The 57,124-nt window shown below is 65.3% G+C and carries 53 protein-coding genes and 1 pseudogene (1 of these 54 cut by a window edge); 27 read left to right on the top strand and 27 right to left on the bottom strand.

Annotation, left to right across the window (positions count from 1 at the left end; all coding sequences use genetic code 11):
- Nucleotides 1-125, top strand: the end of a protein-coding gene (gene wrbA / locus U1738_RS11845; protein WP_332789263.1) for an NAD(P)H:quinone oxidoreductase. The gene continues 478 nt to the left of window position 1, outside the view; 125 of the gene's 603 nt are visible here — the last part of the coding sequence; its start codon lies off the left edge, out of view; it ends in the stop codon at nt 123-125.
- Between the two features lie 122 nt (nt 126-247).
- Here wrbA and U1738_RS11840 read toward each other — a convergent pair whose 3' ends face one another.
- Entirely contained in the window at nt 248-1,027 is a 780-nt protein-coding gene (locus U1738_RS11840; protein WP_332789262.1) for a M15 family metallopeptidase, read from the bottom strand.
- A 116-nt stretch (nt 1,028-1,143) separates the two neighbouring features.
- Between U1738_RS11840 and U1738_RS11835 the strand changes: the two genes are divergently transcribed.
- From U1738_RS11835 to U1738_RS11820, 4 genes are all read left to right on the top strand, one after another.
- Nucleotides 1,144-1,809, top strand: a complete 666-nt coding sequence (locus tag U1738_RS11835; protein ID WP_332789261.1) for an RluA family pseudouridine synthase — start codon at nt 1,144-1,146, stop codon at nt 1,807-1,809.
- Between the two features lie 10 nt (nt 1,810-1,819).
- Complete coding sequence (arfB, locus tag U1738_RS11830; protein ID WP_332789260.1) at nt 1,820-2,245, top strand: alternative ribosome rescue aminoacyl-tRNA hydrolase ArfB; 426 nt, start codon at nt 1,820-1,822, stop codon at nt 2,243-2,245.
- Between the two features lie 141 nt (nt 2,246-2,386).
- A complete protein-coding gene (msrC, locus tag U1738_RS11825) occupies nt 2,387-2,872 on the top strand; it encodes a free L-methionine (R)-S-oxide reductase MsrC (protein WP_332789259.1) in 486 nt (161 codons plus the stop codon).
- Nucleotides 2,873-3,008: 136 nt separating this feature from the next.
- Nucleotides 3,009-4,136 (top strand): RcnB family protein, encoded by a 1,128-nt coding sequence (locus tag U1738_RS11820; RefSeq protein WP_332789258.1) that lies wholly within the window; start codon nt 3,009-3,011, stop codon nt 4,134-4,136.
- A gap of 193 nt (nt 4,137-4,329) precedes the next feature.
- On the opposite strand, the gene U1738_RS11815 is transcribed toward U1738_RS11820, so the two are convergent.
- Nucleotides 4,330-5,628 (bottom strand): M28 family peptidase, encoded by a 1,299-nt coding sequence (locus U1738_RS11815; RefSeq protein WP_332789257.1) that lies wholly within the window; start codon nt 5,626-5,628, stop codon nt 4,330-4,332.
- A complete protein-coding gene (locus U1738_RS11810) occupies nt 5,628-6,083 on the bottom strand; it encodes a universal stress protein (RefSeq protein ID WP_332789256.1) in 456 nt (151 codons plus the stop codon). Before U1738_RS11810 ends, U1738_RS11815 begins: the two co-directional genes overlap by 1 nt.
- Nucleotides 6,084-6,237: 154 nt before the next feature.
- Here U1738_RS11810 and U1738_RS11805 point away from each other — a divergent pair, with 154 nt between their 5' ends.
- The 7 genes from U1738_RS11805 to U1738_RS11775 all read left to right on the top strand — a co-directional run bounded on the left by U1738_RS11805 (nt 6,238) and on the right by U1738_RS11775 (nt 13,108).
- Complete coding sequence (locus U1738_RS11805; protein WP_332789255.1) at nt 6,238-7,545, top strand: pyruvate dehydrogenase complex dihydrolipoamide acetyltransferase; 1,308 nt, start codon at nt 6,238-6,240, stop codon at nt 7,543-7,545.
- A 37-nt stretch (nt 7,546-7,582) separates the two neighbouring features.
- Nucleotides 7,583-7,768, top strand: a complete 186-nt coding sequence (locus U1738_RS11800; RefSeq protein WP_332789254.1) for a hypothetical protein — start codon at nt 7,583-7,585, stop codon at nt 7,766-7,768.
- Nucleotides 7,761-8,186: an acyl-CoA thioesterase gene (locus tag U1738_RS11795; protein ID WP_332789253.1), complete on the top strand. Its 426-nt coding sequence runs from the start codon at nt 7,761-7,763 to the stop codon at nt 8,184-8,186. The genes U1738_RS11800 and U1738_RS11795 overlap by 8 nt, the downstream gene beginning before the upstream one ends.
- A complete protein-coding gene (lpdA, locus tag U1738_RS11790; protein ID WP_332789252.1) occupies nt 8,179-9,576 on the top strand; it encodes a dihydrolipoyl dehydrogenase in 1,398 nt (465 codons plus the stop codon). The genes U1738_RS11795 and lpdA overlap by 8 nt, the downstream gene beginning before the upstream one ends.
- Before the next feature lie 229 nt (nt 9,577-9,805).
- On the top strand, nt 9,806-11,224 hold the full coding sequence (locus tag U1738_RS11785) for a hypothetical protein (RefSeq protein ID WP_332789251.1): 1,419 nt from the start codon (nt 9,806-9,808) through the stop codon (nt 11,222-11,224).
- Between the two features lie 77 nt (nt 11,225-11,301).
- Nucleotides 11,302-12,564: a Xaa-Pro dipeptidase gene (locus U1738_RS11780; RefSeq protein WP_332789250.1), complete on the top strand. Its 1,263-nt coding sequence runs from the start codon at nt 11,302-11,304 to the stop codon at nt 12,562-12,564.
- Between the two features lie 97 nt (nt 12,565-12,661).
- On the top strand, nt 12,662-13,108 hold the full coding sequence (locus U1738_RS11775; RefSeq protein WP_332789249.1) for a DUF6530 family protein: 447 nt from the start codon (nt 12,662-12,664) through the stop codon (nt 13,106-13,108).
- A 100-nt stretch (nt 13,109-13,208) separates the two neighbouring features.
- Here U1738_RS11775 and U1738_RS11770 read toward each other — a convergent pair whose 3' ends face one another.
- Entirely contained in the window at nt 13,209-13,691 is a 483-nt protein-coding gene (locus U1738_RS11770) for a bactofilin family protein (protein WP_332789248.1), read from the bottom strand.
- Between the two features lie 62 nt (nt 13,692-13,753).
- Here U1738_RS11770 and U1738_RS11765 point away from each other — a divergent pair, with 62 nt between their 5' ends.
- The 4 genes from U1738_RS11765 to U1738_RS11750 all read left to right on the top strand — a co-directional run bounded on the left by U1738_RS11765 (nt 13,754) and on the right by U1738_RS11750 (nt 19,947).
- Entirely contained in the window at nt 13,754-17,089 is a 3,336-nt protein-coding gene (locus tag U1738_RS11765) for a bifunctional cytochrome P450/NADPH--P450 reductase (protein ID WP_332789247.1), read from the top strand.
- 195 nt (nt 17,090-17,284) lie between these two features.
- Nucleotides 17,285-17,665 carry a hypothetical protein gene (locus U1738_RS11760; protein WP_332789246.1) on the top strand — a complete coding sequence of 127 codons (381 nt, stop codon included), beginning with the start codon at nt 17,285-17,287 and terminating at the stop codon, nt 17,663-17,665.
- Between the two features lie 417 nt (nt 17,666-18,082).
- Nucleotides 18,083-19,597: a WS/DGAT/MGAT family O-acyltransferase gene (locus tag U1738_RS11755; RefSeq protein ID WP_332789245.1), complete on the top strand. Its 1,515-nt coding sequence runs from the start codon at nt 18,083-18,085 to the stop codon at nt 19,595-19,597.
- Nucleotides 19,597-19,947: a phasin family protein gene (locus U1738_RS11750; protein WP_332789244.1), complete on the top strand. Its 351-nt coding sequence runs from the start codon at nt 19,597-19,599 to the stop codon at nt 19,945-19,947. The genes U1738_RS11755 and U1738_RS11750 overlap by 1 nt, the downstream gene beginning before the upstream one ends.
- Nucleotides 19,948-20,094: 147 nt before the next feature.
- Here U1738_RS11750 and U1738_RS11745 read toward each other — a convergent pair whose 3' ends face one another.
- The 12 genes from U1738_RS11745 to U1738_RS11690 form a co-directional block, all read right to left on the bottom strand.
- On the bottom strand, nt 20,095-20,886 hold the full coding sequence (locus U1738_RS11745; protein WP_332789243.1) for an esterase/lipase family protein: 792 nt from the start codon (nt 20,884-20,886) through the stop codon (nt 20,095-20,097).
- A gap of 51 nt (nt 20,887-20,937) precedes the next feature.
- Nucleotides 20,938-21,474: a GNAT family N-acetyltransferase gene (locus tag U1738_RS11740; protein ID WP_332789242.1), complete on the bottom strand. Its 537-nt coding sequence runs from the start codon at nt 21,472-21,474 to the stop codon at nt 20,938-20,940.
- Entirely contained in the window at nt 21,471-22,544 is a 1,074-nt protein-coding gene (locus U1738_RS11735; RefSeq protein ID WP_332789241.1) for an alpha/beta fold hydrolase, read from the bottom strand. Before U1738_RS11735 ends, U1738_RS11740 begins: the two co-directional genes overlap by 4 nt.
- A 112-nt stretch (nt 22,545-22,656) precedes the next feature.
- A complete protein-coding gene (locus tag U1738_RS11730) occupies nt 22,657-23,016 on the bottom strand; it encodes a poly(R)-hydroxyalkanoic acid synthase subunit PhaE (protein WP_332789240.1) in 360 nt (119 codons plus the stop codon).
- Nucleotides 23,017-23,101: 85 nt separating this feature from the next.
- Nucleotides 23,102-24,565 carry an efflux transporter outer membrane subunit gene (locus U1738_RS11725; protein WP_332789239.1) on the bottom strand — a complete coding sequence of 488 codons (1,464 nt, stop codon included), beginning with the start codon at nt 24,563-24,565 and terminating at the stop codon, nt 23,102-23,104.
- Nucleotides 24,562-27,756: a multidrug efflux RND transporter permease subunit gene (locus tag U1738_RS11720; protein WP_332789238.1), complete on the bottom strand. Its 3,195-nt coding sequence runs from the start codon at nt 27,754-27,756 to the stop codon at nt 24,562-24,564. The genes U1738_RS11725 and U1738_RS11720 overlap by 4 nt, the downstream gene beginning before the upstream one ends.
- Nucleotides 27,757-27,763: 7 nt before the next feature.
- Nucleotides 27,764-28,975 (bottom strand): efflux RND transporter periplasmic adaptor subunit, encoded by a 1,212-nt coding sequence (locus tag U1738_RS11715; protein WP_332789237.1) that lies wholly within the window; start codon nt 28,973-28,975, stop codon nt 27,764-27,766.
- 137 nt (nt 28,976-29,112) lie between these two features.
- Nucleotides 29,113-29,568: a YaiI/YqxD family protein gene (locus U1738_RS11710; RefSeq protein ID WP_332789236.1), complete on the bottom strand. Its 456-nt coding sequence runs from the start codon at nt 29,566-29,568 to the stop codon at nt 29,113-29,115.
- Between the two features lie 146 nt (nt 29,569-29,714).
- The gene (locus tag U1738_RS11705) at nt 29,715-31,436 is read right to left on the bottom strand and encodes a DEAD/DEAH box helicase (RefSeq protein ID WP_332789235.1); all 1,722 of its coding nucleotides are present in this window, start codon (nt 31,434-31,436) and stop codon (nt 29,715-29,717) included.
- 65 nt (nt 31,437-31,501) lie between these two features.
- Complete coding sequence (locus tag U1738_RS11700) at nt 31,502-32,683, bottom strand: BaiN/RdsA family NAD(P)/FAD-dependent oxidoreductase (RefSeq protein WP_332789234.1); 1,182 nt, start codon at nt 32,681-32,683, stop codon at nt 31,502-31,504.
- Between the two features lie 149 nt (nt 32,684-32,832).
- The gene (locus tag U1738_RS11695; RefSeq protein ID WP_055782933.1) at nt 32,833-33,012 is read right to left on the bottom strand and encodes a hypothetical protein; all 180 of its coding nucleotides are present in this window, start codon (nt 33,010-33,012) and stop codon (nt 32,833-32,835) included.
- Between the two features lie 2 nt (nt 33,013-33,014).
- Nucleotides 33,015-33,482, bottom strand: coding sequence for a GreA/GreB family elongation factor (locus U1738_RS11690; protein WP_332789233.1), 468 nt, complete (start codon nt 33,480-33,482; stop codon nt 33,015-33,017).
- Nucleotides 33,483-33,559: 77 nt separating this feature from the next.
- On the opposite strand from U1738_RS11690, the gene U1738_RS11685 reads away from it, so the two are divergent.
- Complete coding sequence (locus U1738_RS11685) at nt 33,560-35,422, top strand: ABC-F family ATP-binding cassette domain-containing protein (protein WP_332789232.1); 1,863 nt, start codon at nt 33,560-33,562, stop codon at nt 35,420-35,422.
- A gap of 134 nt (nt 35,423-35,556) precedes the next feature.
- Here the strand turns inward: U1738_RS11685 and U1738_RS11680 are convergent, their stop codons facing one another.
- The 3 genes from U1738_RS11680 to hpnK all read right to left on the bottom strand — a co-directional run bounded on the left by U1738_RS11680 (nt 35,557) and on the right by hpnK (nt 38,274).
- Nucleotides 35,557-36,480 (bottom strand): lysylphosphatidylglycerol synthase domain-containing protein, encoded by a 924-nt coding sequence (locus U1738_RS11680; RefSeq protein ID WP_332789506.1) that lies wholly within the window; start codon nt 36,478-36,480, stop codon nt 35,557-35,559.
- A gap of 56 nt (nt 36,481-36,536) precedes the next feature.
- Nucleotides 36,537-37,340, bottom strand: coding sequence for a ferritin-like domain-containing protein (locus U1738_RS11675; protein ID WP_332789505.1), 804 nt, complete (start codon nt 37,338-37,340; stop codon nt 36,537-36,539).
- A gap of 103 nt (nt 37,341-37,443) precedes the next feature.
- Nucleotides 37,444-38,274: a hopanoid biosynthesis-associated protein HpnK gene (gene hpnK, locus U1738_RS11670; protein WP_332789231.1), complete on the bottom strand. Its 831-nt coding sequence runs from the start codon at nt 38,272-38,274 to the stop codon at nt 37,444-37,446.
- Nucleotides 38,275-38,396: 122 nt separating this feature from the next.
- Between hpnK and U1738_RS11665 the strand changes: the two genes are divergently transcribed.
- Nucleotides 38,397-38,720, top strand: a complete 324-nt coding sequence (locus U1738_RS11665; RefSeq protein WP_332789230.1) for a hypothetical protein — start codon at nt 38,397-38,399, stop codon at nt 38,718-38,720.
- A gap of 102 nt (nt 38,721-38,822) precedes the next feature.
- Here the strand turns inward: U1738_RS11665 and hpnJ are convergent, their stop codons facing one another.
- Both hpnJ and hpnI read right to left on the bottom strand, forming a co-directional pair.
- Nucleotides 38,823-40,250, bottom strand: coding sequence for a hopanoid biosynthesis associated radical SAM protein HpnJ (gene hpnJ / locus U1738_RS11660; protein WP_332789229.1), 1,428 nt, complete (start codon nt 40,248-40,250; stop codon nt 38,823-38,825).
- Entirely contained in the window at nt 40,247-41,404 is a 1,158-nt protein-coding gene (gene hpnI / locus U1738_RS11655; protein ID WP_332789228.1) for a bacteriohopanetetrol glucosamine biosynthesis glycosyltransferase HpnI, read from the bottom strand. Before hpnI ends, hpnJ begins: the two co-directional genes overlap by 4 nt.
- A gap of 143 nt (nt 41,405-41,547) precedes the next feature.
- Between hpnI and hpnA the strand changes: the two genes are divergently transcribed.
- The 7 genes from hpnA to U1738_RS11620 are packed head-to-tail and all read left to right on the top strand — an operon-like array spanning nt 41,548 to nt 49,296.
- Nucleotides 41,548-42,546 (top strand): hopanoid-associated sugar epimerase, encoded by a 999-nt coding sequence (hpnA, locus tag U1738_RS11650; protein WP_332789227.1) that lies wholly within the window; start codon nt 41,548-41,550, stop codon nt 42,544-42,546.
- A complete protein-coding gene (locus U1738_RS11645) occupies nt 42,543-43,772 on the top strand; it encodes a glycosyltransferase (RefSeq protein WP_332789226.1) in 1,230 nt (409 codons plus the stop codon). Before hpnA ends, U1738_RS11645 begins: the two co-directional genes overlap by 4 nt.
- The gene (gene hpnC / locus U1738_RS11640) at nt 43,769-44,614 is read left to right on the top strand and encodes a squalene synthase HpnC (protein WP_332789225.1); all 846 of its coding nucleotides are present in this window, start codon (nt 43,769-43,771) and stop codon (nt 44,612-44,614) included. Before U1738_RS11645 ends, hpnC begins: the two co-directional genes overlap by 4 nt.
- The gene (hpnD, locus tag U1738_RS11635; RefSeq protein WP_332789224.1) at nt 44,611-45,450 is read left to right on the top strand and encodes a presqualene diphosphate synthase HpnD; all 840 of its coding nucleotides are present in this window, start codon (nt 44,611-44,613) and stop codon (nt 45,448-45,450) included. The genes hpnC and hpnD overlap by 4 nt, the downstream gene beginning before the upstream one ends.
- Entirely contained in the window at nt 45,447-46,700 is a 1,254-nt protein-coding gene (gene hpnE, locus U1738_RS11630) for a hydroxysqualene dehydroxylase HpnE (protein WP_332789223.1), read from the top strand. The genes hpnD and hpnE overlap by 4 nt, the downstream gene beginning before the upstream one ends.
- Nucleotides 46,701-46,708: 8 nt before the next feature.
- Nucleotides 46,709-48,640 (top strand): squalene--hopene cyclase, encoded by a 1,932-nt coding sequence (gene shc / locus U1738_RS11625; protein WP_332789222.1) that lies wholly within the window; start codon nt 46,709-46,711, stop codon nt 48,638-48,640.
- A complete protein-coding gene (locus U1738_RS11620) occupies nt 48,637-49,296 on the top strand; it encodes a phosphorylase family protein (RefSeq protein ID WP_332789221.1) in 660 nt (219 codons plus the stop codon). Before shc ends, U1738_RS11620 begins: the two co-directional genes overlap by 4 nt.
- A gap of 19 nt (nt 49,297-49,315) precedes the next feature.
- Here the strand turns inward: U1738_RS11620 and U1738_RS11615 are convergent, their stop codons facing one another.
- The 3 genes from U1738_RS11615 to ispH are packed head-to-tail and all read right to left on the bottom strand — an operon-like array spanning nt 49,316 to nt 51,830.
- Nucleotides 49,316-49,693, bottom strand: a complete 378-nt coding sequence (locus U1738_RS11615; RefSeq protein WP_332789220.1) for a hypothetical protein — start codon at nt 49,691-49,693, stop codon at nt 49,316-49,318.
- A gap of 29 nt (nt 49,694-49,722) precedes the next feature.
- A complete protein-coding gene (gene hpnH / locus U1738_RS11610; RefSeq protein ID WP_332789219.1) occupies nt 49,723-50,868 on the bottom strand; it encodes an adenosyl-hopene transferase HpnH in 1,146 nt (381 codons plus the stop codon).
- The gene (gene ispH / locus U1738_RS11605; RefSeq protein ID WP_443027018.1) at nt 50,865-51,830 is read right to left on the bottom strand and encodes a 4-hydroxy-3-methylbut-2-enyl diphosphate reductase; all 966 of its coding nucleotides are present in this window, start codon (nt 51,828-51,830) and stop codon (nt 50,865-50,867) included. Before ispH ends, hpnH begins: the two co-directional genes overlap by 4 nt.
- A gap of 257 nt (nt 51,831-52,087) precedes the next feature.
- Between ispH and U1738_RS11600 the strand changes: the two genes are divergently transcribed.
- Entirely contained in the window at nt 52,088-52,711 is a 624-nt protein-coding gene (locus tag U1738_RS11600; protein ID WP_332789218.1) for an ABC transporter substrate-binding protein, read from the top strand.
- A complete protein-coding gene (locus U1738_RS11595) occupies nt 52,708-53,736 on the top strand; it encodes an MlaA family lipoprotein (protein WP_332789217.1) in 1,029 nt (342 codons plus the stop codon). Before U1738_RS11600 ends, U1738_RS11595 begins: the two co-directional genes overlap by 4 nt.
- Before the next feature lie 116 nt (nt 53,737-53,852).
- On the opposite strand, the gene hpnN is transcribed toward U1738_RS11595, so the two are convergent.
- From hpnN to U1738_RS11580, 3 genes and pseudogenes are all read right to left on the bottom strand, one after another.
- On the bottom strand, nt 53,853-56,447 hold the full coding sequence (hpnN, locus tag U1738_RS11590; protein ID WP_332789216.1) for a hopanoid transporter HpnN: 2,595 nt from the start codon (nt 56,445-56,447) through the stop codon (nt 53,853-53,855).
- Complete coding sequence (locus tag U1738_RS11585; RefSeq protein WP_332789215.1) at nt 56,444-56,905, bottom strand: DUF2141 domain-containing protein; 462 nt, start codon at nt 56,903-56,905, stop codon at nt 56,444-56,446. The genes hpnN and U1738_RS11585 overlap by 4 nt, the downstream gene beginning before the upstream one ends.
- Nucleotides 56,902-57,124: pseudogene (locus tag U1738_RS11580) on the bottom strand (1-deoxy-D-xylulose-5-phosphate synthase); the annotation flags it as partial. The pseudogene U1738_RS11580 and the gene U1738_RS11585, both read right to left, overlap by 4 nt.

Here is a 57,124-nt window from a genome sequence, read left to right as displayed (position 1 = left end):
CGCCTTACGGCGCGACCACGATCTCGGGCGGCGACGGCAGCCGCCAGCCGAGCGCGGTCGAATTGGACGGTGCGCGCTATCAGGGCAAGCGCATCGCGGAGACGGCGGCCAAGCTGGCGGGTTAAGCGCCAACTGCTTCCCCGAGTGTTGCCTGGGAAGCATCCTAACTCCCGTTCGGGCTGAGCCTGTCGAACCCCAAGCGCTATGCGTGCCCTTCGACAGGCTCAGGACGAACGGAGGTTACGGTTTACCGCGCCACCAGCATCGCCGGCGGCTTCGGTACCGTCGCCGGCACCCAGTTCACCTTCGCCACGGCCGGACGCTGCGCCGGCCACAAAGGCCGCCCGACGGGCGCCCCCCGCATCGCGACCCGCCAGCGATCCGTAGCGTCGGTGATCGCCGGGCGGGCCGGAAAACTGTACCTTGCCACGGCGAACACGGCACGCGCCCGCGACGCACCTTGCGCGGTGATCGCGTTGCCGACCCAACGCCAGTGCCACGGCTCCCACGTCACATTCTGCGCATTGCCCGACGGGAAGGACAGTTCGAACCCGAAGCCCGGCGCGTTGGCGAGCAGCCATTTGCCCGCAACCGTCGTGGCGATGCACGAATCGACGTCTGCGCACCCGCGCGACGGGCGGATACCGAAATCGATCGCATAGCCCGTCGCGTGCTCGCTGAACCCCGGCGGCCCGACCGACCGTGCGCGCTCTGCGGCGTCGGCGCAGCGTTTGCCCGGCCCGATCTGGCTGCAGAACACGCCGCGCTGGCGCACGATCGTGCGGTAGCAGGAGATCGCGCGCAACTGCCCCGCGACGCCCGGCACCCCGGCAGCGGCGTGGAGTAGGCGCGCGAGATCGGGCGCGGCGTCGCGGTGGACCAGGCAGGGCTGGCCGAGCGCAAAGCCGGGCGGCGCGGGCACGAGATCGGTTGCAACGGTTTGGATATAAGGCAGGTGGCCGAGCACGCGGCCATCGGGGCCAGGCTGTACCAATTGCCCGGCGCAGAGTTGCTCGGGTGCGGCCATGGCAATCGTCGGAACCAGCCCCACGACCCAAGATGCGACCCTGATCGCGCGCTTTCGATGTCTCACCACAAGGTGTTTCTCTGGCATGCGCCCCCAAGCGGTGGCAAGGGGGCGGGATGCTGGCAAATCATGTTCTTTTTCTCGACGGCGAAGCGCTGGTCATCGACAAGCCCGCCGGGCTGCCGGTGGACCGGCCGCGCGATGGCTCGATCAGCCTTGAAAACCACCTCGACGGGCTGAAATTCGGCTTCCGGCGCTGGCCGCATCCGGTCCACCGGCTGGATCGCGATACGTCCGGCTGCCTGCTGATGTCGCGCAACCCGAAGGCGCATGCGCGCTTCCAGCAGGCATTCGAACAGGGGCTGGTGACGAAGCGCTACCTCGCCGTGCTGGAAGGCGTGCCGGAAGGCGAGAGCGGGATGATCGAACTGGCGCTCGCCAAGATCAGCAGCGCGGAAGAAGGCTGGCGGATGATCGGCGATTCCGCGGGCAAGGCGGCGCGCACCGGCTGGCGCGTGCTGGCGGTGAAGGACGGGCGGAGCTTCGTCGAATTCCTGCCGCAGACCGGGCGGACCCACCAGATCCGCGTCCATGCCGCCGAGGCGCTGGGTGCGCCGGTGGTCGGCGATCCGATCTATGGCTCGGGCGGCAAGCACACTTTGCTGCACGCCGCCGAACTGACCGTGCCGCGCGAAGGCAAGGATCCGATCGTCGCCAAGGCACCGCTGCCCGAACGCTTCGCCGAGGCGGGGTTCGCGGTCGAGCCGGGGTCCGGGGGCTGACGGTCGGGCGATGGTCGCGATCCCCATCACCCGCACGATATCGATCGACGACGGCGAACTGATCGAGACGACGACGCGCTCCGGCGGGCCGGGCGGGCAGCACGTCAACACCACCGACAGCGCGGTGATCCTGAAGTTCGATGTCGGTAATTCGCCCGGCCTGCCGTTGGCGGTGAAGAACCGTATCGCCGTGCTGGCCGGGTCACGGCTGACGCGCGACGGCGTGCTGGTGCTGCGCAGCGAAGGCTCGCGATCGCAATTGCTCAACCGTCAGGAAGTGCGCGAACGGCTGGTGGATCTGATCCGAGAGGCGACGATCGTGCCCAAGAAACGGCGGCCGACGAAGCCGAGCAAGGCGGCCAAGGCGAAGCGCGTGGATGCGAAGAAGGGGCGGGCGAATGTGAAGGCGGGGCGGGGCAGGGTGTCTTTAGATTGATGGCCTCCCAGAAGCCACGCCGTCACCCCGGACTTGATCCGGGGTCCAACGTGCCGCAAGCGCGCGCACTTCATTAAGCCCATCGAAAGCCGCGTGTTGGACCCCGGATCAAGTCCGGGGTGACGAGGATTGGAAAGCATCATGTATCAGTTCGACATCAGCACCGGCACCAAATCCGAACTCTACCGCGATCTGCTCGCCGCACTCGATGCGTTGACGGCGGACGAGCCCGATCCGATCGCCAACATGGCCAACGCCGCCGCTTTGGTGTGGGAATATCTGCCCGATCTCAACTGGGCCGGTTTCTACCGCGCTGTGGACGGCGAACTCGTGCTCGGGCCGTTCCAAGGCAAAGTGGCGTGCATCCGCATCGCGATCGGCGCGGGCGTGTGCGGCGCGGCGGCGGCGAGCCGCGAGACGCAACTGGTAGCGGACGTGCATGCCTTTCCCGGCCACATCGCCTGCGATGCGGCGAGCCGGTCGGAACTGGTGGTGCCGATCGTCCATCAGGGCGAACTGATCGGCGTGCTGGATCTCGACAGCCCGGAACCGGCGCGGTTCGATGCCGGGGACGCCGCCGGATGCGAAGCTTTGGTCGCGTTGCTGGCACAACGCTTGGTCGGGTGAATATTGGTTTGGTCCGTTTCGGGACACTTCGTAAACCATAGCTTTACCTAGAGGCGCACCAGCGGAAATGGTAACGCATCCGTTAAGATTGTCCGACACTGCCGGGGGGCGTGGCGTCACAACAGGAGCGTTTACCATGCGGACCCTCACTATTGCTGCCCTTCTATTGTCGCTGGGGGCGGCCCCGATCGCCGCCGAGGCGCAGCGAGTCGCCGGAACCACGGCCGGCACGACCGTGATCCGCAGCGCGCCGACCGTCTCGACCGTGACGAGCGGCACCTGGAACCAGGCCCGCGCCGGCAACTGGAATGCTCCACGTCCCGGCCAGCCTGGCAATTGGAACGGCCCGCGTTCGGGCCAAGTGCGTCAGCCGCGCTGGGGCGGCAACGTCAACGGCCATTGGTATGCCGGCATGCACGCACCCGGCGGCTGGAACGCCTATCGCCGTCCGGCACGCGGCTGGACGCTGCCACGCTACTGGATCGCGCCGAGCTTCTACATCGGCGACTTCAACACCTACGGCCTGTCGACGCCGCCCTACGGCTATAGCTGGTCGCGTTATTATGACGATGCCGTGCTGGTCGATCAGCGCGGTCGCGTGTGGGATTCGGTCGGCGGGATCGACTGGAACCGCTACGACGACGGCTATGACGGCTATTATGCCGACAGCAATTATCAGGGCGGCGGGTATCAGGATGGCGGATATCGTGGTGATGGCTATGCCGTCGGCCAGCCCCAATATCAGGGTGAGCATCAGAGCCAGTATCGCGAGCGCCGCGAAAACGGCGTCGGCGGTGCGGTGATCGGTGGCGTGGTCGGCGCTGGTGCAGGTTATGCGATCGGTGGCCGGGGCAACCGCGTGGCGGGTTCGCTGATCGGTGCCGGGGTCGGTGCCGTTGCCGGTTATGCGATCGACAAGGCGGAGGACCGCCGCCGCTACGACGCGCCCCCGCCGCGCGGCTATTATCAGGAGCCGGGCGTAAGCTACGCACCGCCGCGCGAAGTGGTGCAGTCGGGCGGCTATTCGACCAGCAGCTACAGTTCGGACTATCAGCAGGGTGGTTATGTCAGCGGCGGTTACTGGTATCCGCCAACGACCCACACCGTCGTGACGGTCGCCTCGGCCCCGGTCCAGACGACGACGACCACGACCGAATATGTCGAAACCCGCTACGTCGCCCCGCGCCGTGTGTGGAAGAAGAAAGCGGCCTGGAAGCCCCGTCCCAAGGCTCGCGCCTGCACCTGCGCGTGCTATTGCCGCTGAGGGCTTCCTTCCTCGGGTAATTGAAAACCTCGCGCCGCAAGGCGCGGGGTTTTTTGTTATTCAGCTAATCTAAGAAACCACCGTCTGTGCTGAGCCTGTCGAAGCACTGCCCTTCTTCGTGGGTTGAGAAGAACGACAGTGCTTTGACAAGCTCAGCACAGGCGGATTATAATCCTGCTGTGATCGCTCAATCTCACCGTTTCCCGCGCTCCCCGAACGTCACCAGGCTCTCCGCCCCGTCCGCCGCCACTGAGGACACGCCGATCAGATTGTCGTCCACCGGCACGTTCTTCAGCAACGTCTCCATACCCGACACCGTAACCCCATCGGTCCAGTCGCGCGCATCCGAGCGCCGCCAGCGGACGCGATAGGATTTCGCGCCCGGGATCGCCGGCCACACCACCTTCGTATCGCGCGACAGATCGCCGGATATCGTCACCTTGTCCGGCGCGGCCGGCGCGGCGGCCAATCGGGCGATCGTGGCGACGTTGATCGCGGTCACCCGGGCCAGATAGGCGAAATCCATGCGGTCGATCGTGTCGCCGAACACCACGGCCTTCTCCGTGCGCAGATCCTGATGCTGCGCGTCCCAATTCTCCACCGCAGAGGTGAAGCGGATCGCGGGGAAGCCGAGTTTCAGGAACGGTTCGTGATCGCCGCCGCGCCCGAAGCGATCCGGCCGGCGATCCACGAACACGTCCAGCCCGCCCGGAAGCGTACCCGCGATCCCGTCGATCGCCTTGGCCAGGCTGCGCGACGGACCGTCATCCTCGCCGCCATTGCCACGCCGCGCGATCTGCTGCGGCAGATCTTCGGATGCGCGGATGCCCTCGGAAAAGACCCGAACCGTCTTCACGTCGCTCACGCCGCCCTGGCCGATCGAATTGCCGACGATGTCATTGTTGAGCATCGCGGTGACGACCCAGTTCTTTTCCTTCGCCGTCTCGGCCAGCAATTGCCCGCCGAGCAGCCCCTGTTCCTCGCCCGAAAGCAGGGCATAGACGATCGTCGCGCGGAACTTCCGCTTCGACAGGATGCGCGCCGCCTCCAGCACCAGTGCCGACCCGGAGGCATTGTCGTTCGCGCCCGGCGCGTCGGTCTTGGCATCCATCACGTCGCTGACGCGGCTGTCGATATGCGCGGCGACGATCACCACGCGCTTGGGGTCGCTGCCCTGCTGGAAGCCCAGGACATCGACGATATTCGCCCCGTCCGGCGTGCGCGGCGAGACCATGGTGCGCGCGATGTTCGATACGACGATGCACCCGCCACAGGCATCGGCGATGCGCGTCAGCTCCGCCCCGCCCCAGGCCCGCGCCGCGCCGATGCCGCGAACCGGATCGTCTGGCGACGAGAGGGTGTGACGCGTGCCGAAGCTCACCAGTTTGGCGACGCTGGCCTTCAGGCGCGCGGGATCGGGCTTGTCCTGCGCCGTGGCGGGCGCGGCGAAGAGCATAAGCAGGGGTGGGGCAAGCAGGGGCAAATAACGCATCAGGACAGCCGATCGATATCGTCGCGGGTAAGCGAACCGGGGATGATCATCAAGGGAATGGGCAGGGCGCCCGCATCCGCGCCGGCGAAGTGCGACACGAGCGGGCCGGGTACTCCGATCGCCGCCGCGCCGAGCACCAGCGCCGCGATGTCCGGATTGGCGGCGATCATCTCGCGGATGATCTTGGGGCCGTCGCCCTGCTTAAGCGTGATCGAGGGGCGCAGGCCGGATTCCTCCAGCAGCGTGCCAGCCGCGCCCGCGACCAGCGCCTCGGCATGGACGCGCGCTTCTTCCTCGATCGTCGCCTGCACGCCGCCCCATGGCCCGAATTCCGACGGCGGCATCAGCGTCAGGATCTCGACGCCGCCGCCCGTCTTCACAGCGCGGCGCGCGGCGAAACGCAGCGCGATGCTCGCCTCGGGCGTCTCGTCCACCACCACCAGATAGATGCGCATTATCGCTCCCCTTATCATGCATAGGTGCCGCTATGCGGCTTTTGGCGCAAGGGCCGGTCTTGACCTCGGCGGACGTGGAGACGAAGGATCGCCCGCGCACCGGAATCGACCCCTCCCCAGGAATCGACCCGCGGCACCGAGCAAGAGGAAGCCCATGCCGATCGAGATCAAGATGCCCGCTTTGTCCCCCACGATGGAAGAGGGCACGCTCGCCAAATGGCTGGTCAAGGAAGGCGACACGGTCAAATCGGGCGACCTGATGGCCGAGATCGAGACCGACAAGGCGACGATGGAATTCGAAGCGGTCGATGAAGGCACGATCGGCAAGATCCTGATCGCCGAGGGCACGGACAACGTGAAGGTTGGCACGGTGATCGCGACCCTGCTCGAAGAGGGCGAGAGCGCCGATGCCGCGCCCAAGGCGGAAGCGCCCAAGGCCGAAGCCCAGCCAGAAGCCAAGCCCGAAGCGGCGAAGGAAGAAACTAAGGCGGAGGCTCCGGCCAAGGCCGCCGATCCTGCGCCCCAGCCTGCTGCTGCTCCCGCCGCCTCCAGCGAGCGCGTGAAGGCCAGTCCGCTGGCGCGTCGCATCGCCGCCGAAAAGGGCATCGAACTGTCCGCGCTCGCCGGTTCCGGCCCGAACGGCCGGATCGTGAAGGCCGATCTGGACGGCGCCAAGGCCGGTGCCGCTCCCGCGCCGAAGGCCGAGGCGCCCGCGCCCGCCACCGCCGCACCTGCTCCGGCCGCAGCCGCCAAGCCCGCCGTGATTCCCGATATCCCGCACGAGGCGACCAAGCTCAGCAACGTGCGCAAGACGATCGCGCGCCGCTTGACCGAATCCAAGCAGACCGTGCCGCACATCTACCTCACGGTCGATATCCAGCTCGATGCCCTGCTCAAGCTGCGCGGCCAGTTGAACGCCGCGCTAGAGCCGCGCGGCGTGAAGCTGTCGGTCAACGACATGCTGATCAAGGCGCTGGCCATCAGCCTGATCGAGGTGCCGTCGTGCAACGTGATGTTCACGCCGGATCAGCTGATCTCGTTCAGCCGCGCCGACATCTCGGTCGCGGTCAGCGCGCCGTCGGGCCTGATCACGCCGGTCATCACCCATGCCGACACCAAGACGCTGAGCCAGATCTCGACCGAAATGAAGGATCTCGCCGCCCGCGCCCGCGATCAGAAACTGAAGCCGGAGGAATATACCGGCGGCACCGCGAGCATCAGCAATATGGGCATGTTCGGGATCAAGAATTTCGATGCCGTGATCAACCCGCCCCAGGCGATGATCATGGCGATCGGCGCGGGCGAGAAGCGGCCATACATCGTGAATGGCGAACTCGGCGTGGCGACGGTGATGTCGGCGACCGGCAGCTTCGATCATCGCGCGATCGACGGATCGGATGGCGCGCAATTGATGCAGGCGTTCAAGGCGCTGGTCGAAAATCCACTGGGCATGGTGGCCTAAGATGGGCCGGCGGACGCTCCTGGAGCTTCTGCATATCGTGACCGGAGTGATCGCCACCGGAGTGTTCGCCTCGCTCGCGGCCTGGGCCGTGCCCAACGCCTATGATGCGATTTGGGCCGTGGCCTGGGCCTCAGCGGCGGTGATCATCTTCATGGGCATCCGGCCGTTGCGCAAGGCGCGGGTGGCGGATGCGGAGGCCGGGACCGGTTCGACGGATGAGTGAAACGCCGCCCGCAACCGCCCCCGCGATCCGCGCGACCGCGATGGCGGTGGATGCCAATCCGTATGGCAAGATCTTCGTCGGCTGGCTGATGGGGCAGATGGCGCTGGCGGCGGGATCGGTGGCGTCGCGGCACAGCGGCGCGCGCTGCCCGGTGGTCGCAGCGGACGGCTTCAGCTTCACCGCGCCGGTCAGCATCGGCGAGGAAGTGTCCTTCCATGCCGAGATCGTCGCGACGGGCCGAACCTCGATGACCGTTGCGGTCGACGTCTGGCGGCGCGACCGGCACGGCGAGGGCGCCTCGAAAGCGGCGACCGGCAAATTTACACTGGTGGCGATGGGCGACGACGATCGCCCCCGCCCAATCGAATCCCGCCCGATCGAACAACGCACACTCCCGGAAGGAGCCTCACTTGGCTGACACTTACGACCTCATCGTGCTCGGTTCCGGCCCCGGCGGCTATGTCGCGGCAATCCGGGGGAGCCAGCTTGGCCTCAAGGTGGCGATCGTCGAGCGCGAATTGCTTGGCGGCATCTGCCTCAACTGGGGGTGCATCCCGACCAAGGCGCTGCTGCGCTCGGCCGAGATCTTCCATTACATGCAGCATGCCAAGGATTACGGCCTGGTCGCCGAGAAGATCAGCGCCGATCTGGATGCGGTGGTGAAGCGCTCGCGCGGCGTCGCCAAGCAGCTCAATCAGGGCGTCACGCATCTGATGAAGAAGAACAAGATCGCGGTCCACATGGGCAATGGCAAGTTGGCCGGAAAGGGCAAGGTCAGCGTCACCGCCGCCGACGGCAAAACGACCGAGCTGACCGCGAAGAACATCATCGTCGCGACCGGCGCGCGCGCGCGCGACCTGCCGTTTGCCAAGGCCGACGGCAAGCGCGTCTGGACCTATCGCCACGCGATGACGCCCGCCGAAATGCCGACCAAGCTGCTGGTGATCGGATCGGGCGCGATCGGGATCGAGTTCGCCAGCTTCTACAACGACATGGGTGCCGAGGTGACGGTGGTCGAGATGCTCGACCGGATCGTGCCGGTTGAGGATGCCGATATCTCCGCGCATCTCGAAAAGGCGCTGAAGAAGCAGGGCATGACGATTCTGACCGGTGCCGGCGTGGACAAGCTCGAGGTCGGCGCTACCTCTGTGAAGGCCGCAATCAAAGGGAAGGACGGCAAGGTCACCAGCGCCGAGTTCAGCCACGTGATCGTCGCGATCGGCATCGTGCCGAATACAGAGGAGATCGGGCTGGAGGCGCTGGGCGTCGAGATGGATCGCGGATTCCTGAAGACCGGGCCGGATTGCCAGACCAATGTGCCCGGCCTTTACGCGATCGGTGATATCACCGCGCCGCCCTGGCTTGCGCATAAGGCGAGCCATGAGGGCGTGATCGCCGCCGAGGCGATTGCGGGCAAGCATCCGCATGCGATGGACCCGCGCAACATTCCGGGCTGCACCTATTGCCACCCGCAGATAGCCAGCGTCGGGCTGACCCAGGCGAAGGCCAAGGAGGCCGGGCATGACGTCAAGGTCGGCATGTTCCCGTTCATCGGCAACGGCAAGGCGATCGCGCTGGGCGAGGCGGACGGTTTCGTGAAGACGGTGTTCGACGCGAAGACCGGCGAACTGCTCGGCGCGCACATGATCGGCGCGGAAGTGACCGAACTGATCCAGGGCTATACGATCGGCAAGACGCTGGAGACGACCGAAGCGGAACTGATGGAAACCGTCTTCCCGCATCCAACGATCAGCGAAACGATGCACGAAAGTGTCCTCGCGGCTTACGGCCGGGCGCTGCATATCTGAGGGGACTACGGCATTCGGTTTTGAACCGGCTCGCTTAGCGGAGAGCGTCACCCCGGAATGCTTCGGTGTTTATCCCCTGATCCATATACCTTCGCTGTTCCCCCGCGAAAGCGGGGGTCCAGGGCCACAAGCCGTATCACTTGCGACCCTGGGCTCCCGCTTTCGCGGGAGAACACGTGCGTACTTGCTAGGATGGGATAAGCACCGCACAAGTCCAGTGTGACGGCAAATGCTGAACTCTGAATTCCCCAGGGCGGGGGCACCGGTTGCGATCGGTGCGGCGGCGCTTGCGTTGTGCGTCGCTACGCTGGCGATCTGCTGGCCGGGCGTCGCGATGTTCGACAGCGTCTGGCAATATCAGCAGGCGTTGAGCGGCAATTACAACGACTGGCACCCGCCGGTAATGGCGCGGCTATGGGCGTTGCTGCACCGGCTTGGGCCGGGTGCGGCACCGATGTTTCTGGTGCAGATCGCCTTGTATTGGCTGGGGCTCGGCCTGTGGGGCGTCGCGCTGGCGCGGGGCGGGCGCGGGATCGCCGGTGTGTTGGTGCTGGCGATCGGGGCGTGCCCGGTGTTCCTCGGCTGGCAGGTCACCGTGTTGAAGGACGCGCAGATGGCGGCGGCGATGCTGGCCGCGACCGGGCTGATCGCCTGGTGGCGGTTGGCGGGGCGGACGATCCCGGTGGCTGCACTTGTCGCGGCGGGCGTACTGTTGGCCTATTCGGTATTGGTGCGCAGCAATGCTGTGTTCGCGGTAGTTCCGCTGGCGGTGATGCTGACGCGGTGGAGCGGTGCGCGGAAACTGGTGGTGGGGTTCGCCGGCGTGGTGCTGGTGTTGGCGGTGTCGCCGCTAATCAACCACCGCATGTTCGGGGCGGTGCAGAGTGGCGTCACGCACGCCCAGCCGCTCTACGACATGGCCGGGATAGCGCATTTCTCCCAAGCGGTGGAGATCGGCGGGTTGCTGCCCGAAGAACTGGCGCTGATCGAGACGCGACATTGCTACAAGCCGTTCTTCTGGGATGCGCTCGCCGATCCGCGGTATTGCGGGGTGATCACCGAGCGGCTGGAAACGGTGGACATGGGCGACGTCGGCACGGCGTGGGTGCGGGCGATCCTGCATCATCCGCTGGCCTATGCCGAACATCGTGCCGGCCATCTCAACATGACGTGGCGCTTCATCGTGCCAACGCATGTGCCGAGCGCCGCGCCGCCGGAAGGGGGCGAACCGAACACGATCGGGCTGATCAATCCGGGCAAGGCGCATGTCACGCTGGCACGCGCGGGTGCGTGGGTGGCGGAGACGCCGTTCGGCTGGCCGATTGTGTGGATCGCGGTGGCAGGCGGCGTGATGTTCGCGGCGCGGGGGCTGGCGGGGGCGGCGCGGGATCTGGCGCTGGCGCTGGCGGTGTCCGCGCTGGTGCTGGAGGTGAGCTTCGCGGTGATCAGCATCGCATCGGACCTGCGCTACCATCTGTGGGCGATGATCGCCTCGGCGCTCGCGGCGGTGCTGATGGCCGGATATTCGATTCCGCGACGGGCCTTGTGGATCGGCGGCGCGACGCTGGCGCTGGTCGTCGCAGCGGCGACGACGGCGCGCCTGGTATTGCCGCCCGGTCCGGCGACGTACGATGCGATGCTCGGCTGAAATCGCGCGAGGTGGGGCTGGCGCGGCGCATTATGCGCGCTAGGGTCGCGCGCAGATACGAACAAAGGGGCGCTACGATGTTGAAATTCCTGGGTGCGGCGTGCGCGCTGATCGCCGCCGTGCCGGCTTCGGCCGAAACCGTGATCGTCACCGCCGACCGGATGATCGACGTGGTCTCGGGCAAGACGGTTGAGCATCCCGCCGTGACGATCGTCGACGGGCGCATCACCGGGATCGCCGATGCGCGGACGATCAAGTTCGGCGGCGACGTCAAACATATCGATCTTGGCGGCAAGACGATCCTGCCAGGGCTGATCGACATGCACGTCCACCTGACCTCGCTGGCCGAGATCGGCGGGTATCGCGGGCTGCAATATACCGATGCGTTCTGGGGCGCGGTCGGCGTCGCCAATGCGAAGAAGACGCTGGAGGCGGGCTTCACCTCGGTGCGGAATGTCGGATCGAGCGATTTTCAGGATGTCGGCCTGCGCGAGGCGATCGACGGTGGCTGGGCGGTCGGGCCGCGCATCACCACCGCGACCTATGCGATCGGCGCGACCGGCGGGCATTGCGACAACAACGCCCTGCCGCCCTCGCTCGACCGCAAGGAAGCGAGCGTGATCAATTCGCCCGAGGAAGCGCGCGCCAAGGTGCGCTGGCTGCACAAATACGGCGCGCAGGTGATCAAGATCTGCGCGACGGGTGGAGTATTCTCGCTCGGTGACAGCGTCGGCGGGCAGCAGCTCAGCCTGGAGGAGATGAAGGCGATCGCCGACGAGGCGCACATGCTCCACCTGAAGGTCGCCGCGCACGCTCATGGCGACGAGGGCATCCGCACCGCGATCCTCGCCGGGATCGACACGATCGAACATTGCAGCCTCGCCTCGGACGAGACGATCAAGCTCGCCGTGGCGCGCCGGACCTGGTTCGACATGGATATCTACAACGACGATTATATCCTCGCGACCGGCACCGCCAACGGCACCGAGCAGGAGAGTCTCGACAAGGAGAAGATGATCGGGCTGAAACAGCGCCAAACCTTCCAGCGTGCGGTGAAGGCGGGCGTGCGGATGATCTTCGGCACCGATGCCGGCGTTTACCCGCATGGCGACAACGGGCGGCAGTTCGCCAAGATGGTCGAATGGGGCATGACGCCATTGCAGGCGATCCGCGCTGCCACGTCCGATGCAGCCGAGGCCTTGGGCAAGACGAACGATGTCGGCGCGATCGCGGTCGGGCGCTACGGCGATATCGTCGCGGTGGACGGCGATCCGCTCGCCAACGTGCGGGTGCTGGAGCGCGTGAGCGCAGTGATCAAGGGCGGCGTGCGGGTGAAGTGACGCAAAGATCGACAATCAGCACAAATACCAATTTCTAACTTTACTAAATCTAGTAAATTTACTACCTGTGAGGTCTAACCTCTAAGGAGTGATTCGAATGCCACAAGAAACTAATTTTCCAGACCACATTGCTCATAAGCCGGTTTACGTAGTGCCATATTACGGGCTTGATCCTTTGCGGCCTAGTAACACCGATGCGCAGTTTATAACGCTCGGCTGGTCGCAGTGGGACGGTGACGAGCTTTCCGCCAAGGTGGTGCGGCACTCGGGGAAAAGATGGTCCCGCCAATCTGAGGAGCTGCCGCTCCCCAGAGTGATCGATCTTGCAATTCTCACTGCCCTTGCTTTCGGGGAGGACGATGGACTTGTGCAGATTGAAGCAGGAACATTCGAGCATCAAACCGTGCCGATTAAGGTTGTGCATGGATCAAAGCGCGATCGGATGACTGCAACACAGGCTCTTCGTAACGATAATATCATGCGCTCTCGTCTTCGCGCGTTGTTCGATACCCTGAAACCGATCCATGATCGTGGGCTGCTCTAAAACCGTAAACTGGAGTGTTTGACGTCGCGAAAATTCCGACTTTGCGAGGTCAGACGATAACTGGCCGCGGCGAGCGCGCTGTCGGGCACCTGACGCCCGTTCAGGCCGCGACGTCGCTCGGGCTGATCAGGCGCATCTGTTCCTCGGGCTGGGCCTGAAGTCGCGACGTGGTTGCGGCCGGCGCGCGCGAGGCGGCGCTGGCCGAAACATGCTTGAGCCGCCCGTCGATCGACGCGCCATTCTCGATCGAGATCGATTCATACTGGATGTCGCCCGCGATCCGCGCCGAGCGTTCGATCGTCAGCTGTCGGCCCGAGACGGCGCCTTCGATCGTGCCCGCCAGCCGCGCGGTTTCCGCTCTGACCGATCCGGCAATGACGCTTTCGGTGCCCTGGACGAGATTGCCGCAATCGACATCGCCATCGATCCGGCCATCGACGTGCAGATCGGCGGTGGCGGCGACGTTGCCGGTGATCGTCACGTCCGGCCCGACCACCGAGAACACGCCGCGCTTGCCATTGCCCGGCTGGGCGGCAGGCGCCACGCCGGCGTCGCGGCCAGTCTTGCTGCCATTGCTGAACATCTGCGCCAATCCCCCACGAATCGATCCGCCAGCGTAACACAAGATCGGCGCGTGGCGAGCGGATGTCCGACGAGGCGTGCACCAAGCGCGTCGCGGTTCGTGGCCTCGCCGTAGCGGAAGCTTCGGGAACGCGGTTGCGCAAGCCCGGCGCGTGTGTTGAGGTGCAAAGAAAAGCGGAGAGCATCATGGCGTCAGCGGCGGACCTTGGCCGAGATACCGGCCGCGCGAGCGTGCCATCGCCCCCTGGCCTGCCGGTCGTCGGGCATCTCCACCAGATCGCGCGCGCCGGGCTGATCGGCTATCTGCTGCGAGTCAGCCGGGATTTCCCCGCAGGCATCTTCAAGCTGAAGTTCGGCAGCCGCGTGGGGCTATTCGTCACCAACCCCGATCTGGTCGCGGAACTCAGCGACGAGACTCGCTTCCGCAAGATGCCGGGGCCGGGCCTGCGCGTGGTGCGCAAGTTCGCCGGCGACGGCCTGTTTACCGCGTTCAGCGAGGAACCGAACTGGGGCAAGGCGCACCGCATCCTGCTGCCCGCCTTCAGCCAGCGATCGATGCGTGGTTATTACGACATGATGCTGGAGGTGGCGGACCAGCTCGTCGCCAAATGGTCGCGGCTAAGCGGCACCGACGTGCTCGTCGCCGACGACATGACGCGCTTCACGCTGGATTCGATCGCCATCGCCGGCTTCGGGCACCGCTTCGCCAGTTTCGAGCGCGAGGAACTGGACAGCTTCCTAGAGGCGCTCGCCCGGGTGCTGGGGGAATCGCTCAACATCATCACGCGCATGCCGATCCAGCAGCGCTTCGCGAAGAAGGCCGAGCGGCAATACGCCGCCGACATCGTCGAGATGAACGCATTGGTAGACGGCATCATCGCCGAACGCCGCGCGCATCCGAACGATGGCAAGGATCTGCTCAACCTGATGATCTCCGCGATCGATCCGGAAACGGGCGAGGGGCTGGACGATATCAACATCCGCTATCAGGTGCTCACCTTCCTGATCGCCGGGCATGAGACGACCAGCGGGCTGCTGACCTTCTCGCAACACCTGTTGCTCAGGCATCCGCATGTACTGGCCCAGGCCTATGCCGAGGTCGATCGCGTGCTGCCCGGCGACAAAAGGCTAGATTATAGCGACGTCGCCAAGCTCGATGTGATTGAGCGCATCCTGAAGGAAGGATTGCGGCTGTGGCCGACCGCACCGGCCTTTACGCTCGCGCCGTTCGAGGACGAGGTGATCGGCGGCAAATGGCATCTGCGCAAGGATCGCCCGGTCAACGTGTTCGCGCCCGGGCTGCACCGCGATCCCGGCGTGTGGGCTGATCCCGAGGAATTCGATATCGACCGCTGGCTGCCCGAGGCGGAAGCGGCGCGGCATCCGCATGCCTACAAACCGTTCGGCAATGGCGAACGCGCGTGCATCGGGCGGCAATTCGCGATGGTCGAGGCGAAGATGGCGCTGGCGATGATCCTGCAGAAATTCGCGATCAGCGATCCGCATGCCTACAAATTGCGCATCAAGGAAACGCTGTCGATCAAGCCGGACGAATTCTACATGCGCGTCCGGTTGCGCCAGCCGCACGAGCGGCTGAGCGTCGCGGCGGCCCCCGAACCGGTGGTCGAGGACGCGCCGGTCGCCGCCGTGTCCGGCACCGGGCAACGCTTCGCCGTGCTGTACGGATCGAGCCTCGGCACGGCGCGCGACATCGCCGAGGAGATCGCGGCGCGGGCGAACCTCGATGGATTCGACACGGTCGTGCGTTCGCTGGACGAGAGCTTCAAGGGCGGCGCGATTCCCGAAGACCGGGTGATCGTGATCGTCACCGCGACCTATAACGGGCGCGCGCCGGACAGCGCGCTGGAGGTGGAACGCGCGCTGGACGCCGGGGCGTTCGAGCACGCGGATTGGTCGGACGCGCGCTTCGCGGTGCTGGGCATCGGCAATTCGCAATGGCCGAACTATCAGAACTTCCCCAAACGCGTGGATGCCGCGATCGAGGCGGCGGGCGCGACCCGCCTGCTGCCCCGCGCCGAGGCCGACGGGCAGGGCGATTTCGATGGCGCGGTGGCCGGCTTCGTCCGGGATCTGTGGAAAGCGCTGGGGTCGGACGCGGCACCGAGCGAAAGCACATCCACGCTGTCGCTGCGCATGCTCGACACCAAGGATGCGCGCGCGCAAGCGCTGCCCGAACATGCCCAATTGCTGGAAATCGTCGGCAATGACGAGATGGTCCTGCCGGCGGATGGGCTATGGGATTTCGCGAACGAGCCGCCACGGCCCTCGACGCGCTTCATCCGCATCCGCCTGCCGGAAGGGCAGGATTATCGCACCGGCGACCATATCGCGGTCTATGCCCGCAACCGGCCGGAACTGGTGACGCGGACGATCGAGCGGCTCGGGTTGGCCGGCGCGGCGCAGTTGCGGCTGGACGGGCAGGGCGGGCGCTTCCGCCACCTGCCGCTGGGGCAGATCGTGACGGTCCGGCAATTGCTGACCGATTTCGTCGAACTCTCCGATCCACTGCCCCGGCGCGCGCTGGCGGTGATCGGGGCGCAGACGCGCTGCCCGAACACCAAGTGCGAACTGGCGGGGCTGGAAAGCGCGTTCGAGGAGGAGGTCGCGGGCAAGCGGCTGACTTTGGTCGATCTGCTCGAACAGCATCCGGCGGCGGAATTGTCGCTCGATGTTCTGGTCGAACTGTCGGCGGCGATTTCCCCGCGTTTCTATTCGATCGCGTCCAGTCCCCTGGTGTCGCCGGACGTGGCGGAACTGATCGTCGGCACGATGGCCGCGCCGCATTGGTCGGGCCTTGGCGAACATCGCGGCTTTGCCAGCGGGTACATGCAGGGAGTCGCGGCGGGCGATCAGGTGTTCGGCTATGTCCGTCGCCCCAATCCGCCGTTCGCACCGCCACTCGATCCCGGCGTGCCGATGATCCTGATCGGCCCCGGCACCGGCTTCGCCCCGCTGCGCGGGTTCATTCAGGAACGGGCGGCGCAAAAGGCGGCGGGCGCGGACATCGAGCCGAGCCTGTTGTTCTTCGGCTGCCGCCATCCCGACCACGACTGGTTCTGCCGCGCCGAGGTCGAGGCATGGGCGAGGCAGGGCGTGATCGCACCGTACATCGCCTTCTCGGCGGTCGAGCGCCATCCGTGGAAGTTCGTGCAGGACGCGTTATGGGCCGAGCAGGAAAAGGTGTGGGCCGCGATCCAGTCCGGCGCGCAGATCTTCCTGTGCGGCGACGGCCGCTTCATGGCCCCGGCGGTGCGCGACACCCTGATCCGCATCCAGATGCAGCAGAGCGGCGACGAACACGCGCAGGGCTCGGCCTGGCTGGAACAGATGATCGAAGACGGCCGCTTCCATCAGGATGTGTTCGGGTTTGGGAAGTAAGGGGCGGCTTTCGCTCCCATTCCGTCGGTCGGTTTGCGATTCCAAAGCCGACCGTTCGATCTACGCGAGATTTCGGGTTTGTCCCTCTTCGATTACGTCGCGGGAAAGCGGGGTGGCCGATCCATTAATAAAATGGTGGCAGCTACGGATCTAGATTGGATTCTCGAAAACCAGAGAATATGGAGGCAGGGTGTAATGCGTAATTTTCTAGGTGCGGCGATAGCCATGGGCCTGTGCGCCTGCACGTCGGCCAACGCGGTTACTATCGATCCCAAAAATGATGTCCATTGTTCGGTTCTTGCATTTTATTTTCATGGTTTAGCAAAGCACATTGATGCTCCTGATGAGCAAGTGCGCGCGACGAGGGGTTTGCAAGACTGGTACGCACGCAAAATGCGCTCTGCTGAGGGAGGGCGCTATTCAAACCCGGCAGTTATGCAGTCGGAGATTGGACCAATTTTTGAGACGATCAAGTCTAATCCGCTTTCAATGCAGGATGAGGCTAAAGCGTGTGCAGATCGCGCTTCCACTGACCCAGAATTCAATAAATTTGCCCGCTCCTACATGCATCCGTAGATCAGCCGAGCAGATATAACGCGTAAAAATATTTTCGGTTATTCAACATTTCGCATTGGGTTTTAAGAATATTGTATCATTTCCTGAGACATCGGTCGGTACGGGATGGCAGGCATAGGTTGTCGCTCTCCTGAAGTTGACCTTCGCCTCGTTATGAAGATCGGACGTCACGCTGTCCTACAAGCGCGCGATCCGCTACGCTCATCGCCGCTCTTTCACATCGCCGCATATCCCGCCCCCGCCCGCCACGATCAGGCGGCGACAGTGTGACCCTAGTGTGACCTCAAGCCCATTCCGGCCGTCGCCAGCGCCGATACCGCGTGACTTTGTGTGAACTTCGCCGATTCGCCCCTTGCCCCCGTCGGCATGTCGGTTAACCTCCTGCCCGAGGCGCGGTAGACGCCACAGGAGAGAGATATGCTGCAACTGAGCGGGCAGGACGCGTCGTTCGTCTATCTAGAGACGCCGCATACGCCGATGCATATCGGGTCGGTCGGCATCTACGATCCCTCCACCGCGCCGGGCGGGTTCGTGCGCTTCAAGGATATCCTGAAATTCATCGGCGAACGCCTTCAGGGCGCGCGCAGTTTCCGACAGCGGCTGGTGCGCGTGCCGTTCGATCTCGATCATCCCTATTGGATCGAGGATCCGGAATTCGACATCGAATATCACGTGCGGCACATCGCCCTGCCCAAGCCTGGCGACTGGCGGCAGCTCTGCATTCAGGTCGCCCGGCTGCACGCCCGGCCGATGGACCTGAACAAGCCGCTCTGGGAATTCACCATCGTCGAGGGGCTCGACAAGGTCGAGGGCCTGCCGCCCGGCTGCTTCGCCTTGGTCAGCAAGGTACATCATGCGGCGATCGACGGCATGTCGGGCGTGGAGATGTCGGCGGCGGTGCACGATCTCGATCCGGGCATGACGCCGCCCGAAGGCGAGGACGAATGGTCGCCCGAACATATGCCCAATGTCGCCGATCTGCTGATGCGCAGTTATTTCAATTCGCTGCGTCAGCCGATGAAGATCGTCGAGACGATCGGCCGCTCGCTGCCGGGCATGGCCAAGCTGACCGCCAGCGTGAGCAAGGGCGACGTCAGCCTCGCTAACACCAAGATGGCCCCGAAGACCCGCTTCAACGCCAAGGTCTCCGCGCACAGGGTGTGGGATGCGTTACCGTTCAAGCTTGCCGATGTGCGGGCGATGAAGGAGGCGGTGCCGGGTGCGACCGTGAACGACGTGATCCTGGCGGTGGTCGGGGGTGGCCTGCGCAAATATCTCGACGACAAGGGCGAATTGCCTGCAGAATCACTGACCGCGATGGCCCCGATCTCGGTGCGCGGCGAGGGCGAGAAGGCGGCGCTCGGCAATCTGGTGTCGGCAATGGTCGTCCCGCTCGGAACGCAGATCGAGGATCCGCTGAAGCGGCTGCAGTATGTTCATGAGGCGGCGGTCAATTCCAAGGAGATGACCAATGCGGTCGGCGCGCGGACGCTGGCGGATTACAGCCAGCTGGTGCCGGCGGGCCTGGCCGGGCTGGCGGCGCGGCTCTACACGCGGGTCGGTGCGGCGAATGCGCATGCGCCGGTCTATAACACCGTCGTCACCAACGTGCCGGGCAGCCGCGTGCCGATGTATTTCTGCGGCGCCAAGATGGTCGCGATGTACGGCACCGCGCCGGTGTTCGATTCGATGGGGCTGATCAATCCGATCTATTCCTACGGAGACACGATCGCGATCTCGTTCACCTGTGACCGGGCGATGATGCCCGATCCGGACGCCTATGCCGATGCGCTGCGCCATTCCTTCGCAGCGTTGAAGGCGGCGACGGTGGATCGTCCCGCACCGGTGGCCGCTAAAGCCGTATCACCCAAACTGGCGAAAAAGCCGACCGCAGCCGGGCGGAAGCCGGCAGTCAAGCAAGGAGCAGCGTGATGGCCGATACGAAAAAGACTGCCGACAAGGTGAAGGACACGATCAACGACCGGATCGTCGATCCCGCCAAGAAAGCCGGTGAAGCGATGCGCAAATCCGGCGCGAAGGTGGCGGAGGGCGGCGCGACGATCAGCACGAAGCTGATCGATCAGGCCGAACAAAATGCCCGAGAGGCCTTCGCGGCGCTCCGTGCGGCGGCGGGCGCCAAGGATCTGTCCGAGGTCATGAAGGTGCAGGGCGATTATCTGCGGGAGCAAGGCTCGCGGAGCATGACCCAAGCGAAGGAAATCGGCGAACTGATCGTGAAGATCGGCCAGGATTCGGTCGCGCCGCTACGGGGCAAAGATTAACCTGAAATCCTCCCCGGAACGGGGAGGGGGACCGCTCGGCTCCTTCAGCCGAGTGGTGGAGGGGGTTCTCCACGAGCGACGCGTTGCCGGCGAACCCCCTCCGTCAGCCTGTGGCTGCCACCTCCCCGTACCGGGGAGGATTAACTGTCACGCATGCCCCGCGAACGGGTACACCAACGCCTTCAAGCCCTTGCGTTCGAACGGATGCCAATCACCTTCGGCCTGCGCCAGCCGATCCGCAACGGCGTAGAGCACCGCCGGGTTGACCCCCAAACCGCAATGGCTGCCGTGAACCTGGATATTGTCGGTCTCCGCACCCAGCGGCTCGATGCAATTCTGCCACGCGACGACGCCATCCTCGCGGGTAAAGATCGAGGTCGATGGGACGGGCGGTGCGCATTCGCTCTCGCTCATTTGTGCCCGCGCATCTTCGCCATCGATCTTATGCCCGGTCAGCGCTTCATAGGCACGCCAAGCGTTGGTCGCACGCGGAGATCCGGTGAAGGGCGATCCGAGAGTGATCACCTGCCGCACCGCATCCGGAGCGCGGCGGGAAAGCTGGCGTGCCATGACCCCGCCGAGGCTCCAACCGACGATGCTGACCTTCTTGCCGGTCGATTCATGCACCGCCTGCAACCGCGCGGCGAGCTTCTCGCCCTCGTGTCCGATCGCCTTGGGGCCGAGATTGCGGCCGAGTTCCCAAGCGTGCGCGTCGTAACCCAGTCCTTTGAGGAAGGAGCGCAGCACCCGCGTCGAAACGTCCGTCGTCACGAACCCCGGCAGCACCAGCACCGGATGCCCGTCGCCGCGCGGTGCGCTGGCGAGGATCGGCGCGGCGAGGCCCAGCGAGCCGAATTCGGCGATCGCGCGAGGCAGTTCGGTCAGCGCCAGCAACGCCGATGGTGGGCGGATCGCCGCCGCAGGTGCTTGAGTTGCCATTGTTTCGTCTCCTGTGCCTCCGGTCTTAAACCTGCCGGATGTAGATATTGTTCATTCCTCCAGCCCGAAGGCGCGATGCTGCGCAGAAACGCGTGCAACATCATAGGCCAGGATGGCGAGATCGTGCGACTTGCCGTCACGATCGCGGACATGGTCCTTCAGCAAAGCCTCGGCGCGAAAGCCGAGACTTTCGAACAGCATGACCGATCCGATCTGGTCCGGCGTCATCTGTGCGGTAAGCTTGGCGATGCCGCGTTCGATCGCGATGGCGAAGATTCCCTCCAGCAGATCGCGGCCCAACCCAGCGCCGCGCTTGGTCGGAGACACGAGCAGGCGGATCTCGCCGACATGCGCGCTCCAGCTAAGCGGATCGCGCACCAGCGCAGCGGTGCCCACGAATGTGCCGTCATCCTCGGCGACCAGGCTGTCGATCCAGCCCTCCTCGATCGCCGACTGCCAGGCATCGACGACGCGTGGATGCTTCAGGTCGCGGCCCAGGAACAGCAGATCGTGTTCGGGCAACCCTTCCGCGAAGGTCAGCATTGCGTCGCGGTCTGTTGGGGCGAACCGCCGGATACGGTAACTCAAGTCGAACGATCCCCAAGCCAATCGACCAATTTCGGCCAAAGCCGCTTGATCGCATTCCCACCGGCGACGAGGCTGACATGTCCGCCCTTCATTGTCACCTGTTCCTTGTCGGTCGATCCGATCATTCCGATCAGCGGATTTGATGCGGCGGCCGGCACGATATGGTCATGTTCGGCCGTCACATGCAGGAACGGTGCGGTGATGGCGGTCAGGTCGATCGGCCGTCCGGCCACTTCCATCGTCTCTTCATGAAGCGCATTGGCCCACATCAGCTTCTTGGTCGTCTCGCGGAAATATTCCCCCGCCAGCGGCAGCGTGTCGGTGGCCCAGCGATCGAACATGCGAAAGGATTTGACGAATTCGTCGTTCCACAGATTGTCGAGCAGGCGGATGTTGCCGGCAATCTTCGCGCCGGGCCGCAGCATGTCGAACGCCGAATAAAGATAGTCGGCGGGGCAATTGCCGAACGTATCGACCAGCCGATCGACATCGAAGAAGCGTTGGTCTGCCCACGCCTGGAACATCTCCATCTGCGCGAAATCGACTGGCGTGGTGAAGCAGACGAGGTTCTTCATCGGTGCGTCGAGATGAAGCGCGGCCCACAGCAGCGACAGCACACCGCCGAAGCAATATCCGACCAGGCTGAAATCCTGTTCGCCGGTCTCGGCCTGCACCCGGGCGATGGCCGTGGGGATGAAATCGAGCACGTAATCCGCGAGCGTCAACGTCTTCTCGTCGGCGCGGGGTGGCGTCCAATCGAGCATGAACACGTCGTAACCGGCCTTGAGGAGATATTCGACCAGGCTTTGCCCAGGCACCATATCGAAGATGTAGCCGCGGTTGGTGGTCGCCATGACCAGAAGGAGCGGCACGCGGTACACGTCGTCCGTCATCGGGCGATAATGATACAGGTTCATCGTGCCGCGCTGGATCAGCAGATCCTTGGGCGACGCGCCCAGCACCGGGGCTGGGGAGGCGAAATAATCCAGCCCCTTGAAGTTGCGCTGGATCGCGCGGTCGAACAATCCGCGGGCCTGCTCGAAGGCATCGGGGGCGGTGGTTTCGGTCATCGCACCCGCTTCACGCCGTCATCCCGGCGCAGGCCGGGATTGCTGTGGGGCGAGGGCTGCGCATGCCATCCAGCGATCCCGGCCTGCGCCGGGATGACGGTAAGCGGCCGGATCAAGCCGCTTTCGCCGGCGGCTTGCGATTGCGGCTGGGCTTGGGGCGCTCGGGTGGCTTGATCCCGGCCTGAGCCATCAACAGTGCCTCGATCCGCGCCACGCTTTCCTCGATCCCGCGCAGCCGGGCGGACAGGTCCTCAACCTCGCTTCGGCTCGGCATGTTCGCGGCGACAAGCGCGCGATCCATGGCTTGGTGGACGGCATTTTGCGCATTCATCGTCGCTGCGCTGGCACCCTGCATCGCTCGCGAGAATTCGCCCGATTTCAATACCTGGCCGCCGAACTGATTGGCCATTTGCTCCCACTGGCCGAGCATATCGCGCAGGAATTTGCCGGGGTCGGAGGGAGATGTCGTCATGCTGCCGCCATCCTTTACTGCGAGCCGGCTCGCGTCAAGCATGAGTGCGGCGCAGCATTTTGTGCAGCATCTGAAATGCGGCGGGTTACGGAGTAGGTGTGGTGCCGGTTGGAACGGGACCTTGTGGCGTGGCCTCGAGCAGCGCATCGCCGCCAAGCACGCGGTACAGGGTGACGAGGTTGCTCGCCGCCGTCAGTTGCGTCGCGACGAGTGAACGTCGCGCGGAATAGAGCGAGCGTTGCGCATCGAGGCTTTGCAGGAACGTATCGATGCCGCCACGATAGCGCGCATCCGAAAGGCGATAATTGTCGGTCGCTGCCGCCGCGAGTGATTGCGCGGCTTTCGTCTGGTCCGCGATAGTGCCGCGTCGGGCCAACGCATCGGACACTTCTTGGAACGCGGTCTGGATCGACTTCTCGTAGGTGGCCAGCGCGGCATCGCGCTGCGCCTCGGACAGGCGGACATTGGCCTTAGCTGCGCCGGCCTGGAAGATCGAATAGCTGGCGGACGGTGCGACCGAATAATTGAACGCGCCGCCGGTGAACAGGCCGGACAATGCGTTGCTGGCGAGACCCATGATGGCGGTAAGCGAGATGCGCGGGAATAGGGCCGCGCGCGCCGCACCGATCCCGGCATTGGTCGCGCGAAGTTCGTATTCCGCCTGCAACACGTCGGGGCGGCGCAGCAGGATGCCCGAATCGAGACCGGCGGGGAGTTCGGAGAGGTTCCGGCCCGCATCCTCAATGTCTGTGGGCAGCAGGGCAGCATCGACCGGCGCGCCGACGAGCAGTTGCAGCGCATTGACGTCTTGCGCCAGTGCGGTGGTCTGCTGCGCGAGATCGGATTGCGCCTGCGCCAGCACCAGTTGAGCCTGCGCCAGATCGGTACGCGGCGCGACGCCGCCATCGAGCCGCGCCTTGGTCAGCTTCACGCTGCTGCCAGCGCTTGCGACGGTATCCTGCGCGATCTTGAGCAGGCTCTTGTCCGAACCGTAGGTCGCCCACGCGGTGGCGATATCGCCGACCAATGTCAGGCGCGTGGCACGGGCGGCGGCTTCGGTCGCAAAATAACGGTTTTGCGCAGCAGTGCTGAGCGATCTTATGCGGCCGAACAGGTCGATCTCGAACGCGGTGATGCCGATGTCCGTCGTGTAGCTCGTGCGCGCGCCGCCGGTGACGGTCGCGCCGCCATTGTTGGTGCGCCCGGTGCCGGCGTCGGAACGCGTGACGTTGGCTGAGGCATCGACCTGCGGCAGCAATTCGGCGCGCTGGATACGATATTGCGCGCGCGCCGCCGCGATGTTGGCCGCGGCGACGCGCAGGTCGCGATTGTTGACCAACGCCTGTTCGACGATCTGCTGCAGGCGCGCGTCGCGGAAGATGTCGCGATAGGACACGCTGGGGAGGGTGGCCTCCGATCGCTTCAGATATGCGTCACCGACCGGCCAGGAGGGCGGCACGGGCAATTCGGGCTGAACGTATTTCGGCGCAAGGCTGCACCCGGCGAGCGCGGCGGTGGCCATCGCCACGGTGAGTATGGAAAGCTTCATGCCGCCGGCTCCGGTTTCGGCTCGCCGGTATGCGGCTCGTCCGGCTTCTCGTGATGCAGCTTGGCGAGCATCCCGCGTGTGCCGCGCCTGACCAGTACGAAAAATAGCGGGATGTAGAAGATTGCCAGAATGGTCGCGGTCAGCATGCCGCCGATCACCGCCGTGCCGATCGCGACGCGGCTGTTCGCGCCCGCACCGGTCGAGATCGCCAGCGGCAGGACGCCGAAGATGAACGCCAGGCTGGTCATCAGGATCGGGCGCAGGCGCAGGCGCGCCGCCTCCAGTGCGGCGTCGATGACGCGCTTGCCCTTCTTCTCGGCCTGTTCGGCAAACTCCACGATCAGGATCGCGTTCTTTGCGGCAAGACCCATCGTGGTGAGAAGGCCGATCTGGAGATACACGTCGTTTTCCAGACCGCGCAGCGTCACCGCGAACACTGCGCCGACCAGACCGAGCGGAATGACCAGAAGCACCGCGACCGGGATCGACCAGCTCTCGTACAAGGCAGCGAGGCACAGGAACACCACAAGCAAGGAGATCGCGTAGAGGAACGGCGCCTGGCCCGAGGACAGCCGCTCCTGGAACGACAGGCCGGCCCAGGCGACGGTGGTGCCCGGAATTTGCGCGGCGAGTTCGATCATCTTGCTCATCGCATCGCCCGAACTCTGGCCCTCGGCGGGCTGGCCGGAGATTTCATAGGATTGCACGCCCTGGAAGCGCGCCATGCTGGGCGGAGCGGTGGACCAGGAGATGGTCGAGAAGGCGGAGAACGGCGCCATCTGGCCATCGGCCGCACGTACATACCATTGCGCCAGATCGTCCGGGGCATGGCGGAACGGCGCATCACCCTGGACATAGACCCGCTTCACGCGGCCGCGATCGTTGAAGTCGTTGACGTAGCGGCCACCCCAGGCGGTCGAAAGCGTGGCGTTCACGTCCGCCTGCGACAGGCCGAGCGCGCTCAGCTTCGCCTGATCGATGTCGATCTTCAGCGTCGGTTGATCCTCGAGGTCGGTCAGGCGGATCGCCTGTAGTGTGGATTCCCCACGGGCAGCGGCGACGAGCTTGTCGCGTGCGGCCTTGAAGTCTGCGCGGCTGAGGCCACCGGAATTGAGCAATTCCATCGTGAAGCCGGCGGACTGGCCGAGGCCGCGCACGGCCGGCGGCACGGTGACGTAGATTTCCGCATCGCGCAGGCCGCTCAACGCCTTGGTCGCGCGACGGGTGATCGCGTCGGCGACATTGTCCTTACCCTTGCGATCCGCCCAATCGCTGAAGGCGATGAAGCCACGCCCGGTATTCTGGCCGGTCGCACCGCCGCCGCCGCCGCCGGCATTGGTGAACAGGACACCGGTATTGCTCTTCTCGTTTTCCAGGAAATAGCGCTCGATCTGCTTTTGCACCGCGACCGTCCGCGCCTGGGTTGCACCCGGTGGCAGATTGAACTGCACCTGCGCGCCACCCTGATCCTCGGACGGCAGGAAGCCGGTCGGCAAGCGGACAAAGAGGATCGCGAGGAGCACAACGACGCCGGCATAGATCAGCAGGAACAGCCACTTGCGGTCCACCACCTTGCCGACCGCGCCGACATACTTTTCAGTCGTGCGATCGAAACGATCGTTGAACCAGTCCTTAGCGTCTTGGGATTTTCGCGCGAACCAGCTGTCGCTCTTCTTCTCCTGGTCCCGCTGCTTGAGCAATGTCGCGGTCAGCGCGGGTGTCAGCACGAGCGCGACGACCACCGACAGGATCATCGCCGATACGATCGTGACCGAGAATTGGCGATAGATCACGCCGGTGGATCCGCCAAAGAACGCCATCGGCAGGAACACCGCCGACAAGACGAGCGCGATGGCGATCAGCGCGACGGTAATCTCATCCATCGACTTGATCGTCGCATCGCGCGGACTCATGTCCGGGTTCTCGTCCATGAGACGCTCGACATTCTCGACCACGACGATCGCGTCATCGACCAGCAGGCCGATCGCTAGAACGAGTCCGAACAACGTCAGCGTGTTGATCGAGAAACCGGCGATGGCGAAGATTGCGACGGTCCCCAATAGCACGACCGGCACGGCGATCGTCGGGATCAACGTCGCACGCCAGTTCTGCAGGAATACGAACATGACGATTACGACGAGGATGACCGCCTCGATCAGCGTCTTCACGACCTCCTCGATCGACAGCTTGATGAACTGCGTGGAATCGCGCGGGAAGGCGTATTTGAATCCGGGCGGGAAGGATTTGGCCGAATTTTCGATCTCGGTCTTGACCAGTTCGGATGTCTTCAGCGCATCCGCACCGGGGGCGAGCGAGATGGCGATACCGGCACCGGGGTGGCCGTTGATTCGGCTGACCACGCCATAGGTTTCCGCGCCGAGCTCGACCCGGGCGACGTCCGACAGACGCACGATCGATCCGTCTCGCGCGGTCTTGACGATGATGTTGGCGAATTGCTCCGGCGTCTGCAGGCGCGATTGCGCGGTGACGGTGGCGTTGAGCATCTGCGTATCCGGCATCGGCTGGCCGCCGATCTCGCCGGCTGCGATCTCGGTATTCTGCGCGGTCACCGCGGTGATGATGTCGGACGGCATCAGCGATACGCTGGCCAGCTTGTCCGGCCGCAGCCAGATGCGCATGGCGTATTGCGAGCCGAACACGTTGGTATCGCCGACGCCCTCGATCCGGCCGAGCCGATCCTGGAAATTGGCGATCAGATAGTCCGAGACGTCCTGATTGCTGAGCTTGTCGGATTCGTCATAGATCGCGACCAGCAGCAGGAAATCCGGATTGGATTTGGTGACGGTCAGGCCCTGTTGCTGCACCTGTTGCGGCAGGCGACTGATCGCCTGCTGCACTTTGTTCTGCACCTGAACCTGCGCGATATCGGGATCGATGCCCTTCTCGAAGGTGGCGGTGATCGTCACGGATCCACGCGACGAACTGCTCGAGCCGAAATAGAGCAGGCCGTCGATGCCGGTGAGTTGCTGTTCGATCACCTGCGTGACGCTGTTCTCCAGCGTTTCGGCCGAGGCACCGGGATAGGTTGCGCGGATGTTGACGTTGGGCGGCGCGACGTCCGGGAATTGTTCGATCGGTAGCGTGTAGATCGCGCCGATACCGCCCAGCATGATGATGATCGCGATGACCCAGGCGAAGATCGGCCGGTCGATGAATATGCGCGAGATCATGCGGCGATCAGTTCTTGGTCTGGGCGGATTTGTCCCCGCTCTTGGCAGGCGCGGTGTTGAATTTCTGCGTCGAGCCGGCGGGCACCGGCTTCACCGCTTGCCCGGCCTTGGCGCGAGCGACACCTTCGGTGATGACCTTGTCGCCCGGCTTGAGCCCGGCGGTCACCACCCAATTGGCACCCACGACGCGGGTGGTGGTCACCTTGCGTTCGATCGCCTTGTTGTCCGCGCTGACGACCAGCACGGTGGTCGCGCCCTTGGGATCGCGCTTTACGCCTGCCTGCGGCACGAGAAAGGCATTGGTATTTACCGATTGAGCGAAAATCGCGCGGACGAACATGCCGGGCAGCAACAGACCCTGTGCATTGGGGAAGCGCGCGCGGAGCGTGACCGTTCCGGTGCTTTCGTTGACCAAGGCCTCGGCGAATTCGACCGTTCCGGTCTGGCCGTAATCGCTGCCATCCTCCAGCTTCAGTCGGACCGCCGCGCTGGATGGCGCCAGCCCGCCCGAGGCGAGCGCCCGGCGCAGGGTGAGGAGATCGGTTGAGGATTGCTGGATATCGACGAAGATCGGGTCGAGCCGCTGGATCGTGGTCAGCGGATTGGCTTGGCTGGCGGTGACGAGCGCGCCCTCGGTGAACAAGGATCGGCCGATGCGCCCGGTGATCGGGGCGGGGACGTTGGTGAAGCGCAGATTGATCCGTGCGGTATCGAGCGCGGCGCGGGTCTGCCCGACGCTGGCGGCGGCCTGGCGCGCCTGGGCGGCGGCGTCGGTATAATCCTGCTTGGCGACCGCCTGGATATCGGCGAGAGGCTTATAGCGTTCGGCCTTGATCCGCGTCGCCTCGGCATTGGCCTGCGCGCTGGTCAAATTGGCGCGGGCCTCGTTGGTCGCCGCGCGGTAAAGGCTCGGATCGATCTGATAGAGCGTCTGGCCCTTTTTAACGATCGCACCCTCTGTGAAGAAGCGCCGTTGGATCACGCCAGACACCTGCGGACGGACTTCCGAAATCTGGTACGCAGTGGTGCGCCCGCCGAGATCGGTGATGATCGGCACGCTGGTCGGCTGGACGACGACATAGCCGACCTCGGGAGTGCCTTGCTCCCGGCCGGCCTTTTTGTTCGAACTGCCGCAGGCCGACAAGGCAAGCGCAGCGAGGATCAATGAGAAAGACGCCGCCGGGCGAATACGTGGCGTCAACCGGTCATCCAACAGCATTCGATATCCTACCGATTCCAGTCGCGTCGGCAGTATCGGAGCTTACGCGCATTGGCGCACAACCCGGCCGGATCGCGTTTGTTCCTGATGCGCATCAAATTGGTGCGCTGCAACGATTTAAATGTATCAGAAATGTATCAGAAGCGCTTCAGCCGCACGATCGTCTGGTCGAGAGTGGACAGGAAACGCGAGCGATCGGTCTTGGAGAACGGCGCGGGGCCGCCGATCGCGTCTCCCCCGGCACGCAGATCGGCCATGATCGCACGCGTGGCGATGGCACCGCCGATCGAGGCGTTGGTGAAGGGCTTGCCGGTGGACGAGATCACCGTGGCACCCGCCTTCAGGCATCGGTCGGCAAGCAGGATGTCGGCGGTGATGACGATGCTCTTCGCATTCGCCTGTTCCGCGATCCAGTCGTCGGCGGCGTCGAAACCGTCGCTGACGACCATGCGGTCGATCAGCGGATGGGCAGGGATGCGGAAGTGACTGTTGGCGACGATCGTGACCGGCACTTCGGTGCGATAGGCGACGCGGTAGATTTCGTCTTTGACGGGGCAGGCGTCGCCATCGACGAGGATGCGGAGCGCGTTCATCGCGAGCCGTCCGGATGCGTCTCGAAGGACCGCCCTAACCCCGTTTGTCCTGAGCCTGTCGAAGCACCGTTCTTATCACCAGGCGGAGAAAAGAACAGCCCTTCGACAGGCTCAGGGCGAACGGTGAGCGCGTTGACCTGCAATTCTCACCGCGCCCGGTCGTTGGTCCGGCGATAGGTCTTGGGCTTGTGCCGCGTCGGCGCAGGGCCGCTCGGGCGGGCGCTTGGCGTCAAGCGCGGACGGTGTTCCGCCGTGCGCGGCTCGCCCTCGACCGCCTCGATGCGGATCGCATTCTCGTCCTGCCCGTCGAAATTCGCCGTACGGGCGACCGAGGCGGAGAATTTTCCGGCAATGGCACGCGGCACTTGGAACATCGTCTCGCCCGCCGAGATACGGATCGCGCCGATCTCGTTCTTGGTGATGTGCCCGCGACGGCAGATCAGCGGCAACAGCCAGCGCGGATCGGCGTTCTGGCGGCGGCCGATATCCATACGGAACCAGACGATATCCTCGAAGCCTTCGCGGTGGCCGTCGTTGCGCGGGGCACCGGCGGATTCCTTCGATGAGGAGATCAGTTCCTCCGCCACCGGCATCCGCGCACGGTGGGCGCGGACGAGCAACGCTGCAATGTCCTCCGCGCTTTTGGTTTCGAGCAGCTTGGCACCCAGGGCGCGATCGTCGTCGTCGATCTCCACCTCTTCCATCAACGTGGTCAGCAGGCGCTCACGATCCTTGTCGCGAATGTCCTCCAGCGTTGGCGGGTTGATCCAGTCGGCGTTGATCCGCGCGCCCTTGAGCATCGATTCGACGCGGCGGCGACGCGGATAGGGGACGATCAGGATCGCCGTGCCCTTGCGCCCGGCGCGCCCCGTACGGCCTGAACGGTGCTGCAACGTCTCGGCATCGCGCGGCAGTTCGACATGCACGACGAGGCTGAGCGTCGGCAGATCGATACCGCGTGCGGCGACGTCGGTCGCGACGCAGATGCGCGCGCGCTGGTCGCGCAGCGCCTGCAAGGCGGCGTTGCGCTCGTTCTGGCTATGCTCGCCCGACAAGGCGACGGCGCTGAAGCCGCGCTCGATCAGTCCGGCATGGAGATGACGGACATTATCGCGTGTCGCGCAGAACAGCATCGCCGTTTCCGCTTCGTGGAAGCGAAGCAGGTTGACGACGACGTTCTCGATATCCGCCGGGGCGCAGGTCACCGCCTGATACTGGATGTCGCCATGACCGCGGTCTTCGCCGACGGTCGAGATGCGCACCGCATCGCGCTGGTACCGCTTGGCGAGGGCGGCGATCGTCTTCGGGATCGTCGCGGAGAACATCATCGTACGGCGCTCGGTCGGCGTGCCGTCGAGGATCTGTTCGAGATCCTCGCGGAAGCCCATGTCGAGCATCTCGTCGGCCTCATCCAGCACGGCGACGCGCAAGCTCGACAGGTCGAGCGCGCCGCGTTCGAGGTGATCGCGCAGGCGGCCCGGCGTGCCGACGACGATATGCGCGCCGTGGTTCAGCGCGCGGCGCTCCTTCGAAGCATCCATGCCGCCGACGCAGGTTACGATACGCCCGCCGGTCTTTGCATAGAGCCACATCAGCTCGCGGCTGACCTGCAACGCCAGTTCGCGCGTCGGCGCGATGACCAGAGCGAGCGGGCCTTTCTGCGGCAGCTTGCCGTCTTCATCGAGCAGCTGCGCGGCCATTGCCAGGCCGAACGCGACGGTCTTGCCCGAACCGGTTTGGGCGGAGACGAGCAGGTCGCGGCCGATCGCTTCGGGTTCCAAAACACCGGCCTGAACCGGGGTGGGGGCGGCATAGCCGCGTTCGGTGAGCGCTTCGGTAAGAAGCGGTGGCAGAGCTGAAAAAGGCATGAATCTCTCAAATCAAATAGGATGCGGTGCCACCACGGCGATCGCGCATCGGGGTTGTCAGGCTGTCAGATGGACTGGCCTGCGGCCCATCCGCTCGCCCATGCCCATTGAAAGTTGTAGCCGCCCAGCCACCCTGTGACATCGACCGCTTCGCCGACCGCATACAGGTTTTGTATGCGTTTGGCTTGCATTGTTTGCGATGACAGGTCTGCGGTGCTGATTCCGCCCGCCGTAACCTCGGCTTTTGCATAGCCTTCGGTGCCGTTGGGGGAGATGAGCCAGTTGAACAGGCGGCGTTCCGCTTCTGCCAGTTGGGCGTCCTTGATGTTGTGCAACTCGCCCGAAATTGCAAGCCGCTCGGCCAATGTCTCGGCGAGTCGGGCGGGGAGGGCGGCGGCCAGCGCCGCGCCGAACTGCGCGCGTGGGCGCGCGCGCTTGGCGGCGGCGAGCCAGCCGATTTCGTATTTGGGCAGGAAATTCACCCCTAATTGCTGTCCGGAGCGCCAATAACTGGAGATTTGCAGGATCGCCGGACCGGAAAGGCCCTTGTGCGTGAACAGGGCCGCCTCGCGGAAAGCGGTCTTGCCGCATTTCGCTACGATCTCGGTCGCGACTCCGGAGAGCGAGCGGAACAGGGTTTCGTCTCCGCCGAGCGTGAGCGGAACGAGGGCGGGGCGGGGTTCGACGATCTTCAGGCCGAACTTGCGGGCGACATCGTAGGCGAAGCCGGTCGCACCCATCTTGGGGATCGACGGCCCGCCGGTGGCGAGGACGAGCGAGGTTGCTGTGACCTCGCGCGCGCCGAGTTTGACGCGGAACAGGCCGTCGGCATGATCGATTGCGTTCACCGGTTGGGCGAGCGAGTGTTCGACCTTCCCTCGGTTGCATTCGTCCAGCAGCATGCCGACGATCTGTTTGGCGGAGCCGTCGCAGAACAATTGGCCGAGCGTCTTTTCATGCCAGGCGATGCCGTGGCGTTCGACCAGATCGAGGAAATCCTGCGCGGTGTAGCGGCCAAGCGCGGATTTGGCGAAGTGCGGATTGGCGGACAGATAGCGGTCTGGCGCGGTGTGGAGGTTGGTGAAATTGCACCGCCCGCCGCCGGAAATCAGGATCTTCTTGCCCGGTTGATCGGCGTGATCGACCAGCAGAACGCGCCGGCCCCGCTGCCCCGCGGTGGCTGCGCACATCAGGCCGGCTGCGCCTGCGCCGAGGATGATCGCGTCGTAGGGAGAAGGGGCGGTCAATTATTGTCCTAGCTAAGCGCTTCCCCGGCGAACGCCGCGGTCCAGTCGGGAGACAGCATTTGGCTGGCGTTGCACCGAGTTACAACGACCTTTCCGACTGGGCCCCGGCCTTCGCCGGGGAAGCAAGAATGAGGAAGAAAGAAAAGAACCTACCGCAGTTTCGCGATGTTCAGCCCGTCTTCCTTGGCCTTGTCCTTCACCGATTCCTCGGTGCGGGTCAGCGCCTTGGCGATCGCTTTCAGGCCCATGCCTTTCTTGGCGAGCGTGTGGAGTTTCTGAACCTCGTCCTGTTTCCAGGGCTGGCGGTGGCGGGCGAAGGTTTCGGCCATGATCAATCCTCCTGTGGTGCGATGGCGAGGATCTCGATCGCATCCTCGACGCCGTTGAATTCCACGCGCTCGCCGATTTCGCCGCCGATCAGCGCCTGCGCCAGCGGGGCCTGAAACCCGACACGGCCGGTGGCCGGATCGGCCTCGTCGCCGCCGACGATCTCGACGATGCGCTCCGCCTTGTTCATCCGCACCGTCACGCGCGATCCGATGCCGACCACGCCCGCTTCCGGCGCAGGCGCGACCTCGGCCGTCGTCTGGCGCGTATGCCAATAGCGCAGTTCGCGCTTCAACGCGTCGCGCGCCACCGTATCGGTCTCCGCCGCCACCGCCGCCTCGATCTCGGCGACCTTCTCGCCCAGCAGCTTCAGCCCGCGTACCGTGACCAGATTCGGCCCCGGCGCGATCGGGCGCTCGAACTTCGGCTCCAGATGTTCCTCGTCGCTCTCGCGGCGGAATGCGACGCTCATGATTGGTTTCTCATAACCGTCCTAACGCACATCTCGGCCTCTTGGGGCAAGCCGCACCCTGTGCTAGGGGCGCGCGCATGCTGAATATCAATGGTATCACGGTGCGGCTTGGCGGCCGCATGATCCTCGACCGCGCGAGTGCGTCCCTGCCGCCCAAGAGCCGCGTCGGGTTGATCGGGCGCAACGGCGCGGGCAAGTCCACGCTGATGAAGGTGATGATCGGCCAGCTCGACCCGGACGACGGCGAGATCGAGATGCCGAAGAAGACGCGCATCGGCTATCTCCAGCAGGAAGCGCCGCACGGCCAGATCACGCCGATCGAAACGGTGCTGGAGGCCGACAAGGAACGCGCCACGCTGCTGATCGAGAGCGAGACGTGCGAAGACCCCGACCGGCTCGGCGAGGTCTACGAACGCCTGATGGCGATCGATGCCTATACCGCACCGGCGCGCGCGGCGAGCATTCTGGTCGGGCTGGGTTTCGACGAGGAGATGCAGAACCGTCCGCTCGACAGCTATTCGGGCGGCTGGAAGATGCGCGTCGCGCTGGCGGCGCTGCTGTTCTCCGAGCCGGACCTGCTGCTGCTCGACGAGCCTTCGAACCATTTGGATCTCGAAGCGACCTTGTGGCTGGAGAATTTCCTCAAGGCCTATCCGAACATGATCGTGATCATCAGTCACGAACGCGATCTGCTCAACAACGTGGTCGACAACATCCTGCATCTCGAGGGCGGCAAGGTGTTCCTCTACACCGGGGGCTACGATTCGTTCGAACGCCAGCGCGCCGAACGCGCCGCGCAACTGGCGGCGGCGAAGGCGTCGCAGGACGCGCAGCGCGCCAAGTTGCAGGAATATATCGCCAAGAATTCCGCCCGCGCCTCGACCGCCAAACAGGCCCAGTCGCGCCAGAAGATGCTCGCCAAGATGCAGCCGATCGCGTCCATGGCCGAGGATCCGACTTTGTCGTTCGACTTCCCATCGCCCGAAGAACTGCGTCCGCCGCTCGTCACGCTCGATATGGCCAGCGTCGGCTACACGGCGGGCAAACCGATCCTGCAGCGGCTCAACCTGCGGCTCGATCCCGACGATCGCGTTGCGCTGCTCGGCCGCAACGGCAACGGCAAGACGACTCTCGCGCGCCTGCTCGCCGCGCAATTGACGCCGATGGACGGCGAAATCTCCGTCTCGGGCAAGATGCGCGTCGGATATTTCACCCAGTATCAGGTCGAAGAACTCGATACCGAGGATACGCCGCTGGAACACATGACGCACCTGATGAAGGGCAAGACGCCCGCCGCGGTGCGTGGGCAGCTCGGGCGGTTCGGTTTTTCGGGTGAAAAGGCTACGACCAAGGTCGGCAAGCTGTCCGGCGGCGAACGCGCCCGCCTCGCGCTGGCGCTGATCACGCGCGATGCGCCGCACATGCTGATCCTTGACGAACCGACGAACCATCTCGACGTCGATGCGCGCGAGGCGCTGGTGCAGGCGCTCAACGCCTATAGCGGCGCGGTGGTAATCGTTTCGCATGACCGCCACATGATCGAGCTGACTGCCGATCGGCTGGTGCTGGTGGATGCGGGGCAGGCAAACGAATATGGTGGAAGTCTGGAGGATTACACCGACTTCATCCTGGGCAAGAACCAGCCCAAGGCGGACGGCCAGAAGTTCGGCAAAAAGGATAAGAAGGCCGCTGCGGCGGCGCGCGAGAAGGTTTCGGACCTTCGCAAGGCCGCGCAGGACGCCGAAGCCAAGACGGTGAAGCTGACCGCCGAGGTGCGCGCGCTGGATCAGGCGATGTTCGATCCGTCCAAGGCGGAAAGCTATTTGAAGAAGCTGTCGATGGGCGACCTGTCCAAACGGCGCGCGGAGGCTGCGGCGAAGCTGGAGGCGGCGGAGGCGGCCTGGCTGGAGGCGAGCGAGGCGGTGGAGGGGGCGGGGTGATCTAGCCTTCGTCACCCCGGACTTGTTCCGGGGTCCACCAAGCGACTTGGTTCAAGTTAGATGATTTTGCGCTGGGTTCGCGGCACAGTGGACCCCGGAACAAGTCCGGGGTGACGATCTTTAAGTCGATCTATCTACCGCAACCGAGCCGCCACCACCGCCTTCGCCTCGCGCGCCTGCCAGATCACCAATGCCGGCAACCCGATCGCCAATTCCCGCGCCCGCTTCACCAGCGACAGCGCCAGGGCCATCTCCGCCGGCAGCCCGAACAGGGGCGCGGCCAGCGCGTAAGTCGCCTCCTGCACGCCGATCGCGGCGGGGATGAAGAAGGCGACGCTGCGCAGCGTGAAGATCAGGCTTTCCAGCGACAGCACCGACCAGACCGAAATCTCCGCGCCCATCAGGTGCAGCACCAGCCACGCGCCGAACGCGCTGGCGACCCAGCCGATCAGATTGAAGGCGAAGGCGGCAATCACGCGACCACGCGCGGCATAGGTCGCGCGCAGTTCGTCGAGCAGGCCGGCCATGGTCGCCGCCGATCCGGGCAGGAAATGTCCGGCGATCCGCTCCGCCAGCATAAGCGCCGGGCGCTGCGCGACGAAGAACAGGATCATCACTGCGATCATCGCCGCGGTGCCGCCGAAGATCAGCGGGCGCAATGCGGCGGCGGACGCGCCCATCAGGATCGTCGCCATCATCGACAGGCCGAACAGGGTGAAGACGAGCTGCGCCGCCATCTCGGTCGTCATATCGACCACCAGCGAGGCATAGACGCGGGCCGGTCCGATCCCGGCGTGCAGCAGCGAACGCGTACCGACGACGATCCCGCCAATCTGCGAGAAGGGCAGCAGATCCGAAACCGCCTCCCGCAGCACGCGCGCCCAGCTGAACAGCCAGATCCGCGAGGGTGGCTCGCTGGGTGCCGACACCAGCCACGCCGCACCCAAAGGCAGAAAACCGACAAGGGAATAGATGCAAAAGGCCAGAAAACCACCCGGTCCCACCCGTGCGGTCGCCGCCAGCACGTTGGCAAACCCGGCCGATCCGAACGCCCAGATCGCCGCCGCCAGCCCCGCCAGCGTCGCCAGCAGGATGCCGACGCGGGCGTAACCGTTCAGGCCGTCGCTCCCTTGGGACTGCCGGCGAAGCGCAAAGCCAGGCGCATCATCGCCGGCACGAATTTCGGGCGGATCAGGCGCTGGTCATAGGGGGCCAGTCGCCGGTCATTCTCCGCCAGACAGATGCGCGCCAGTTCGGGGAACGACACCTCGACGCCCAGTTCCTTCGAACCGTTGAGCGTGAAATTGTTCTCCTGCGCCTTGGTATTGTCCGCGCCCATGCCCTTGGCCATGCTGATCCGCTCGCCGATCAGGAACATCCAGACGAGCAGCACCTTCGCCTCGAAATACGGCCGCCGCCACCACGGCATCGTGCGCCGCCACCACGCGACCCAATTGACGAAAAACAGGATGTGCCGTCCTTCCTCGCGCATCACCGGCTCGAACGTGTCGATCAGTTCGTCGGGGAAGAAGCCGGTATCCTTGGCGATCTTGAACAGGCCGAAACCGAAGAAGCTGTCGATGCATTCCGAATAGCCGGTGCGCATGAAGGCGAATTCGGGATCGCGCGGGCGGACATAGTCCGGCTCGGGTTCGAGTTCGATCCCGTACGCCTGCACCATATCGGCGAGCACGATCTTGTGACGGCGCTCCTCATAGGCGTTCATGCCGATCGCCTCGTGCAACAGGGGATCGTCGATCGATTCGTTGAACGTCTTCACGTTCATCGACGCGCGACCTTCGGTCTGCACCGCGATATCCCAGATCGGCAGGCTGACGATGCGATTGCGCGTCTCGTCATCCAGCTTGGGCCAGTGGATCAGCGCGGGGCGATAGGCATCGTGCGAATCGAGCATCATGCGCGACAGCAGGCTGCGATGCTCGGGCGATCCCAGCCGGATCGGGCGTTCGGGCGGCGGCGGGGCCTCGAAGCTCGGCGGCGAGATCGCCAGCGGTTCGAGATCAGGATGCCGACGCGAAGTGAGAGAAGTGGCCATGCGAAACTCCATCGCGCACGATTGCGGCCTTCGCAAGATCGTCCGTGAGCGCGGCGAGTTCGTCGCGATAACGATATCCGGGTGCCGCACCGGGCCACGAGTCTTGGGTCGCGGGGTGGGTGTAGATTTCTGTGAGGCCGGGCGGCAGCGCGGTCAGCGCGGCACGCATGCGATCCGTATCGAACGCGCCGGTCCAGGCGAGGCCGACGACCTGATCGGGCACCAGCATCCCCTCGCGGCGCAGGCGGCTTTGCAAGCGGGTTGCCCACCAATGCTCTATCCCCGGAGTACCGCGCTCGATCGGGGCGCGAACGGATTTCATGCCGTGGCGCTTGCCGATCTCGATCACGGCGGTGGCGATCATCGGGTGAAGATGGAAATGCTTGTGCGCGTTGACGTGATCCAGTGCCAGTCCGGTCGCGGCGAAGGCGGCGAACTGTGCTTCGATCTCGGCCCGGAGTTGCCGTCGGGCGGCGGGCTTCAGCGCGATGGCGAAGGCGGTGCGGACCATGTTCGCGCTGAAATTCCCGCTGGTGTCTACCAGATCGGGGAGGCGTTCGGGCGGCAGCGTCGGGCGGCCTTCGACCAGCACCAGATGCAGTCCTACGCCGAGCGAGGGCATCGCCCTGGCCCGTCCGACGGCGTCGGCGGCGGCGTCGCCCGAGACCATCAAACTAGCGGCGGTGAGGATGCCGCTGCGATGCGCCTGCTCGACCGCTTCGTTGACGCAAAGTGCGGCACCGAAGTCGTCGGCGGTGACGATTAGGTGGCGGGTCGGGTCGGAAAGTTCCGCCATATCGGGGCCTTAGCGTGGGAATCGTGGATGCGGTGGAAACCTTGCTCCGCGTTAAACGATCCGTTCATGAAACAATCAGCGGAGATGGGTATTATAACGGCAGATTACCCAGGAGAAGACAGATGAAAAAGATCCTAGCCGCCGCCCTGATGGTTGCCGTTGCCGCCCCGCCGATGGTGATCGCACCGACCGCCGCTTCGGCCCAATCGCGTGAATATCGCACCTACAAGGGCAAGGACGGCCGTTACCATCGCTCCTATTATCGCTGCAAGAAGAGCAGCGGCACGACCGGCGCGATCGCCGGTGCAGCAGGTGGCGGCGTGCTCGGCAACGTGCTGGGCGGCGGGACCGTCGGCACGATCGCCGGTGCGGTCGGCGGTGGTCTGCTCGGCCGTCACCTCGACAAGAAGCATGACGCTTCGCAGAACCGCCGCAACGGTTGCTGATTTTTCTGAGCCCCGGATCGGCAGCGAACTGCCGATCCGGGATTCGATTTAGCTGACATCATGCTGTTTCCCGGCCTTTGCCGGGGAACAGCATTTCAGTTTCTAAGCCTTCGCTTCCTTGCGGCGACGCAGGAAGTCGAAAAACTCCACGCCTTCGCGCAGACGCCGCTTCATCATGTCCCAGTCGCGCAGCATCTCGCTGACGATCGACCAGATCTTTGATGGGCGGAAGTAGAAGCGTTTGTAGAATTCCTCCACCTTGTCGAAGATCACCGCCGCCGGCAGATGCGGGTAGCTGAGCTGCGCGATCTGGTTGCCGCCATCGGTCAGCAGATGATCGGTGCCGTCGAACCAGCCATTCTCGGTCGCCTGCTTGAACAAGAACGTGCCGGGATAGGGCGCGGCCAGCGACACCTGGATGGTGTGCGGATCGATCTCCTTGGCATAGTTGATCGTCTCTTCGATAGTCTCCTCCGTCTCGCCGGGCAGGCCGAGGATGAAGGTGCCGTGGATGACGATGCCGAGCGCGTGGCAATCCTTGGTGAATTGCCGCGCGACATCGGTGCGCAGGCCCTTCTTGATGTTGTGCAGGATCTGCTGGTTGCCGCTTTCGTACCCCACGAGCAGCAGGCGCAGGCCGTTTTCCTTGAGGATCTTCAACGTTTTGTACGGCACGTTGGCCTTGGCGTTGCACGACCAGGTGATGCCGAGCTTGCCCAATTCCAGTGCCAGCGCCTCGACGCGCGGCAGATTGTCGGTCAGCGTATCGTCGTCGAAGAAGATCTCCTTCGTCTGCGGCATTTCCCGCATCACGTACTTCACCTCTTCGATCACGTGCGGGATCGATCGGGTTCGATAATTGTGCCCGCCCACCGTCTGCGGCCACAGGCAGAAGGTGCAGCGGCTCTTGCACCCGCGCCCGGTGTAGAACGAGACGTAGGGGTGGAGCAGATAGCCGCCGAAATACTTCTCCATCACCAGATCGCGCTTGTAGATCGGCGAGACGAAGGGGAGGCTGTCCATGTCCTCGAGGACCGCGCGATCCTTGTTGTGGATGATCGCGCCGTCATCGTCGCGCCACGAAATGCCCTCGACTTCGCGCAGCGGCATGCCGTTGGCCACATCCAGGATCGTGAAATCGAATTCGTTGCGCGCGACGAAATCGATCGCGGTCGATGTTTCCAGCACCTTGGTCGATTCGACCGCCGCCTTGGCGCCGATGAAACCGATCCGGATCGCGGGATTGCGCTGCTTGATCAGTTCCGCGGTGCGTACGTCCTGCCCGAAGCTGGGCGTCGAGGTGTGCAGGATGACGAGGTCGCGTTCGTCCATCTCGTGCTTGATATCGTCCCACGACTGGTCGTGCGCGGGGGCGTCGATCAGCTTGGAGCCTTCGACCAGAGCGGCGGGCTGGGCGAGCCAGGTCGGGTACCAAAACGACTTCACCTCGCGCTTCATTTGATAGCGCGCGCCGGCGCCGCCGTCATAACCGTCGAAGGAAGGGGCCTGCAGGAACAGGGTACGCATCATGACTCAGCACTCCGTGGCGACGATATCCGGCCGCCTGCCTTCATTGTAAGGGTCGCCCCGCGCCAATCAACCGATTGCACGAAGAAGCTGGCGATATAGACCGCGAAAGCGAAATAATCGTGCAATATCGCCAGCCGGAATGCCGCAGGTCGTCCTCCGGCTGCTGCGTCCACACTCCGCACGACTATGAACCGCGCGACGAGGGAAGCTGCAACGAGCCAGAGACCGATCGTCGGGGTGTACAGCACCGCCAGACACGCCACCGGCAGCGGCAGCCCGATGATCACCCCGACATAGGGCCAGAAGGCGATATCGCGGACGGTGGCCGCCCATCGCACTTCATGCCGCCAAAGCTCGCCGATACCGGTTTCGTCGAAGGCATGCGTGACGAACATCGGTGGCACGGCAATGTTCAGCCCCGATGCGATCACCGCTTGGCCGATCGCATGATCGTCGGCCAGCGTGTCCGCGAAGCATTTGAACCCGCCGATCCGATCCAGCGTCTCGCGTCGTAACGCTATGGTCGATCCCATGCAGGGCGCTGCCAGTTTGTAGGCGACGGCGACCACCACGCCGATGATGAACTGATAGGTGAGGCCAGCCGCTCCGAGCCGCGACCAGAAATTGCCGTCGCCACGCCCGCGATACAGGCAGGATACGACGCCTATGCCGGGTCGATCGAGCGCGGCCAGCACACGGGCGAGATAATCCGGCGCGGCCGCCATGTCGCTGTCGCTCAGGACGATAATTGGGTGCCGCGCGGCGGGCATCATGTTGATGAGGTTCGAGACCTTGCCATTGGCACCATGGCGGGTCGCATCGATCACCAGGTCGATCGTCGCGGCGGGATAGGCCGACTGGAGCGCCCGGACCACGGCGATGGCGGGATCGTCGTCGCGCTGCACGCCGCAGACCATCTGGACCGGGCCGTCATGCTGCTGCTCGAGGAAGGTCGCGAGATTGTCGAACAGACGCGGTTCGGCACCATATAGCGGTTTCAGTAATGTGACCGCTTCGGTGCTGTGGCCGACAAGAGCAGCCGTCGCGAAGAATTGCCGCGTCACGACCGATGCAATGAGCTGGTAGATGATGCCGGCACCCGCGAGCAGGATGGCGAACCAGCCGAAGATAGCGGCGATGTGCGCGGGCGTCATGGCGGCCCTATCGATCCTTGGTCGGTTCCTGGCAAGTACTCGGCCATTCGAGTATTTCGGTGGCGAGGGGCGCGCGCTCGCTCGTCTGCCGGGATCGACACACTCTCTATCGTTCCCCGCACGTCCTGTGTAGACCGCGTGGCGTGAGCGAAGCGTCGGATATCATACTCGTTACCGGGGTTTCGGGGTTCGTGGGATCGGCGGTGGCCCGCGCTCTGGCTGCGCGAGGCCATCGAGTCCGCGGGCTGGTGCGGGCGTCCAGTCCGCGTGCCAATCTGGCCGATTTTCCCGGTACGCTGGTCGAGGGCGATGCGCGCGATTCCGCTGCCATGACGCGGGCGATGTCGGGGGTGCGGCACCTGTTCCACGTGGCGGCGGACTATCGCATCTGGGCGCCCGACCCGGAGGAGATCGTGCGCAACAATCTCGCCAGCACGCGCATCGTGATGGCGGCGGCGCGGGATGCCGGGGTCGAGCGGATCGTATATACCAGCAGCGTGGCGACGTTGCGTCCCGATCCCGCCGGACCCGCCGACGAGACCCGGCCCGCCACGCCCGAACAAGCGGTCGGCGCGTACAAGCGCAGCAAGGTCGTGGCGGAACGGCTGGTCGAGGCGATGATCGCCCACGGGCTGCCGGCGGTGATCGTCAACCCTTCCACGCCCATAGGCCCGCGCGACGTGCGCCCGACGCCGACCGGGCGGGTCATCGTCGAGGCAGCGAACGGGCGGATGCCGGCGTTCCTCGATAGCGGGCTGAACCTGGTCCATGTCGATGACGTGGCGGCGGGGCATGTCGCGGCGTGGGAGCGGGGGCGGATCGGCGAGCGCTACATCCTCGGCGGGCAGGACGTGAGCCTGGGCGCGATGCTGGCGGAGATCGCGGCGCGGGTCGGGCGCAAGCCGCCGACGATCACGATCCCGCGCCGTCCGCTGTTTCCCCTGGCCTATGCCAATGAGGCGCTGGCGCGAGTCACCGGCAAGGAGCCATTCCTGACGGTCGATTCGCTGCGCATGGCCAAGCATCACATGTTCTTCAGTTCGGCCAAGGCGGAGGCCGAACTCGGCTATGCAGCGCGGCCCTGGCCCGAGGCGGTGGGCGATGCGCTCGACTGGTTCCGCGCCGCCGGATCGATCGCATGATCTTTATCGGTGTCGTCACGCTGGCGATCTGGCTGGTGCTGGTGTTCGCGCGCCACGGTTTCTGGCGGACGCGCGAACGCGACACGCGGGATCTGCCGCCGATGCCTAGCCACTGGCCCGCCGTCACCGCGATCGTTCCGGCGCGCGACGAGGCGGAGGTGATCGCGGCATCGATCGGCAGCGTGCTGGCACAGGATTATCCCGGCGAGTTGCGCGTCATCCTGGTGGACGATTCGAGCAGCGACGGGACAGCGGACATCGCGCGCCGGTCGGGCGGGGCAGGGCGGTTGGAGGTCTTGACCGGTCGGCCGCTGGCGTCGGGATGGACCGGCAAGCTCTGGGCGGTTTCGCAGGGCGTGGATCACTCTCTTCTACTCCCCTCCCTGGAAGGGAGGGGGCGGGGGTGGGTCGCTCACGATGAAGCGCCGCGCCGCCCCACACCGACCCACCCCCAACCCCTCCCTTCCAGGGAGGGGAGTATTGCCGCCAAATATCTTTGGCTGACCGATGCCGATATCGCACATGCCCCCGATACGCTCGCCACGCTCGTCGCCCGGGCCGAAGCCGGCAATCTCACGCTCGTCTCCCTGATGGCGAAACTCCGCTGTACGAGCTTCGCCGAGCGCGCGTTGGTGCCGGCTTTCGTGTTCTTCTTTCAACTGCTCTACCCGTTCGGGCGCGTGAATCGTCCCGGCGGGATCGGCGCGGCGGCGGGCGGGTGCATGCTGGTGCGGCGCGAAGCTTTGGCGGCGGCGGGCGGCATCGCCGCGATCCGGAATGCGCTGATCGACGATTGCGCGATGGGTGCCGCGCTCAAGCGGCAGGGCCCGGTATGGCTCGGCCTGACCGATCGCTCGCGCAGCATCCGGGCGTACGACACCGCCGAGACGATCGCGGCGATGATCGCACGTTCGGCCTATGCGCAACTCGGCTATTCGCCTCTGCTGCTGGCCGGTACGTTATTCGGGCTGGCGCTCGTCTACGCTGCGCCGCCCGCGCTTACATTGTTCGGCCATGGCTGGGCGCGGGCGAGCGGGCTGGCCGCCTGGGCGCTGATGGCGCTCGCCTTCCAGCCGATGCTGCGTTTCTACCGGCGCTCGCCGCTCTGGGGCGTCGCGCTGCCGGGAATCGCGGCTTTCTACGCCGGCTGCACCTTGCTATCGGCGTGGCAATATCATCGTGGGCGTGGCGGAATGTGGAAAGGTCGTACACAGGCGAACGCATGACGAATGCTGCCACCGATCTCGCCTCCGGCAAGGGGCATCGCGACGAGAATTTCCCGGTCGCCAGCGTCCTGCTGAGCGCAGAACATCGCGCGCCGATCATGGCCTTCTACCGCTTCGCGCGCGCGGCCGACGATATCGCGGATCATGAAAGCGCAGCCCCGGATGAAAAGCTCGCCCGGCTGGGCCTGATGCGGGCCGGGCTGGACGGTGCCGCGAACGGGGCACCCGTGGCCCTGGCGCTGCGTGACGTCATGGCGGAGCGTGGGCTCGATTCCATCCATGCCCGCGACCTGCTCGTGGCGTTCGAACGCGACGTGACGGTGGATCGCTGTGCCGATTGGGCCGCATTGATCGACTATTGCCGCTATTCGGCGATGCCGGTCGGGCGCTTCGTGCTCGACGTGCATGGCGAGGATCGCGCCATCTGGGCGGCCAACGATGCGCTGTGCGCGGCGTTGCAGATCGTCAATCACCTGCAGGATTGCGGGAAGGATTACCGCACGATCCGCCGCGTCTATCTGCCGCTCGACACGCTGGCCGAACATGGAGCGCGCGTGGAGGATCTGGCGGGGACCCACGCGACATCGGCCTTGCGCAGCGCCATCGTCGAACTGGCGGGGCGCACGCGCGGGTTGCTCGCGCAATCCGCGCCGTTCGCGCGCCTCATTCGCGATCGCAAGCTCGCCGCCGAGGTCGCGGTGATCCAGCGTTTGGCGGAAAGTCTCGTCGAGCGGCTCGAACAGCGCGATCCGCTGAGCGAGCGCGTGCATCACGGCAAGGCGGAGGCCGCGTTCATCGCCGCCCGGGCTGCTTTGCCCGTCCTGTTCCGGCGCGCGGCATGAACCCGGATTCCACCCCCGGCGCGTTGCAGAAGCAGGTTTCGGGCAGTTCGTTCTACGCCGGCATGCGCGTGCTGCCCAAGGCCGAGCGCGAGGCGATGTATGCTATCTACGGCTTCTGCCGGCTGGTCGACGACATTGCCGACGACGAACAGGGCAATCGCGCGGAACGCGCCGCCGCGCTCGACGTCTGGCGGCGTGATATCGCCTCGCTCTATGCCGGCGGCGATCCAGGGCAGGCGCAATTGGTGGCGGAGGCGGTGCGCCGGTTCGGGTTGCGGCAGGAGGATTTCCTCGCCGTGATCGACGGCATGGCGATGGACGTGGCGGGCGATATCCGCTGGCCGCCGCTCACCGAACTCGATCTGTATTGCGACCGGGTGGCTTCGGCGGTCGGGCGGCTGTCGGTGCGGGTGTTCGGGATGGACGAGGCACCGGGGATCGACCTTGCCTTCCATCTCGGCCGCGCGCTGCAACTGACCAACATCCTGCGCGATCTGGATGAGGATGCCGCGATTGGTCGCGTCTATCTGCCGGCCGAGGCTATCCTCGCGGCGGGCATCACCCTCACCACGCCGACAGAGGTGGTCGGCGATCCGCGCATCGACGCCGCTGCCCGGCAGGTCGCGGCGATCGCGCACGAGCATTACGCCAAGGCGCATGCGATTCTCGCTACGCGGCCGCGCGGGCATTTGCTCGCGCCGCGCCTGATGGAGGCGGTGTACGCCAAGGTGCTGGCGCGGACCGAGGCGATCGGCTGGGCACCGCCGCGCACGCGCGTGAAGATGTCCAAGCCGGAATTGCTGTGGACCGTTGTGCGTCTCGGCCTGACGCGTTGAGCTTCACGCGGGCGACGATTGCCGGGGCGGGGCTGGCGGGGCTGTCCGCCGCCGTTGCGCTCCGGCAGGCCGGGCTGGCGGTGCGGATCGCGGATTCGGCGGCGCAGGCCGGGGGGCGGTGCCGGTCCTATTTCGATCCGCAGCTTGGCCAGACGATCGACAATGGCAACCACCTCGTTCTGTCGGGCAATCGGGCCGTGGCTCGGTTTCGCTCGGCGGTGGGAGCAGACGCGCCGCTCGCCGGGCCGGAGCAGGCCGACTTCGCGTTTTGCGATATCGCCAGCGGCGCGCGCTGGACGGTGCGGATCAACGACGGGCGCGTGCCGTGGTGGGTACTGGACAAGAACCGCCGCGTGCCGGGCAGCGGACTGATCGATTATCTGCCGATCCTGCGCCTGCTGCTTGCGCGCAAGGGGCGGGTGGACGAGCATTTCACCACGATCGGCCCGGTCTGGGATCGGCTGCTCGAACCGGTGCTGCTTGCCGTGCTCAACACCGCCGCCGGCGAGGGATCGGCGCTGCTGACCCGCAACGTCCTGCGCGAGACGGTGGCCGAGGGCGGCGAGGCGATGCGCCCGCTGATCGCCGAGCCGACCTTGGCGGCGGCCTTCGTCGATCCGGCTTTGGGCTGGCTGGCGGGGCGGGGCGCGCCGGTGGAATTGGGGCGACGCCTGCGCGCGATCGGGTTCGAAGGCGATCGCGCGATCAGCCTCGATTGGGGCGCGGGTCCGGAGCTAATCGCGTCGGACGAGGCCGTCATCCTCGCCGTGCCGCCCTGGGTCGCCACCGCTCTGGTCCCCGATCTCGAAGCACCGGATGATTTCCGCGCCATCGTCAACGGCCATTTCGCCTTCCCCGCACCTGCCGGAGCGCTACAGATGCTCGGGTTGATCGGCGCGACGGCGGAATGGGTGTTCACCTTTCCCGATCGCCTGTCGGTTACGGTCAGCGCCGCCGACGCATTGGTGGATCGCGACCGGGAGGACCTCGCCCGCACCTTTTGGACCGATATCTGCACCGCGCTGAAGATCGATGCGCCGATGCCCGCCTGGCAGATCGTGAAGGAAAAGCGCGCCACTTTCGCCGCGACACCTGATCAGGACGCCAAGCGCCCGCCTGCCACGACGCGCTGGCGAAACCTGTTCCTGGCCGGCGACTGGACGCAGACCGGCCTTCCCGCGACGATCGAGGGCGCGCTGCGATCCGGCGAAACCGCTGCGCGCTTGGTGATCGGCGGGCGGGCAGGGTAACAGGCCCCATGCACGCGCCGCTCGACCCCATGACGACACTCGACCGATCGATCGATCGGGCCATCACCGCTTTGGCGCACGCGCAGCAACCGGACGGGCATTGGGTGTTCGAGCTGGAAGCCGATGCCACCATTCCGGCGGAATATGTCCTGTTGCGACATTATCTCGGCGAGGCCGTGGATGCCGTGATCGAGGCCAAGATCGGGCGTTATCTCCGCCGTATCCAGTCGGCCGAGCATCACGGCTGGGGCCTGTTCCATGGCGGCGCGTTCGATATCAGCGCCAGCGTGAAGGCTTATTATGCGCTGAAGATGATCGGCGACCCGGTGGATGCGCCGCACATGGCCCGCGCCCGTGCCGCGATCCTCGCCGAGGGCGGTGCGGCGGCGAGCAACGTGTTCACGCGCATCCAGCTTGCGCTGTTCGGTGCCGGCCCCTGGGCGACGGTGCCGACGATGCCGCCGGAGCTGATCCTGCTGCCGCGCTGGTTCCCGATCCACCTGTCGAAGATGTCCTATTGGGCACGCACGGTGGTGGTGCCGTTGCTCGTGCTTTGCGCGGTCCAGCCGGTGGCGCGCAACGCGCTCGGCGTGAAGGTCGACGAACTCTATACCGGCGAGAAGGTGCGCGCGGGGAGTAAGGCAGCGGACCCGAAATGGCTTTGGACCAAAGGATTCAACGCGCTCGACCGGGTGTTGAAGGCGGGTAACGGACTGTGGCCGAGGGCGCTCCGCCAGCGTGCGATCGATACTTGCGTCGGCTGGGTCGGCGAGCGGCTGAATGGTGTGGATGGGCTGGGTGCGATCTACCCGGCGATGGCCAACAGCGTGATGATGTTCGATTGCCTCGGCATCGGCGCGGACGATCCGCGCCGGGCCATCGCGCGGGAATCGGTCGAGCGGTTGCTGGTGGTCGGGGAAGACGAGGCCTATTGCCAGCCCTGCGTCTCGCCGGTGTGGGATACGGCGCTGGCCGCCCATGCGATGCTGGAGGCGGGCGGTGAGAGCGAGCAGCTGGCCGATCGCGCGCTGGAATGGCTGAAGCCGCGCCAGGTGCTGGAGGTGGCAGGCGATTGGGCGGAGGAGCGGCCCGGCTTGCGGCCCGGCGGCTGGGCGTTCCAGTATAACAACGATCATTACCCCGATCTCGACGACACTGCCGTGGTGGTGATGGCGATGGACCGCGCGCGGGGACGCACCGGCGATTACGACGCGGCGATCGATCGCGGCGTGGAGTGGACCGTCGGCCTGCAATCGAAGGACGGCGGCTGGGGCGCGTTCGATGCCGACAACGCCTATACCTACCTCAACAATCTGCCGTTTGCCGATCATGGCGCGTTGCTCGATCCGCCGACCGCCGACGTCACCGCGCGCTGCGTCTCGATGCTGGCGCAACTCGGCGAGCGTGACAGCCCCCGCATGAAGGCCGCACTGGCGTGGCTGGAGCGCGAGCAGAAGCCGGACGGTAGCTGGTTCGGGCGCTGGGGCGTGAATTACGTCTACGGCACCTGGTCAGTATTGTGCGCGCTCAACGCGGCGGGCCTGCCGCCGGAGCATCCGATGGTTTCCAAGGCTGTCGGGTGGCTGAAGGCGATCCAGAATTCGGACGGCGGCTGGGGCGAGGATTGCGACAGCTATGCGCTCGATCGCACCGGCCATGCGCCCGCGCCCTCCACCGCGTCGCAGACCGGTTGGGCGCTGCTGGGCCTGATGGCGGCGGGCGAAGTCGATGCGGACGCCGTGGCGCGCGGCGTGAAGTGGCTGGCCGAGCATCAGCAGGACGATGGGCTGTGGGGGCAGGAGATGTATACCGGAGGCGGTTTCCCGCGCGTGTTCTACCTGCGCTATCACGGCTATCCGAAATATTTCCCGCTCTGGGCGATGGCGCGCTATCGCAACCTCAAGCGGTCCAATTCGACACGCGTGGAGTATGGCATGTGAGTCACGTCGTCGTCGCCACCGGGTTCAATCGCGAGGTCGCCACGCTACGCCAGTCGGGCATCGTCGTCGTCGCTGGCGGCGGCGATCCGGTGGGGTTGCGCGCGAAGATCGAGGCGGCGGCGGCTGGCGCGGCGGGCATCCTGAGCTACGGCATGACCGGGGCACTGGCCGATGGGCTGGCGATCGGCGACTGGGTGGTCGGGGATCGGCTGTCCGGCGCGATCGATGTGGAGTGCGACCCCGACTGGGCGGCAGCCTTGCACGCACGGCTGCCCGGCGCGCGGATCGGCGGGTTCTTCGCCGATGGCCGGATGATCTACAGCGTCGCCGAGAAACTGGCGCTGGGTGTCAGTCACAACGCGCTGGCGGTCGATATGGAGAGCCATGTCGCCGCCGCCGTCGCTGTCGAGCGCGGACTGCCGTTTGCGATCGTGCGCTGCATTTCGGACGGCGCGCAGCACATGCTGCCCCACGCGATCACCGTGTCGATGCGCCCCGATGGCGGGGTGGACGCGAAGGCGATGCTCCGATCGCTCGCCGCCCGGCCGGGTCAGGCGGCGGACATCGCCCGCACCACCGCAGGTTTCGCCAAGGCGATGCGCGAATTGAAGCGGGGCGCGATCAGCATCGGCCCGCGCATGGCGCTGCCCCGCTAGGCAGCGTTCGCCCGAGGCCTTATTTCTTGGCCGGCGGCGGGGCGGGATTGGCCTTCTGGATTTCCAGCGCGACGCCCTGCATCATGCGCTGGTTCTCCTGCAGATACTTGGCGCAGGCGGTCATCACCGGCCCGCTATTATCCTTGTTGAGACCCTTGGCCTGCGCGACGATCTGCGCCTTGATTTGGGCGGGCGACATGCGCGCGCTGACGCGGCCGGAGAAATACAGCCCGGTCGCCTGCGCAACGGCCTTCTTCTTCACGTCCGGCTCGACCCGCGAGAACACGTTCGAGACGAGGATACAGCGCACGTCCGACGCGGCGTCCTGCGCGGATGCCGGGGTGGCGAACGCCAGGCCGAGGCTCAGCGCCAGCGACGATACGATATAGGTCCGCAAATCGGTAATCCTCAAAAAAAACGGGACGATCACGCCGCGCGCTGTACCCGCTTGAACCCTTCCGGGTCTGCCGCCTTGATCTTCGCCAGTTCGGCTTCGACATGAGTCGAATGCACGTCCTCGGCGCGGCGCTGGTTCGAGATGTCGATATCGGGGGCCATCGGGCCATCGGTGCGCACACCCTTGCGACCGATCTGGAACATCTTGAGCGGATGGCGGATCGAATCCGTCGCGGCGGTGCCCTCGAACCCGCAATGGACCATGCAATCGGCGCACTTTTCGTACTTGCCGACGCCGTATTGGTCCCATTCCGTGCCTTCCATCAGCTCGGCAAAGCTCTGCACATAGCCTTCGCCGACGAGGTAGCACGGCTTCTGCCAGCCGAAGACGGTTTTCAGCGGCATCGACCAAGGCGTGCATTCGTAGGTCTGGTTGCCGGCGAGGAAATCGAGAAACAGCGGGGAATTGGTGAAGCTCCACGCTTTGCCGCCGTCGCCCTTGGCGAACACGTCGCGGAAGAATTGCTTGGTTCGCGTGCGGTTGAAGAAATGCTCCTGGTCGGCGGCGCGCTCATAGGCATAGCCCGGCGAGATCGTAATCTCGACGCCATGTTCTTCCATCGTGTCGAAGAACGCGGCGAGCCGATCCGAACTCGCGCCGTCGAACACCGTGCAATTGACCTGAACGCGGAAGCCCTTGGCCTTGGCCAGCTCGATCGCCTCGATCGCCACCTCGTAGGTGCCGTCCTGATCGACGGCATGGTCGTGCATGCCCTTGTCGCCATCGAGATGGATCGACCAGGTAAAGAATGGCGACGGCTTATACTGGTCGATCTTCTTCTTCATCAGCAATGCGTTTGTGCACAGGATGACAAACTTCTTCTTGGCGATATAGCCCTTGACGATCTTCGGCATGTCGCGGTGGAGCAAAGGCTCGCCGCCGGCGATCGACACGGCGGGCGCGCCGCATTCGTCGATCGCATCCATGCACTGGTCGTAGCTCAGCCGCTGGTTGAGGATCGCATCCGGGTAATCGATCTTGCCGCAGCCGGGGCAGGCCAGATTGCAGCGCAACAGCGGCTCGAGCATCAGCACCAGCGGGTATTTGCCGCCCTTGATATGGTTCTTGAGCGTGTAGGCACCGATACGCACCAATGGAGCCAAGGGGAGGGTCATGCTTGTTGTCCTACGGCGCGCGCTTCGCGCATCTTCTGGGGCCGCAATTCGGGCGGCAGGCTGAATTCGACATTCTCTTCTACGCCATCCAGTTGCGAAACGCGAACCTGGCGGAAGGTGGAGAGCGCGGCGATGACGCTGTCGACCAGTTCGTCCGGGGCCGACGCGCCGGCGGTGATGCCGACCGCAGTGACGCCTTCCAGCCACGCCGGATCGACTTCGCTGCCATCGGCGACCAGATAGCTGGGCAGGCCCATCTCCACGCCGATCTCGCGCAGGCGGCTGGAATTGGAGCTGTTCGATGCACCGACTACGATCAGCAGATCGCTGACCCGCGCCAGATCGCGCACCGCCGTCTGGCGGTTTTGCGTGGCGTAGCAGATCTCGGACACGTCGGGGCCGATCACGTCCTTGAACCGGTCATTCAGCGCCGCGATGACGCTGCGGGTGTCGTCAACGCTCAGCGTCGTCTGCGTAACATAGGCGATCGGCGTCTCGAGCGCGAGCGGCAGCGCCATGACGTCGGCCACCGTGGAGACGAGATGGATCGGCGCATCCACCTGTCCCATCGTGCCCTCGACCTCGGCATGGCCTTCATGCCCGATCAGCACCAAAGTGCGATTCGATTTGGCGTAGCGCCGGCCCTGGATGTGCACCTTGGTGACGAGCGGGCAGGTGGCGTCGATCACCGGCAGGCCGCGCTCCGCCGCCTCGGTTTCGACCGCGCGCGCCACGCCGTGCGCGCTGAAGATGGTCAGCGCACCGGACGGAATTTCCGACAGTTCGTCGACGAAGATCGCCCCCTTGCGGCGCAGCTTGTCCACGACGTGCCGGTTATGCACGATCTCGTGCCGGACATAGACCGGGGCCTGCTCCCGCTCCAGCGCGCGCTCCACGATGTCGATCGCCCGCACCACGCCGGCACAGAAACCGCGCGGCTTGGCCAGGATGATCTGCAAAATGTCGTCCGCGCCGTGGCCGGTCGCATTGCCAAGTGTATTGGTCGTCCGTTCGTGCAAGTCGAGCACCCTTCCGTCGTGTCCAAACCGGCTGATGCCGCATTGATATGCCCAGATTATGGCAAGTCGGACACGAAACGCCAACCTCATGGCATGACAATTTTTTGCATTGCAGCAACATGTGGTTATTTGCCGTCGCACAGGCTGGACCATGATTGGGGTGGCCCGTATGGGGGGGAAGACTAGAGGAGCTGTGTAAAATGCGTCATCTTTTCATCTTCATGGCCGCATTGGCCGGCCCGGTCGTCGCACCTGCAATTGCGTCGGCTCATGTGGCCGACCCTGCGCAAGGCACGATCAAGGCGCTCGACGACGGGCTGATCGCGATCATGAAGGCAGGTAAGGCGGCGGGCACGAAAGGCCGTGCCGCGACGATCGGCCCCGTGATCGACCGCGCTTACGATCTGCCGTTGATGACTCGCCTGTCGATCGGATCGTCCTGGACGACGATCAAGCCGGCCGATCAGGCGGCGCTCACCGCCGCGTTCCGGCGCATGACGATCGGCCAGTACGCCACCAATTTCAACGATTTCTCCGGCCAGTCCTTCACGATCGATCCCAAGGTCGATGTGCGCGGCGGCGACCGGCTGGTGCGCACGACGCTGAACGATCCGAAAGGCGAGAAGGTCGCGATCTCGTATCGCCTGCGCAATTCGGGTGGTGCATGGAAGATCATCGACGTCTTCTATCGCAATGCGATCAGCCAGCTGGCGATCCGGCGGTCCGATTTCGCCGGCGTGCTGCAATCGGGTGGTGCGAAGGCGCTGGTCGCGCATCTCGATGCCCTGTCGTCCAAATCCGAGTCGGCGAAGGCCGGCGGTTGACGCTTTCGGCGTTGATCCCCGCGCTGTTGCTGGTCGCCACACCGGCGACCGACGATGCGCGCCCGGCGGTGACGGCCGATATCGCGCAGGACGCAAAGCCTGCCGAGTCGACGCCAGCCGTGCCAGCTGCACCCGTTGGCGACGGTGCCGTGCCGACGGCCCCGCCCGAACCCTCGGTTGCCGCTTCGCATCACGCCAAGGGCGATCCGCTGGAAGGTTTCAACCGTGGCATGTTCGGCATCCACCAGAAGTTCGATAAGGCGATCTTCCGGCCTGCCGGCATGGGCTACAAGACAATCGTGCCCAAGCCGGTGCGCGGCGGTCTGCGGCATTTTTTCAGCAACCTGGGCGAGCCGATCGTCTTCCTGAACTATCTGCTGCAGTTGAAGCCGGGCAAAGCGATCGAAACGCTGGCGCGTTTCTCGATCAATTCCACGCTCGGGCTTGGCGGTGTGCTGGACATCGCGAAACTGCCGGGCGTCAGCCTGCCGCATCGCGACAATGGTTTGGGCAACACGCTGGGCTATTACGGCGTGAAGCCGGGTCCGTACCTGTTCCTGCCGCTGGTCGGGCCGAGCAGTCTGCGCGATTTCCTGGGCGGGCAGGTGGATGGTGTCGTGCTGCCGCTGGCGGTCGGCAAGCCCTTCGACCGGCTGGAATATCAGGTGCCGAGGGCTGTCATCACCGGCCTCGATCTGCGCGCCGAATCCGACGACGAACTGAAGGCGCTGTTCGACGGCGCGGTCGACCCCTACGCCACGCTACGCTCGGCCTATCAGCAGAGCCGGCAAGGCGAGATCGACGCGTTGCACGGCAAAGCGAGCGCTGCGGGGCCGGCCGAATTGGGCGACGATCTCGCCGATCCGGCGGCCGGGCAGGGCGCCAAGCCTGCCACGCCGGAACTGTCCGATCCGATGACCGATCCGGCGGCTCCGCCTGCGACCGATGCGCCAAAGCCCGAAGCTGCGCCGGAGGAATTGTCGGATCCGCTAGCCGACCCGGCTCAGCCCGCGCCTAAACCCTGACCACCTTGTTCTGAGGTGCCTTCCCCACCGTTCGCCCTGAGCTTGTCGAAGGGCGTGTTCGGGGCACGTGCTTCGACAAGCTCAGGGCGAACGGTGGGGGGCGGTGCGGTGTCGGATCACCGCCGCTTGGCTGGCGGCCCGAGCAATGCGGGCTCGAAAATCAGCGCGCACACCAATGTCCATGCCAGCGAGATCATCAGGATCTTCCCCATGCTGGCGGTGCCCGGGTGGTGCGACAACCACAGGCTGCCGAACGCGGTGCCCGTCGCCAGCGCGCTGAACAGCACGGCGCGCGCGAGGCTCGATTGCAGCAAGTCGGTCGCGCCGCCGCGCCACGCCATCACGAAATAGATGTGGAACGCCACGCCGACCCCGAACAATAGCGGCAGGGCGATGATGTTTGCGAAGTTGATCGGCTGGCCGATGACGACGCAGGTGCCGAGCGTCAGGAAGATCGACAGGATCACCGGCGCGAGCGTGAACGCGACTTCGCGCACGTCGCGCAGCACCGCGAACAGCAACAGGCTGACCAGCACGAAGGCGATCACCCCGGCCTGCACGAACGCGCCCGCGATCGTCGCCGCCGCCGCCTGAGTCGCGACCGGCAGGCCGGAGACGTTCGGCGTCACCGTGCCGACCGCCGCGCGGAAACGCTTCATCACGACATTGTCGTTGGCATCGCCCGAGGGGAAGACCTCCAGCCGATAGCGTCCGTCCGGCGTCCGCCAGTCGCGCGCCATGTCGGCGGGCAGGGCGGCGAGCGTCACCGGCTCGGCCTGCAACAGGTTGCGGATCTGGTCGAGCATCGTGCCGAGCGGCTGGCCGAGCATCGCCTCGATCTTCAGGCGCTGCTCGGACGTGCCGTGTGAAAGTCGCCCGAACGCGGCGGACAGCGCGCGGGCCTCGGTCGCTCCCGGCCCCGGATGGGTCGCTGCCGCCTGCGCGAGCCGCGCCGATAACGTGGTCAGCGCCTGCACCCGCGCGGCATCATCCGGCGCTGGCGCGATATCGAACGGGTTGATCGTGACGTCGAGTAGCAGTGCCGCGTCGGAGATCGCGGCGAGCTTCGGTGCCTGGTCCTCGGGCACGAAGCTGTCGAGCGACACGATTTGCTTCACCTCGGGCAGGGCGGACAGCCGCTTCGCCAGTGCGGTCGCCGCCGCTTTTTCGGGTGCCAGCACGCCGATCGTGTTCGGCGTTCGGTCCGGATCGCGCGTCAGGTCGGTCAGCGTGCGCATCGCCGGGCTGGCCGGATCGCGCAGGTCGAGCGGGTTGAAGTCGAATGACACCCATGGCAGCAGCGCGATGCTGAGCGCCATCGACCCTGCGAATGCCCACAAAACCGTACGCCGCCGCCGTTCCAGCCAGCGATCCACCGGCGCCATCGCGGCGAATCCGACCTCGCGACGCGGCGCGCCCGGCCGTAGCAGCATGACGAGCGCCGGTAGCAGGGTGACGCTGAACGCCAGCGCGATCGCCATCCCGATCCCGGCAATCACGCCCAGTTCCGCGATGCCGATATAGGCGGTGGGCAGGAACGCCCCGAAGCCGAGGAACACCGCTCCCGCCGCCAGTAACAGCGGCACGCCCAAGGCCGCCGCCGCGCGCTGCAACGCCTCGCCGAGGGCGGCCCCCTCGGCCTGCTCGGCATTGAAACGCACGCAAATCTGCACGCCGAAATCCACGCCCAGCCCGACGAACAGCGGAATGAACGCGATCGAGATAAGGTTCAGCCGCCCCACCGCCACCAGCCCCGCCGCCAGCGTCACGATCAGGCCGATGACGATCGTCGCCATGATCGCCGCGACCAGCTTCACCGATCGCGTCGCCAGCCACAGGGTCAGCAGCATCGCCGCGAGCATCACGCATGCGACCAGCCCGATATTGTCCTGTAAGGTGGCGAATTCCTCGTCGGACAATGGCACGTCGCCGGTCAGTCGCACGGTCACGCCATGCGCTTCGTCCAGTGCGAGCGCCTTGGCGGTGGCATGCACCGCCGCGCTCGCATCCTCGCCCGGCATCAGCGATCCGTAATCGAGTACCGGTCGCACCAGGATCAACCGGCGCGTCGGTGCGGCCAGGCTCGATCCGTCGGCCGCGAACAGGGTTTGCCAGGAAAAGAAGGTCGGCTTGCCGGCGAGCGACGAATCGGTCGCCTTGGCCAGCGCCTGCATTGGCGCTCGGATGTCGGTGAGGCTGGCCTGGTCCGCATCCACCCCGTCGAGCATCGTGGTCACCGCGCCAGCGACCCCGCGCAAGGACGGATCGGCGGCGAGCGGGCCGAGTAGCGGCTGTGCCTTCACCAGCGCCGCAACCGTCTGGCGCACCTCCGCCTCGGAACCGAACAGCAGGCCCTCGCGCGCCAGAAAATCGCCGCCATCGGGGCGGCGCACGGCGCGGAAGTGCTTCGGGTCGGCGGCGAATCGTGCGGCCAGCTTCGCCGCGCCATCCTCGGCCAGTTCGGGTGTCTTCCCGTCGACCACCACCACCATCGCATCGCGCAATTGGGGAAAGGCGTCGTCCATCGCGCGCTCGTGCTGCCGCCAGTCGACATCGGGCGAGATCAGTTCGGCAGTGTCGGTGGTCATCGCGAAATGCGATGCGGTGAACAGCAACGCGCCCGCCGCCACGACCAACGCGATGAGCAGCGTGATCCACGGCCGGACGATGCTCGCCGCGACGGCGCGCGGAACGATTCCGCCGAGCTTCACTTCGTCGCCGGGCCAGACGCCCCGAGGAAATAGCGCATGTTGAGCGCGATCGTCTGCTCGCTACCGTTGAATGCGAACACCGCCGCGGCCCATTTCGGCGGGCTCAGCCGGATCGGTGCGTCGTTGGAGAAGCCGACGCCCTCCTTGGGAATGCCGAACAGGGCGCGATCGACTTTCTTGTTCGAATTTTCGTCGTGAAACGCCTGCACCGCATAGCGTCCGGCGGGAATGTTGTGCGCGACGACGATCGTCGTCCCGCTGCGCGCCGGCGCGTTGGCGACATAGGGGCAATCGTCCTTAAGGAAATACGGCTCCGGGCAGATGTCGATATGCATGATGCCCTTGTCGTTGCGCACGTTCCCGACTCGCACGGTGAGCGTGCCGAGCGGGGCGGGGGTGGCACCGATGCAAATGAGGGCGATGGCCGCCAACCCACCCGCCATCGCCGGCCGCTTCATGCAGACGCCCCGACCACCCCTGTGGCATTGTGTCGGAGTGCGGTGAGGACGGTTTCGATGATGGCGTCGGCGTCGAGCTTGGCGGCGGCGTATTGCAGTTCGGGCTTGTCCTGATCCTGGAACGCGTCGGGCAGGCGCATCGTTCGCAGCTTGAGCCCGCCGTCGATCAGTCCCTCGTCCGAGGCCAGTGTGAGGACATGCGCGCCGAGGCCACCGACG

The organism is Parasphingomonas caseinilytica, from assembly GCF_036663755.1.
Lineage (GTDB): Bacteria > Pseudomonadota > Alphaproteobacteria > Sphingomonadales > Sphingomonadaceae > Sphingomonas.
This window is presented reverse-complemented; position numbering and strand designations above follow the sequence as displayed.

What these genes read in the sequence shown, in the direction of transcription:
- U1738_RS11840 (WP_332789262.1), bottom strand. Translation starts at nt 1,027, where the DNA reads ATGGCCGCACCCGAGCAACTCTGCGCCGGGCAATTGGTACAGCCTGGC.
- U1738_RS11835 (WP_332789261.1), top strand. Translation starts at nt 1,144, where the DNA reads ATGCTGGCAAATCATGTTCTTTTTCTCGACGGCGAAGCGCTGGTCATC.
- arfB (WP_332789260.1), top strand. Translation starts at nt 1,820, where the DNA reads ATGGTCGCGATCCCCATCACCCGCACGATATCGATCGACGACGGCGAA.
- msrC (WP_332789259.1), top strand. Translation starts at nt 2,387, where the DNA reads ATGTATCAGTTCGACATCAGCACCGGCACCAAATCCGAACTCTACCGC.
- U1738_RS11820 (WP_332789258.1), top strand. Translation starts at nt 3,009, where the DNA reads ATGCGGACCCTCACTATTGCTGCCCTTCTATTGTCGCTGGGGGCGGCC.
- U1738_RS11815 (WP_332789257.1), bottom strand. Translation starts at nt 5,628, where the DNA reads ATGCGTTATTTGCCCCTGCTTGCCCCACCCCTGCTTATGCTCTTCGCC.
- U1738_RS11810 (WP_332789256.1), bottom strand. Translation starts at nt 6,083, where the DNA reads ATGCGCATCTATCTGGTGGTGGTGGACGAGACGCCCGAGGCGAGCATC.
- U1738_RS11805 (WP_332789255.1), top strand. Translation starts at nt 6,238, where the DNA reads ATGCCGATCGAGATCAAGATGCCCGCTTTGTCCCCCACGATGGAAGAG.
- U1738_RS11795 (WP_332789253.1), top strand. Translation starts at nt 7,761, where the DNA reads ATGAGTGAAACGCCGCCCGCAACCGCCCCCGCGATCCGCGCGACCGCG.
- U1738_RS11785 (WP_332789251.1), top strand. Translation starts at nt 9,806, where the DNA reads ATGCTGAACTCTGAATTCCCCAGGGCGGGGGCACCGGTTGCGATCGGT.
- U1738_RS11780 (WP_332789250.1), top strand. Translation starts at nt 11,302, where the DNA reads ATGTTGAAATTCCTGGGTGCGGCGTGCGCGCTGATCGCCGCCGTGCCG.
- U1738_RS11775 (WP_332789249.1), top strand. Translation starts at nt 12,662, where the DNA reads ATGCCACAAGAAACTAATTTTCCAGACCACATTGCTCATAAGCCGGTT.
- U1738_RS11770 (WP_332789248.1), bottom strand. Translation starts at nt 13,691, where the DNA reads ATGTTCAGCAATGGCAGCAAGACTGGCCGCGACGCCGGCGTGGCGCCT.
- U1738_RS11765 (WP_332789247.1), top strand. Translation starts at nt 13,754, where the DNA reads ATGTCCGACGAGGCGTGCACCAAGCGCGTCGCGGTTCGTGGCCTCGCC.
- U1738_RS11760 (WP_332789246.1), top strand. Translation starts at nt 17,285, where the DNA reads ATGCGTAATTTTCTAGGTGCGGCGATAGCCATGGGCCTGTGCGCCTGC.
- U1738_RS11755 (WP_332789245.1), top strand. Translation starts at nt 18,083, where the DNA reads ATGCTGCAACTGAGCGGGCAGGACGCGTCGTTCGTCTATCTAGAGACG.
- U1738_RS11750 (WP_332789244.1), top strand. Translation starts at nt 19,597, where the DNA reads ATGGCCGATACGAAAAAGACTGCCGACAAGGTGAAGGACACGATCAAC.
- U1738_RS11745 (WP_332789243.1), bottom strand. Translation starts at nt 20,886, where the DNA reads ATGGCAACTCAAGCACCTGCGGCGGCGATCCGCCCACCATCGGCGTTG.
- U1738_RS11735 (WP_332789241.1), bottom strand. Translation starts at nt 22,544, where the DNA reads ATGACCGAAACCACCGCCCCCGATGCCTTCGAGCAGGCCCGCGGATTG.
- U1738_RS11730 (WP_332789240.1), bottom strand. Translation starts at nt 23,016, where the DNA reads ATGACGACATCTCCCTCCGACCCCGGCAAATTCCTGCGCGATATGCTC.
- U1738_RS11725 (WP_332789239.1), bottom strand. Translation starts at nt 24,565, where the DNA reads ATGAAGCTTTCCATACTCACCGTGGCGATGGCCACCGCCGCGCTCGCC.
- U1738_RS11720 (WP_332789238.1), bottom strand. Translation starts at nt 27,756, where the DNA reads ATGATCTCGCGCATATTCATCGACCGGCCGATCTTCGCCTGGGTCATC.
- U1738_RS11715 (WP_332789237.1), bottom strand. Translation starts at nt 28,975, where the DNA reads ATGCTGTTGGATGACCGGTTGACGCCACGTATTCGCCCGGCGGCGTCT.
- U1738_RS11710 (WP_332789236.1), bottom strand. Translation starts at nt 29,568, where the DNA reads ATGAACGCGCTCCGCATCCTCGTCGATGGCGACGCCTGCCCCGTCAAA.
- U1738_RS11705 (WP_332789235.1), bottom strand. Translation starts at nt 31,436, where the DNA reads ATGCCTTTTTCAGCTCTGCCACCGCTTCTTACCGAAGCGCTCACCGAA.
- U1738_RS11695 (WP_055782933.1), bottom strand. Translation starts at nt 33,012, where the DNA reads ATGGCCGAAACCTTCGCCCGCCACCGCCAGCCCTGGAAACAGGACGAG.
- U1738_RS11690 (WP_332789233.1), bottom strand. Translation starts at nt 33,482, where the DNA reads ATGAGCGTCGCATTCCGCCGCGAGAGCGACGAGGAACATCTGGAGCCG.
- U1738_RS11685 (WP_332789232.1), top strand. Translation starts at nt 33,560, where the DNA reads ATGCTGAATATCAATGGTATCACGGTGCGGCTTGGCGGCCGCATGATC.
- U1738_RS11675 (WP_332789505.1), bottom strand. Translation starts at nt 37,340, where the DNA reads ATGATGCTCGATTCGCACGATGCCTATCGCCCCGCGCTGATCCACTGG.
- hpnK (WP_332789231.1), bottom strand. Translation starts at nt 38,274, where the DNA reads ATGGCGGAACTTTCCGACCCGACCCGCCACCTAATCGTCACCGCCGAC.
- U1738_RS11665 (WP_332789230.1), top strand. Translation starts at nt 38,397, where the DNA reads ATGAAAAAGATCCTAGCCGCCGCCCTGATGGTTGCCGTTGCCGCCCCG.
- hpnJ (WP_332789229.1), bottom strand. Translation starts at nt 40,250, where the DNA reads ATGATGCGTACCCTGTTCCTGCAGGCCCCTTCCTTCGACGGTTATGAC.
- hpnI (WP_332789228.1), bottom strand. Translation starts at nt 41,404, where the DNA reads ATGACGCCCGCGCACATCGCCGCTATCTTCGGCTGGTTCGCCATCCTG.
- U1738_RS11645 (WP_332789226.1), top strand. Translation starts at nt 42,543, where the DNA reads ATGATCTTTATCGGTGTCGTCACGCTGGCGATCTGGCTGGTGCTGGTG.
- hpnC (WP_332789225.1), top strand. Translation starts at nt 43,769, where the DNA reads ATGACGAATGCTGCCACCGATCTCGCCTCCGGCAAGGGGCATCGCGAC.
- hpnD (WP_332789224.1), top strand. Translation starts at nt 44,611, where the DNA reads ATGAACCCGGATTCCACCCCCGGCGCGTTGCAGAAGCAGGTTTCGGGC.
- shc (WP_332789222.1), top strand. Translation starts at nt 46,709, where the DNA reads ATGCACGCGCCGCTCGACCCCATGACGACACTCGACCGATCGATCGAT.
- hpnH (WP_332789219.1), bottom strand. Translation starts at nt 50,868, where the DNA reads ATGACCCTCCCCTTGGCTCCATTGGTGCGTATCGGTGCCTACACGCTC.
- U1738_RS11600 (WP_332789218.1), top strand. Translation starts at nt 52,088, where the DNA reads ATGCGTCATCTTTTCATCTTCATGGCCGCATTGGCCGGCCCGGTCGTC.
- U1738_RS11585 (WP_332789215.1), bottom strand. Translation starts at nt 56,905, where the DNA reads ATGAAGCGGCCGGCGATGGCGGGTGGGTTGGCGGCCATCGCCCTCATT.